Genomic DNA, 55,668 nt, shown 5'->3' on the forward strand with positions numbered 1-55,668 from the left:
TCGGACTGAACTTCAGCTGTGTGGTGAACGACAGCCTCGTGACGCGCGCCAGGAACTACCTCACGTTCCAGTTCCTCGAGACGTCGGCCACGCATTTGATGTGGATCGATGCCGACATCGGTTTCAACGGCTTGGACATCGTCAGCATGCTGGTGGCGGACGAGGACATCGTGTGCGGTCTGTATCCGAAAAAGGCCATCGACTGGAACCGCGTCGCACGCGCTGTCAACGACGGCGTGCCACCCCACGAACTGCACCGCCACGTCGGTTCTTTCGTCATCAACGTCCTCGAGGGCGACGACGCCGAAGTCGACGCCAACTCCGGCGAGGTTGTCGAAATCACAGCTGGAGGAACAGGTTTCATGCTCGTCAAGCGTAAAGTTTTCGAGACCTTGCAGGACCAGGTGCCGTCCTACGTGGTGGGTGGCCAAACCATCAAGGAGTTCTACAAGGTAGATATTGAACCCGGCACGAATCGGCTGGTGTCCGAGGACTATTACTTTTGTTTCCTTGCGCGCAGTTGCGGCTTCAGGGTCTTCGCGGCCCCCTGGGTGCATCTGACGCACACCGGCCCCTACGAATACGACAGCGAGCTACAACCAAATTGGTTGGTAAATCCAAGCCTGTAAGGCTGACGCCTATTGAGCGCTGCCGTGCCCGAATATGTATGTCCCCGTGTGATTGAGCCGGACCCAGGGTGCCGCGTAGATTTTGAAGCCGCGGTCGCGCGCGAGTTTGCAGAAGTGGTAGTCCTCAGACAGCAGGCTGTTCCCCGAATCGGGATCGATGCTGACGGCATAAAACTCCTTGAGCTCGATGCCCGGTGTGGAACCGTCGACATAGGACGGCGCATCCGCGGCGAGGGACTCGAACACTGCGCGCTTGATCAGCATGAACCCCGTTCCCGCATTGGCGATTTCGATGAGGCCTTCGGTGGTAACCCGGTCCGGGGAGTTGTCGATGAGGTTCAAGACCAACGAACTCTCGTGGTCGCGCAATTGCTCCTGCGGCACGCCCTCGCTGGCGGCCCGCGCCACCGCCGGCCAGTTGATCTCCTTTTTCGGATAGATCCCGCACACGATGTCTTTGTCGGCGCCGACCATCTTGACGATGTCGACGGGATCGAAGCCGATATCCGCATCGATCCACATCAGATGGGTCGCCGGTGAATTGAGGAACTGGAACGTGAGGTAGTTCCTGGCGCGCGTCACGAGGCTGTCGTTCACCACACAGCTGAAGTTCAGTCCGACGCCATTTTTGAAGAAGGTGGCCGGCGTGTGGGCAAGCGACATGGTGTAGGCGGCCGAGGCCATCCCGCCGTACATCGGCGTCGCGATGAACACGCGTGGGCCGGGGGCGATCGGCCCCATATCGAGGTTCTGACCGCCCGGCGGTTCGTCAGCTGTCACGTCAACCCTTCCGGTGACCCGGGGTTGAGCGCCATCGCGACGAAGTCGACGCGCCAGAGCGTACGGAACAGCTGACGTACGAAAGCCTCCAATTCGGCTGTGGCCGTGTCAGATTCGCCGTGTTGAACGAGGACCGTCTGGATGATCTCGCGAATTGAGCGACGGCCGTCGACCTGCTGGATGAACGGGAGTTGCACCGGGTTCAAACCGATTCGCGAACCTGGCCAATAGATCTCCTTGCCGGAGAGGCCGCAGCGATATCGGAATATCGGCACGTAGTCGAGGGCCGTGGAATCCGAAAAGTCAATCTGATAACTGGCTTTCGGCCGCTCTGGATGGCAGGCCATGAAGAAGTGGCAACCATTCATCGTCTGCAGTCTTTCCATCACCGACCAGATCTTGTTGTCCGGCAACGCGTTGACGGCCGGGTAGTAGGTCGCGGGCTGGCCGGCGAGGTCCTGGGGGTAGTACGGCGTTTTGTGGTACCAGCCCTGAAAAACCAGGCCCGCCGATTCGACGAAGTCGATGCACTCGTCGACCGTGTAGCTGCGCGCACGACCATGCAGAAAGGTGTCCACCAAAGCAGCATCGTCCTGCAGATCGCCCGCTCGTCGCAGGTAGCTGTGGACGGGATGGTCGTCGGGCAACGTCGCGATGGTGTCCTTGACGATCTGGAGCGATGCCTCGTCCTGGCCCAGGTTCATGTCGCGAAAGACGGACTCCAGCAACTCGACTCCGATTCGGCCGTGCTTTCCGTAGAGCATCAGTGCCATTACCCCGTCCGGGCGCAGGCATCCGGTCAGCGCTTTCAGCCCGGCCCGCGGATCGGCCATGTGATGCAAGACGCCGGTTGACACGACGAGGTCGAACTGGCGTCCGAGCGTCGACAACTCCTCGATCGGAAGCAGATGCAAGTCCAGGTTGTGCAGCCCGTGCTTGTCTTTCAGATGCCGCTGATGATCCAGCGAGGCCTGGCTGATGTCGACGCCGACGACACTGGCTCCGGGATTGTTGAAGGCGAAAACCGCGGCCTGGTTGGTGCCGCAGCCCGCGATCAGAATGTCGAGATCGGCCCGGTAGTCCCGGTCCGGCCAGAAAATGCGGTGCGCGTGCGAGGGGTCGAACCAGTCCCAGTTTCCGACGCTCCACGCCTCGAGGTTGTCGACGGGAGGGGGGTATCGCCACCGTTCGTATTGGCGGCTGATCACGTCGTCGCGCGCGTCGCCCACCCGCGGATTATCGACCACTGCGCCCTGACCGGCAAAAGGGAACTCGGCGCGCGTGTCGTGTCGCTGTGATGTTGGACTCTTCTACAAGAAATTCTAAGAGATGTGCAGCAACCGATGATTCTGTACCCGATCAATTTCGGTGTCGAAAGGTGCGAACAACCTGGCGAAACCACGCGCTGCGTCGGAAATTCGAAACCGCTTGTGGCACTAGATAAATATTGTTTAAGGACGCGATGAGTTACCCGAGTGACGCGGGCGACAATCGATGAAATGGCGCAGTGTTCGCCGAAATTCAGCTACTACACTCGTTCGGAAGTAGCGCGCCACTGCGCTTATCAGTAGGGATCTGAGTAGCGGTCCGGAAGCATTGGACCGCCCGAAGCGTTACCGGCTCAGAACCTAATGTCCGCCCACCACGGACCAACATGTAGAGGCTGGTGCCATTGTGAGCGATGCAGCTCCCGAGTTGAGCGAGGCAAAGGGTTTCACCGCTGTCCGTGAGATCGCGGTCGGACGCGGCGCGGTCAGCGGGATCGCAGTCAGTTCCGACGGCGGTGTGTTGGCGGTCACCCACCACGGCGATGACAGCGTCTCGCTGGTCCACACCAACGACGCCACGGCCACGCTGACGGTCACCGAGGTCGACGAACCGTTCGCGGTCGCCATGTCCGGCCGGCGCGCGTACGTCAGCAGCGTGGCCGAGGGGCACGACGAAGTTCTGGTGTTCGACACCGGCTCGGAACACATCATCGGGGCCTACCCGGTGGCATTCAGCATCACTGACCTGGCGGTCAGCTCGAACGGGCGGTACGTCTACGCCACACGGTCCGGGGCTGACGGCGCCGATGTCGCGATCCTGGACACCGCGACCGGCAACAAGAAATCAGTTGGCATCGCCGCTACGACCGTTGGGTGTGCGCGGGTGAGTCAGGACGGCCGCCGGCTCTATGTCGCGGCCAACGGCGTGTCCACCGCAGAGCTCGTGGCGATCGACACCCGGCGCGGCCGGATCACCGGCACCGTCGAGATCGGTTCGCCGATTCGCGATATCGCGCTGAGCCCGGACGGTGGCATCGCCTATGTGGCCAGCTGCGGGCCCGACTTCGGCACGGTGCTCGACGTGGTCGACACCCGGAACTCGGCCATCAACGCCACCTACAAGATCGGCGACGCCGCGCAGATGCTCGCTCAGCTCACGCTGAGCCGCAGCGGCGAGCGGGCTTACCTGGTCGGCGACCAGTACGTGACGGTGCTGTCCACCACCACTCAGGACGTGCTCGGCAGCATCACGGTCGGTGATCAGCCGTCGTGCGCGATCGAAAGTCCCGACGGTGAGCGGCTCTACATCGGCGACTACGCCGGTACGGTCACGGTGCTGGAGATCGCCGCGAATGCTTCCCCCGAGGCGCTGACGTCGGACGACGACTGGACCGCCCCGCGCGGGTGGTCGTTCTCCGAACTGCGGACGCTCGAGCCCACCCCGGTCTAGCGGCCCGATCGCCGACACGGCGATGGATCGGGCGTGCAATGATCGCCACGAGGGCGGGCTTTTGGCGGGCCGGCCCGGGTAGCAGGCGCAACCTTAGGCGGTCCAGCGATGTACAGCACCATGCACAGCTTCCCCCTGACGATCACCGCCATCCTGAGGCACGCCACCGGCGTTCACGGCGCCCGCAAGGTCTATACCGCGACCGATGACGGTTTTCGCGAGTGCACCTACGCAGAACTCGGCCACCGCACCGCGCAGCTGGCGAATGCGTTGCGCCGCATCGGTGTCAGCGGCGACCAGCGGGTCGCCACCTTCATGTGGAACAACGCCGAGCATCTGACCGCATACGCGGCCGTGCCGGCGATGGGCGCGGTGCTGCACACCCTCAACATCCGGCTCTTCCCCGAGCAGATCGTCTACGTCGCCAACGAAGCCGAAGACCAGGTCGTGATTGTCGATCTGTCGCTGGCCAAACTGCTGGCGCCGCTCCTCGGCGAACTCGAGACCGTGCACACCGTGATCGCGGTCGGCGACGGCGACCTTGCGGCCCTCGAGGAATCGGGCAAGACCGTGCTGCGCTACGACGAGATCCTGGACTCCGAATCGACCGAGTTCGAGTGGCCCGATATCGACGAAAACTCTGCTGCTGCAATGTGTTACACCAGCGGAACGACCGGAAACCCGAAAGGCGTCGTCTACAGCCACCGGTCGACCTACCTGCACACAATGGCAACCTGTACCAATAACGGCATCGGGGTCAGCTCCAGCGACTGTGTGCTACCGATCGTGCCGATGTTCCACGCCAACGGCTGGGGACTGCCGTACGCGGCGCTGATGGCCGGAGCCGACCTGGTGCTGCCCGACTGCCATCTGGACGCCAAGTCGCTGGTCGACTTGGTCGACAAGCTGCGCGTCACGATCGCCGGCGCGGTGCCGACCATCTGGAACGACGTCATGCACTACCTCGACAAGAATCCCGGGTTCGACGTGTCGTCGCTGCGGATCGTCCCCTGTGGCGGGTCGGCCGTGCCGGTGTCGATGATGCGCACCTTCGAGGACAAGCACGGGGTGCAGATCCGCCAGCTGTGGGGCATGACCGAAACCTCGCCGATGGCGACCATGGCGTGGCCGCCGCCGGACGTACCGGCGGACCAGCACTGGACGTATCGCGCGACCCAGGGCCAACCGTTGTGCGGTGTCGAGGTCAGGATTGTCGACGACGACGGCAAGGTGTTGCCCAATGACAACGAGGCCGTCGGCGAGGTGGAAGTTCGCGGTCCGTGGATCACCAGCTCCTACTACCGGGGACACGACGAGTCGAAATTCGACTCCGGCTGGCTGCGCACCGGCGATGTGGGCCGTATCAACGAACGTGGCTTTATCACGCTGACCGACCGCGCCAAAGACGTGATCAAGTCTGGCGGCGAATGGATTTCGTCGGTGGACCTCGAGAACGCTTTGATCGGCCATCCGGATGTGGTCGAAGCCGCCGTGGTCGCGGTCCCCGACGAGCGCTGGCAGGAACGGCCGCTGGCGGTCATCGTCGCGAAGGAAGGATCCGGCGTCAGCGCCGATGACCTGCGAAAGTACCTGGCCGACAAGGTCGTTCGCTGGTGGTTGCCGGAACGCTGGACATTCGTCGATGAGATTCCGCGGACCAGCGTCGGTAAGTACGACAAGAAGACGATCCGGTCGCGGTACGCCGATGGCGTGTACGAGGTCAGCGAAGCTCGAGACTGAGCGGGACTGAAGGGGAAACGCATGAGCTTGCGGGTCGTCCAATGGGCAACGGGTTCAGTCGGCGTAGCCGCGATCAAGGGCATCCTGTCTCATCCTGAGCTCGAACTCGCCGGGTGCTGGGTGCATTCGGAAGCCAAGAACGGCAAGGATGTTGGCGACATCGTCGGCTGGTCGCCACTCGGCGTCACCGCGACCAACAGTGCCGACGAGATTCTCGCGCTCGATGCCGACGCGGTGATCTACGCACCGTTGCTGCCCAACGTGGACGAGGTCGTGGCACTGCTGCGCTCGGGCAAGAATGTCGTGACACCCGTCGGCTGGTTCTACCCGGGCAGCAAGGAAGCCGCGCCGCTCGAGGTGGCCGCCCAGGCCGGCAACGTCACGCTGCACGGCGCGGGAATCGGCCCGGGCGCGGCGACCGAACTCTTTCCGCTGCTGCTTTCGGTGATGTCCACTGAGGTGAATTTCGTTCGCGCCGAGGAGTTCTCCGATCTGCGGACCTACGGTGCGCCGGACGTGCTGCGCTATGTGATGGGCTTCGGCGCCGAACCGGACAAGGCGCTGACCGGACCGATGCAGAAGATTCTCGACGGTGGCTTCTTTCAGTCGGTCCGGCTGTGTGTCGACAAGATCGGCTTCGCCGCCGATCCGGAGATCCGGACGTCGCAGGAGGTGTCGGTGGCCACCGGCCCGATCGAGTCACCCATCGGCGTCATCGAAGCGGGCCAAGTCGCCGGGCGTCGATTCCACTGGGAGGCCCTGGTCGGCGACGCCGTGGTAGTACGGATCACCGTGAACTGGTTGATGGGCGAGGAAAACCTCGACCCGCCTTGGTCTTTCGGGCCGGCAGGCGAACGCTACGAAATCGAGGTCCGGGGCCACCCGGACACCTTCGTCACGATCAAGGGCTGGCAGCCGGAGAGCGTGGCCGCCGGCCTGAAAAGCAATCCCGGGGTGGTGGCTACGGCGGCTCACTGCGTCAACGCCGTTCCGGCGACCTGCGCGGCCGCACCGGGAATTCAAACGTTCTTCGATCTGCCGCTGATCACCGGCCGGGCCGCACCAGGGCTGTCGCGGTAGCCTGCCCAGATGGCACGAACTCTCGCTGTCCAGCAATCGCGGGTCGTCCCCGTCGGCGTGGAAGAAGCCTTCGCCGGAACCTTGCCGATCCCGCTCACCACGATTTTCAGCCGCTGGTACGGCCCCATCGGACCCATCAAGGAAGTCCGGGATCAGGAAGGTGAATGGGCCCGCGCCGGTCAGACACGCACGGTGATGCTGAGCCCGACCGGCAGCTTCCGCGAGGAGCTGACGCGGGTGGACCCGCCGCATGCGTTCGGCTATGAGTTGACCGGGATCACCGGTCCATTGGGATTGCTGGTCGGCATGGCGGAGGGCGAGTGGACCTTCGTCCCGAGCGGTGCCGCCACCACAATCTCCTGGAGCTGGAACATCCACGCCGCGTCGAGGCTCGCGGGGCCGTTGTTGCCGGTGCTGGGTCGGGTATGGAAGGGCTATGCGCGCCAGTCGCTGGCGACGCTGGCAGCCGAGCTGACCCGCTGATGTGCCGACTATTCGGTCTGCACGCCGGGACAAACGTTGTCACCGCGACATTTTGGTTGCTGGACGCCCCGGACAATCTTTCCGAGCAGAGCCGGCGAAACCCGGACGGCAGCGGGCTCGGGGTCTTCGACGCCGAGGGCAAGCCACACGTGTACAAGGACCCGATCGCGGCATGGCAGGACGCCGCATTTGCCACCGAGGCCCACGACCTGACCGGCACCACGTTCGTCGCGCACGTCCGCTACGCCACGACCGGATCGCACGAAGCCGTCAACACCCACCCGTTCCTGCAGGACGGCCGCATCTTCGCGCACAACGGCGTCGTGGAAGGCCTGGATGTTCTCGACGCGCGGCTACGCGAATTGGGCACTGCCGATTTGGTTTTGGGGCAGACCGATTCCGAGCGGGTATTCGCGTTGATCACCGCGTCGATCCTCGCGCACGGCGGCGACGTCACCACCGGCTTGATCGAGGCGATGACATGGCTGGCCGACAACGTGCCGATCTACGCGGTCAACATCCTGCTCAGCACCGCCACCGATATGTGGGCGCTGCGTTACCCCAAGTCGCACCTGCTGTACCTGTCGGACCGGCGCGAGCCGTCGCCGCAGCGCCGATTTCATCTGCACACCAACAGGATTCGGGTGCAATCGGAGCACCTGCATCAGCGGTCCTCGGTGGTGTTCGCCACCGAGCCGATGGACGACGCCGCGCGCTGGCAACTGCTCGAGCCGGGTGAACTCGTCCACGTCGATGCCGGCATGCAGATCAGCCGCGATCTGGTGCTGCCGAACCCGCCGCGACACCTGCTGACCGAAGACCAGTTGAGCCCAGCGGCTCAGGCCTCGCTGCACCCGACCGTTCGATGACCACCCGCGCATTGGTGCTCGGCGGCGGCGGTGTGGCTGGAATCGCCTGGGAGACTGGGATTCTGTTGGGCATCGCCGACGAGGAGCCGGAGGCGGCGCGGGCTCTGCTGGACTCCGATGTACTGCTCGGCACGTCGGCCGGTTCGGCCGTGGTCGCCCAGATCGGCAGTGGCACCAGCTTGGCCGAGTTATTCGAGCGGCAAGTCAGCGGAGTGTCGGCCGAAATCGACCCGGGCGTCGAGATCGAAGACGTTGCAAGGCTTTTCCTGGCCGCGATGTCGGATCCAGACGCCACGCTCACCCAGCGACGGCAACGAATCGGCGCGGTGGCGCTGGCCACCGAGACCGTCGCGGAGCCGGTGCGGCGCGCGGTTATCGCGCAGCGGTTGCCGTCCCACGTCTGGCCCGACCGGACGCTACAGGTCACCGCGATCGACGCCGAGAGCGGCGAACTAGTGGTGTTGGACCGTGATTCCGGCGTGGACCTGGTCGACGCCGTGGCCGCCAGTTGCGCCGTGCCCGGGGCGTGGCCGCCGGTGACGATCGCCAACCGGCGCTACATCGACGGCGGTATCGGTAGCACCATCAACCTGCATCTCGTCGAAGACTGTTCTACGGCAGTCGTTTTGGTACCCAGCGGGGTGGCGACGCCGTCGCCGTTCGGCGCCGGGGCGGCAACCGAAATCGACGCCTTCGGCGGTGCCGCGTTTGCGGTGTTCGCCGACGACGAGTCGTTGGCCGCGTTCGGGCCGAACCCGTTGGATCCCAACTGCCGGCCGGCGAGCGCCCGAGCCGGGCGGGCGCAGGGCCGCAAGGAAGCGGCGGCGGTCGCCGCGTTCTTGGGCGTCAGGTAACCGGGCGCGACAGGTCGGCGGTGTCCAGCGCATGGGCCGCCAGCGCTCTGCCGACCTCGATCACCTCTGCGGCCCGGTGAAATTCCAGGCTGCGGCAGGCCGAGCGGGGCACCTCGATCAGCAGATCGGGCGGATAGGCCGCGAGCGTGTGGCGGGCCAGGGCTGCCTGGGCGATGTCGATGGTCCGGTTCATCACCTCGAAGCTGCCCAGCCTGGGCACCTCGGGCTCGTCGACCGAATAATCAGTGGCCGGGTCGTCGCCGGAATCGGAGTCGTCCGGGCTCGACCCGCCGAATCGGCTGAGCACGTTTCGTGCGGTCGGCGAGTCGAGCAACGCCGAGGTGCTGCTCAGGACCCGATTCAGCCATTCGCCCGACGACCTCGGCTCGGGCTCGGGCTCGTCGCCGCTCTCGCTGCCGGACAGGCTGACCGCGATGGTCAGATCGGCGTTGACGGCCGCGATCGGTGCCATCGGCAGCGGATCGAGGATTCCGCCGTCAGCCAGCAGCCGCCCGTCCAGGGCGTGCGGCGAGATGACGCCCGGAATCGCGATGGACGCCCGGATGGCCTCGTCGACCGGCCCGCGCTGCAACCACACCGACTTTCCGGCCAACAGATCGGTGGTCACCGCGGTGTAGGGGATCGGTAGTTGCTCGATCGTCACGTCGCCGAGAATGTCGCGCACCGCGTCGAGGATCTTCTCGGCGCGCAGTACACCGGCGGCGGTGAGCGTCGGGTCCAGCAGCCGCAAAATCGCGCGCTGTGTCAATGACCTTGCCCAGTCGGCGAATTCGTCGAGTCGGTTCGCGGCCTGCAATCCGCCGACCAGCGCCCCCATCGACGAACCGGCGATACCGACGATCTGATAGCCCCGGTCGTGCAGTTCGTGGATCACCCCGATGTGGGCGTATCCGCGGGCGCCGCCGCTGCCGAGCGCCAGCGCGACTCGGGGCCGGGGAGCGTCGACTGGTCCCGGCTCGGGCGTGATGTCTGGGTCGGTCATGGGCTACATCTTTGCCTGCGCGGAGCGGGTTTTATCAATCGTGATCCGAATTGCCGGAAACGCTCCGACGGCTCAGCCGCATTCGCCGCCGGCGGCCGCGTGGGCCGCCACGATCACCCCGGCCTGCCGGGCCAGCGGCAGCGCCGCCCAGGCGATGTTCCAGGTCCCCGGGCCGACGACGCCGGGTGTCTGGACGGTCGCCAGGTATCTCTCGGCCAGCGTCTGTTTGTCGCCCGGATGGGCCTGCATCCACACCGTCGCCGCATGACAGGCCTGGAAATACTCCTCCTCGGTCGAGTGCGCGGGCACGTCGATCTTGGTGGTGACGCCTGCCGGAGACATGGCGACCACGCCCGGCGCCGGCACCGTCTTCGTCGCGCTGGACGGCGTGACCGGTGGGGCCTTCGACTCGTTGGACGAGCAGCCGACGGCGATCAGGGCAGCAGCCATGCCCGACATCAGAAGACCAAACGGTCGCGGCGGCACCCGCTCAATCTATGTAAGACTGGCGGCCGTGATGCAGCGAACGGGTGTTCTGGAATGCGGTAGGCGGGAGTGTTGTCGGCCCTAGCCTGCCGCCGCCCTCAGATACACCCGTTCGCCCTGGAGTTTCCCGCATGGTTTCGACAAATCTCGTCGCTGCCCCCGCCCGATCCCGGCCCTCGCCGCTGCGAGCCGTCCCCGGCCCGACCCGCCTGCGGCTGGCCGACCTGCTGCACATCACCGACCGGACCGCTGACGACGTGCTCAGCGGCCACTACGACCACATCGTCCCGCCAGACGGGGTGCCGACCGACGACCGTTGGTTCGCCCGACTGCACGGCGACGACGAAGTCGACGTCTGGCTGATCAGCTGGGTCCCCGGGCATCGAACCGAGCTGCACGACCACGGCGGGTCGCTGGGTGCGGTGACGTTGCTGTCCGGGTCGGTGGACGAATTCCGTTGGGATGGTGAGCAGTTGCGCCGTCGACGACTCGCGGCAGGGGATCAGGCCGCCTTTCCGCTGGGTTGGGTGCACGACGTGGTGTGGGCGCCGACTGGAGCGCGCACATCGGTGACGCGGTCCGGGCCACCTGAGCCGGCGCTGAGTGTGCACGCCTATTCGCCGCCGTTGACCGTGATGTCGTACTACGAGGTGACCGATGGACATCGGTTGCGGCGCAAGCGCACTGAACTGACCGACCACCCGGAGAAGTGATGAGTCGTATCGATCATGTGCTGGAGTCGGCACGAAACCGGTTGCGCCGCTTGGCAGCCGACGAGGTGCCCGCGGCGCTGCACCGCGGGGCGCTGCTGGTCGACATTCGGCCGCAGGCCCAACGGGCGCGCGAAGGGGAGGTGCCGGAGAGCCTGAACGCGCTCGTCATCGAGCGAAACGTGCTGGAGTGGCGCTGCGACCCCACCAGCGATGCCCGTCTGCCGCAAGCGATCAGCGACGACGTGGAATGGGTGGTGCTCTGCTCGGAAGGTTATACGTCGAGCCTCGCCGCGGTCGCGCTGCAGGACCTCGGGCTGCACCGCGCGACGGACGTCATCGGCGGGTACCGGGCGCTGCAAGCGGCCGGCCTGGTGCCAGCGGCTTAGCCGCCTCCACCGCCTCCGCCGCCGCCATCGGCGCCGGCGTTGTACCAGTTGTAGTCGTCGTAGTCGTTCGGGTTGTAGTACTCGCCGTGGTGCCCGGGAGGCGCAGGTGGCGGCGGCGGATCCGCCGGGATCGGCGCGGGCAGCACGATCGATGCGCCGCCGGAAATTTCACTCGCATAAGCCGGGATGCCCACCGCGGCGATCGGGATCGCGGTTAACACCCCCGCCGCCGCAAACTTGGCAAATGTCCAGGTCATTAACCCTCTCCCTTCACGGGATCACGAATACTGTGAATAGTGCCACTCGCGGTTCGATTCGGTAGCTGCTCGTGCGAAACCGTTGGGAACTTCACAGCGTCCGTTCACCTGGTGTTAGCTGTCGCTGGCGTGCAACAGCGGCCGAAGCCTCGCTGTTTTCTCCTGGGTCCAACCCGGCGGTTGCAGAATCGACGCCCAGGCGTTGGCCACATCAGCGACGTACACGTGACCGTGACCCTGCGGCACGTCGGTGGCGACCGCCATGTCTGCAGACACCTGCAAGAACGTCACCACCGGAATCCAGGTCGTCTCGGGAAGCACGTCGTAGCCACGCTTTTCGCGGAGCCAGTCCGGTTCGCTGAACAGTAGCCCGGGATGCCACCAGGCGATCGGATCCGACGCATGTTGCAGATAGACCACCCGCGGCGTATTCCATTGTGGATCAGGGCGATTCAGGTCCTCGGGCCGTGCCACAAAACGCACAAAGCGACCGTGATCGTAGATCGGCAGCCACTCCGGTGAGCCGCGGTCCCGCGTCGAGGTCAGGTCGGTCCAGATGGTGTTCTGGAACGTCGGTCCGGAGAACAGTGCGCCGTCCGAACGGGCCAACACGTTGTTCAGACTCATGAACGGCGCTTCGCCGCCGAACGAACCCAGGCTCTCACCGAACACGACGAGCTTGGGGCGCTGGGCTTCCGGAAGCTGACGCACCATTCGGTCGACGGCCTCGAACAGCGCCTGACCCGCGTGACGCGCGTTCTCCTTGTCCACGAGGAACGACAGCCAGCTGGGCAGGAACGAGTACTGCATGCTGACGACGGCGGTGTTGCCGTTGTACATGTACTCCAGCGCCGAAGCTTCGGCCTCGTTGATCCAGCCGGTGCCCGTGGTCGTCGCAACCGCGATGACGGCGCGGCGTAATCCGCCGGCGCGCCGCAATTCTCGCGCGGCGAGTTCCGCGGCGGCGGTAATGCCGTCGGCGGACTCCAATCCGGCATACGCCCGAATGGGCTCGATCGCGGGGCTGCCGTTGAAGGCGGACAGCTGCGCGACGCTGGGCCCGCCCCGGACGAAGATACGGCCCTGATGTCCCAGCGATTCCCAGGACACCAATGAGAACGGCCCGCCGGAACGCAGCGGTGTGTGCGGCGCTGCGCTGTCCGGGGCCATTTCATTGTTGACTGTTTCGAAGGTGTTGTTCATGGTGCGCATCGCGAACTTCACCACGACGCCGTTGAGTATCGCGGTGGTCAGCACCAGCAGCAGCGTCACGACGATCACCGCCGAAACTCGCGGCGGTGCAAAGCGATCCAGCCGCAGGTCGAGAAAGTGGACCAGCCGTCGGATGAGTTGGCCGGCTTCGACGACGCCGAACAGCACGATCAACGACAGCGCGGCGGTCAATGGGTAGTCGTGCCAGGTCAGGTGCTTGACCCCCATCAGGTTACGAACCCGGTCCTGCCAGACGTGGAACCAGATCACCATCGCGACCATGCCCATGGCGCCGACGGCGATCAGCACCAGCCATGCTCGGCGCGGCGCCGGCGGGCTGGAGTCGCGCGAGCGCATGAACCGAACCAGCCATACCGCGAAAACCCCTATGCCGTAACCGATTGCACCCGCCAGACCGCTGACCAACCCCTGGAAAAGCGGACCACGCGGCAGCAGCGACGGCGTCATCGAGAACCAGATGAACACCAGCCCGACCGCGGTGCCGGTGAAGGTGTAGTGCCGAACCCACCACGCTTTTCTGCGCCGCGGCTCCGACTCGGTCATCAGAACTCCTAGCGGTGCGAGAAGTTCGGAGGCCGCTTGTCGATGAACGCCGCCATGCCCTCGGACTGGTCTTCGGTCGCGAAAGCCGAATGGAACAGCCGACGTTCGTAGAGCAGCCCTTCGGCCAACGTGGACTCGAACGCTCGGTTGACCGCCTCCTTGGCCATCCGGGACGCCGAGCGCGACATCTGCGAAATGGTGGTGGCGACGGCCTTGGCTTCGGTCAGCAGATCGGCGGCGGGGACCACCCGCGACACCAGGCCGCAGCGTTCGGCTTCGTCGGCGTTCATGTTGCGCCCGGTCAGGATCAGGTCCATCGCCTTCGCCTTGCCGACCGCGCGGGTCAGTCGCTGCGAACCGCCCATGCCGGGCAACACGCCCAGCTTGATCTCCGGCTGGCCGAACTTGGCTGTGTCCGCGGCGATGAGCACGTCACACATCATCGCGAGTTCGCAGCCGCCGCCGAGGGCGTAGCCGGCCACCGCGGCGATCGTCGGTGTGCGCACCGCGGCGAGCTTGGTCCACGGTGCGAAGAAGTCCGCGTCGAACACATCGGAGAACGTCAGGCTGGACATCTCTTTGATGTCGGCACCCGCCGCGAACGCCTTCTCCGAGCCGGTGATGATGATCGCGCCAATGCCCGGGTCGTTGTCGAATTCGGCTGCCGCGGTGGTCACTTCGCCCATCACCTGGCTGTTGAGCGCGTTGAGCGCCTTCGGTCGGTTCAGCGTGATGATGCCGACTCGCTCGTCACGCTCGACCAGAATGGTTTCGTACGTGTTCGTCATCGCTGCCTTTCTAGAACTTCAGTTCGTCGTCGACGGGTGCGAAGTATGCCTCGACATCGGCCGCCGTGACCTGCTCCAGCGACGCCGGCGACCACTGCGGATTACGGTCCTTGTCGACGAGTTGGGCGCGGATACCCTCGACCAGATCGTGTGAGCGCAGCGACGCCGATGACACCCGATAGTCTTGGGCCAGAACGTCTTCCAATGTGTCGAGCTTTGCCGCGCGTCGGACCGCCTCCAGCGTCACCGACAATGCGATCGGGGACCGGGTCACGATCAGGTCCGCAGCGTCGTTGGCAGCGCCTGCGTCGTGGGCGCGCAGTGCGGCGACGATGTCGGCGACGGTGTCGGCGGCGTAGCACTCGTCGATCCATTCCTGTTGCGCGGCAAGCTCGCTCGGCGGCGGCTCGACGGCGTGGGCGGCGATCGCCTGATCGACGCCGACCTCGGCGATCGATTGCCGCAACGCGTCCAGCTTGTCGTGCGGCACGAAGTGGTCGGCGAAGCCGAGCGCGATCGCGTCGGCCCCGGAGAACGGCGCGCCGGTGAGCGCGGCATGCAGGCCCAGCGATCCCGGTGCGCGCGAAAGCAGGTATGCCCCACCGACATCGGGAATGAAGCCGATGCCGACCTCGGGCATCGCGACCTTGGAGGTATCGGTCACCACACGGGTGTTGGCGTGCGCGCCGACCCCGACGCCACCGCCCATCACAATCCCGTCCATCAGTGCCACGTAGGGCTTTGGGAAGCGCCCGATCTGCCCGTTCATCAGGTATTCGTCGTACCAGAACCGCCGTGCCTCAGCGCCGTCCGCGCGGGCGCTGTGATAGATCGCCACCACGTCGCCACCGGCGCACAGGCCGCGTTCGCCGGCCCCGGACAGCACCACGGCGCCGATGTCGGAGTTGTGCTCCCACTCCGTCAGCACCGCGCGTAGGTGGTCCACCATGCTCTGGTTCAACGAGTTGATCGCTTTGGGGCGGTTGAGAGTCAGGTAGCCGATACCGTTGTCGACGCGGCTGAGGATGTCGTCGGATACGTCCGTCACGCGCGCAATCTCCCTGGTCGAATACTGTCGGAGGTCTGACCAGCAATCTAGATCGTTGTCTGCGCCGAGCCGCCCGCGGGTAAGGTTTGTTCGGAGTGGTGCCGGCCGCACATTCGGGGCGAGAAACCTTCCGCCGGGAACCTGGCTGGACTACCGTTCGTTGATCAGTTGTCCCACAGCTCTGAACTCACAGCTCACGAGAGGAACCGACGGTGCGGGAGACCAGTAACCCGGTATTTCGCTCGCTGCCTAAGCAGCGTGGCGGATACGCGCAGTTCGGGGGTGGCGTCGCGGGCGCCGCGACCCAGTCAGTTCACGCTGACCCCTATGCTCCGTACGTCGACCAGCGGGCAGGCGTTTCCCGGCCGCTGACCATCGATGATGTCGTCACCAAGACCGGCATCACCCTGGCGGTGCTGTCGGCCGTTGCGGTCGTCTCGTACTTCATGGTCGAGGCCAACCAGGCGCTGGCATCGATGTTCACCTTCGTCGGCGCATTCGGCGGGCTGGCCGTCGTGATGATCGCGACGTTCGCCCGCAAGCAGGACAACCCGGCGATCGTGCTGACCTACGCCGCGCTCGAGGGGCTGTTCCTCGGCGCGATCTCCTTCCTGCTGGCCAACTTCTCGGTGTCGAGCACCAGCGCCGGCGCCATGATCGGTCAGGCCATCATGGGCACGTTCGGGGTGTTCGTCGGAATGCTCGTGGTCTACAAGACCGGCGCGATCCGGGTCACGCCGAAGTTCACCCGGATGATCGTCGCGGGCATGTTCGGCGTGCTGGCCCTGATGCTGGGCAACCTGGTGCTGGGCATGTTCGGCGTCGGACACGGCGAGGGCATGGGCCTGCGCAGCGGCGGCCCGCTGGCCATCATCTTCTCGTTGGTCTGCATCGGTCTGGCGGCCTTCAGCTTCCTGATCGACTTCGACGCCGCCGACCAGATGATCCGCGCCGGCGCGCCGGAGAAGGCGGCCTGGGGAATCGCATTGGGCCTGACCGTGACCCTGGTCTGGCTGTACATCGAGATCCTGCGGCTGCTCAGTTACCTGCAGAACGATTAGCGCTTGACACCAAAAAAGCCGGCACGCGACTTCGCGTGCCGGCTTTTTGGTCGTTCGACGAGTGGCGTCAGTTCAGCCGCTCGATGATCAGCGCCATGCCCTGGCCGCCGCCGACACACATGGTCTCCAGGCCGAACGTCTTGTCGTGGGTCTGCAGGTTGTTCAGCAGCGTGGTGGCGATGCGGGCACCGGTCATGCCGAACGGGTGGCCCAGGGCGATCGCGCCGCCGGACACGTTGAGCTTGTCCTCGTCGATTCCCAGCTCGCGGGCCGAGCCGAGCACCTGCACCGCGAAGGCCTCGTTGATCTCGAACAGGTCGATGTCCTTGACCGACAGACCCGCCCGCCGCAGGGCCATCTTGCTGGCCTCGATCGGGCCCAGGCCCATGATCTCCGGGGACAGGCCGCTCACGCCGGTCGACACGATGCGGGCCAGCGGCTTGAGGCCGAGTTCCTTGGCCTTGGTATCGCTGGTGATCACCACCGCGGCGGCGCCGTCGTTCAGCGGGCAGGCGTTGCCCGCGGTGACCGTGCCGTTGGGCCGGAAGACGGGCTTGAGCTCGCTGATCTTCTCGTAGGTCGTTCCCGGCCGAGGGCCGTCGTCGGTGCTGACGGTGGTGCCGTCGGGCAGCGTGACCGGAACGATCTCGCGCTCGAAGAAGCCGGACTTGATGGCTTCCTCGGCGCGGTTCTGGCTGCGCACACCCCAATGGTCCTGGTCCTCGCGGCTGATCCCGGTCATGATCGCGACGTTTTCCGCGGTCTGGCCCATCGCGATGTAGACGTCGGGGATGTTGTCGTCCTTGCGGGGGTCGTGCCAGTCCGTCGCACCCTCGGCGGACTTGGCCGTCCGCTCGGCGGCGTCGTCGAACAGCGGGTTCTTGGTGTCCGGCAAGGAGTCCGAGCTGCCCTTGGCGAACCGGGAGACCGTCTCGACGCCGGCGGAGATGAACGCGTCGCCCTCGCCGGCCTTGATCGCGTGGAACGCCATCCGGATGGTCTGCAGCGACGACGAACAGTAGCGGTTGACGGTGGTGCCCGGCAGGAAGTCGTAGCCGAGTTCGACGGCGACCACGCGGGCCATGTTGAAGCCCTGCTCGCCGCCGGGGAGGCCGCAGCCCAGGATCAGGTCGTCGATCTGGTGGGGGTTGAGCGCCTCCACCTTGTCGAGCGCGGCGCGCACCATCTGCGCGGCGAGGTCGTCGGGTCGCATGCTGACCAGCGACCCTTTCATCGCACGCCCGATCGGCGAGCGGGCAGTTGAGACAATGACGGCTTCCGGCATCTCGGCTCCATCCATGGGGGGTCGGGTCTGGACCCGAATCTAGCCCGCAGCGGCGGCGAGCCGTTAAACGGCCTAGCCGGAGGCGGTGACGACGATGGGCGCCGGAACCCCGGTGGTGGGCCGGCGCCACAGCCGGGACAGCAGCCTCAGCATCGAATAGCCGGGCCCGGCTTCGGTGGCCGACGACGACGGCAGGCCGGGCAGCGGCGCGCCGGCCCAGTCGCCGAGCGCATGACACAGCGCCGGCAGTAGCTGGCTTGCGGCCAGGGCGTAGCCGGCCGCCGACGGATGAAACTGGTCATCCGACAGCATCAGATGCGCGGAATGCTTGAACTCGTCGTTGACCAGGGAGGCCAGCGGCACCGGCACGCCACCGGCCGACCGGACAGCGCCCGACTGAGCGCGAGCCAGCCGCAGGCCCAGGGCCCGGACCGTCCACCGCAACGGCTGCGGAATCGCTTTGACCACACCGAAATCGGGGCAGGTGGCGACGACGACTACGGCGCCGCTCGCACACAGCCGCCGGACCGCCGCGCCCAAGCGCCGCGCGGACGCGCCGATACCGTTCAGCTTGGTGACGTCGTTGGCCCCGATCAGGATGACCGCGGCGTCCGGCGGGGGTCCAGCCACGAACATGGCATCGACCTGTCCGGACAAGCCTTTGGAGGTGGCACCGACGATCGCCTTGGTGCTCAGCCGGATTCGTTTGCCGGTCTGCTCGGCCAGCGCGCGGGCGATCAGCACGCCGGGGACCTCCTCGGCGCTGCGACAGCCGTACCCGGTCGCCGTCGAGTCGCCGAAGATCATCAGATGCAGGTCGACGTCCATCCCGCGTTGCCAGCGCTCCACCGGACCGCCGCCGGGGGAGTACACGCCGTCGGCGCGGGGCGGGACGTCCCATGATTTCGGGATGACGGAGCGCGCCTTCGCGGCCTGACTGATCAGCAGGTTGCGCGCCCCTACATAGGCGGTGCCGGTCGAAGCCAGCGCGCCGGCGGCGGCCAGCGCGACCATCGATCCTCGCGGTGGGCGTCGTACCACGCGACCAGTTTAGGTTGCGGACTCACCTTCGGCAGGGAGCCCCGGGCCTGCGACATTACGGGTCGAAGCAATCTTGGTATCGAATCAGACTCTTTGATTGTTGAAATTCTTTAGAGTGTCAAGCTAAGTTCACGGAGTTGTTCGAGGGGACGCTCAACGACTTCGTCGACATGTTTATCGCACTACAACGGCGTAGGAGTGTTGAGCATGACCGCACCGAGTAAGGTCTCGGGTTCACCCCGGACTCCAGTGCGTGCCCATGACGCGATGCGGGCCCGCAGATTTCCTGTCAACGACGGCGTACCCGTCGAGGTCGTCGAGAGCGGCCCCAGCCTGGCCGCGGCGGTAGCGGCACTGGCGTGCCGCATGACGATCCGCCCGGTCCTGGGTGCGGTCAGCTACATTCCGCACGTCCCTTTCCCCTTCGGGATCATCGATTTCGCGGCACGGGTACTTCTTCCCAGCCCAGATACCGTGCGCACGACCGTCGAGTTGCCGCACTGCACAGCGCAGTTGGTTCGTGCCCCGGGAGTGCTGCCGGCCGACGGCAATCGACGGGTGGTGTTGTACCTGCACGGCGGCGCCTTCCTGACCTGTGGGGCCAACTCGCACAGCCGAATTGTCAACGCGCTCTCCAAGTTTGCCGATACGCCGGTGCTGGTGGCCAACTACCGCCTCATCCCGAAGCACTCGGTCGGCCAGGCGCTCGACGACTGCCACGACGCCTACCGCTGGCTGCGGTTGCGCGGATATCAGCCCGATCAAATCGTGCTGGCCGGCGACTCGGCCGGTGGATACCTGGCCCTTGCTCTGGCGCAACGACTTCAGCAGGCCAACGAGGAACCGGCGGCGCTGGTCGCGATCTCGCCGCTGCTGCAGCTGGCAAAGGAACCCAAGCAGGCTCACCCCAACATCAAGACCGATGCGATGTTCCCCGCCAAGGCTTTTGACGCATTGCTCACCTTGGTCGCCAAGGCGGCCCGCAAGCACGTCGTCGCCGGCGAGCCCGAGCGGCTCTACGAACCGCTGGACCACGTCGAGCCGGGGTTACCCCGAACGTTGATTCATGTGTCGGGGTCGGAGGTGTTGTTGAACGACGCTCGCCTGGCCGCCCGTGCGCTCGCCGCGGCGGGTGTGCCGACGGAGGTGCGGGTCTGGCCCGGCCAGATCCACGACTTCCAGCTCGCCGCGCCGATCGTCCCCGAAGCGGTCCGCTCGCTGCGGCAGATCGGCGAATACATTCGTGAGGCGACCGGCTAGCTGTACGGGTCCACGTCGCACCTGAGACGATTTAGCCCATGCGGATCGCGCGGCACATCAGTGAACTCATCGGGAACACTCCACTGGTTCAGCTGAACTCGGTCGTGCCGCCGGGCTCCGGCCGGGTGGTGGCCAAAGTCGAGTACCTCAGCCCGGGCATGAGCAGCAAAGACCGGATCGCAGTCAAGATGATCGATGCGGCCGAGGCCAGCGGCGAGCTCAAGCCTGGCGGCACGATCGTCGAACCGACCTCCGGTAACACCGGCGTGGGCCTGGCGCTGGTCGCGCAGCACCGCGGCTACCACTGTGTGTTCGTCTGCCCGGACAAGGTCAGCGAGGACAAGCAGAACGTGCTGCGCGCCTACGGCGCCGAGGTGGTGGTGTGCCCGACGGCGGTGCCCCCCGAGCACCCGGACAGTTACTACAGCGTCTCCGACCGACTGGTCCGTGAGATCGACGGCGCCTGGAAGCCCGACCAGTACTCCAACCCGCAGGGGCCGGCCAGCCACTACGAGACCACCGGGCCGGAGATCTGGGCCGACACCGACGGCCAGATCACCCATTTCGTCGCCGGGATCGGAACCGGCGGGACGATCACCGGCGCGGGCCGGTACCTCAAAGATGTCTCCGGCGGGAAGGTGCGCATCGTCGGCGCCGACCCGGAGGGGTCGGTGTACTCCGGCGGCACCGGGCGGCCGTATCTGGTCGAAGGCGTCGGCGAGGACTTCTGGCCGTCGGCCTACGACCCCGCGGTGCCCGACGAGATCATCGCGGTCTCGGACTCGGACTCGTTCGACATGACGCGGAGGCTGGCCCGCGAAGAGGCCATGCTGGTCGGTGGCTCGTGCGGGATGGCGGTGGTGGCGGCGTTGAAGGTGGCCTCGCAGGCCGGGCCCGACGCCCTGATCGTCGTGCTGCTGCCCGACGGCGGCCGCGGCTACATGTCGAAGATCTTCAACGACGCGTGGATGTCGTCGTACGGGTTCCTGCGGACCAGGCTGGACGGCTCGATCGAACAGCCCACCGTCGGCGACGTGCTGCGGGGCAAGTCCGGGCATCTGCCCGACCTCGTGCACACCCATCCGTCGGAGACCGTGCGCGATGCGATCAGCATCCTGCGCGAATACGGCGTGTCACAGATGCCCGTCGTCGGCGCCGAGCCGCCAGTGATGGCCGGCGAGGTGGCCGGCAGTGTCTCCGAGCGCGAACTGCTGTCGGCCGTCTTCGAGGGTCGCGCCACCCTGGCCGACGCCGTCGGCATGCACATGAGCCCGCCGCTACCGATCATCGGTGCCGGCGAACAGGTCAGCGCGCTGGCCAAGACGCTCCGAGACCTGGACGCCGTGATGGTCGTCGAGGAAGGGAAGCCGGTCGGGGTCATCACCCGGTACGACTTGCTTGGCTTCCTGTCCGACGGCGCGTTACGCAAGTAGCCCGCAGACTCCACACAAAAAGAAAGTCACCGAATGACCGACCAACCGCCGCCGCCACCGCCATCGGGGGGATTTGCCCCGCCGCCACCGCCGGCAGGCGGCAACTACCCGCCGCCGCCTCCGCCGTCGGGCGGATACGTCCCGCCGCCGCCAGGGCCGGTGCTACGGGGGCTGACCCGCGACCAGTACACCCCGTGGATCGTCCGGGTCGCGGCGTACCTCATCGACCATCTGCCGCTGGTGTTGATCCTGGGCGTCGGCTGGCTGGTGCTGGAGAACTCCATCGACAGCGCATGCCTGACCAACATCACCATGAACACCGTCGAGCAGATCTGCTCGACCGGCTACTCGACCATTGGACTCACCGTGATGTGGATTGCGGCGCTGGTCGGATTCGGGTACTTCGTCTGGAACTTCGGCTACCGCCAGGGCACCACCGGGTCCAGCATCGGTAAGTCGTTGCTCAGGTTCCGGGTCGTCAGCGAAAACACTGGTGAGCCAATAGGATTCGGCCTGTCGACGCTGCGGGCGATCGCCCACGCGGTGGACGCGGCCATCTTCTACGTCGGCTACCTGTTTCCGCTGTGGGACGCCAAGCGTCAGACACTGGCCGACAAGATGATGGCCACGGTCTGCCTGCCGCTCGACCAGCAGGTGGGCGGCTAACGGCCCCGCCTCACGGGTGCCACGTCTCGATACGACAGTTCGTGAACGTCCCGGGGTCGCAGACCAGCCCAGTCTGCGGTGGCGGCGGTGGTGGCGGCGCGTCACCCTCCCAGATGGTCCGGGCGACGTTGCCACCACCCCCGACGTACCAATAGGTGTGGCAGATGCTGTCGTCCCAGCGGACCGGATCGACCCGCAGGTTGCCGGTCTGCACCGGGGGATCCCCGGGGCACCAACGGCACGGTCCTCCCGGGCTGTCCGGGGGACAGCCCGGCCAGCTGGCGGCGGCTGGGCCGACCGCCCCGGCCAGGCCGCTCCACACCAACACCGCCGACGCCAAGGTCGTGAGCATTCGTCTCATAACTGGTCATTGTGATCGCGGGCAACCGCCCAGCACATGGGTCAACTTCCCTATTTTCGGCGTCCGCCCATCGCTGTGCCGTGACTAGGCTGAACCACGATGAGCGGCCACGAACACTTCGCCAAAGCGGGCCTGTCCACCAAGGCCATCCACGCCGGCTACCGGCCCGACCCCGCGACCGGTGCGGTCAACGCCCCGATCTACGCCAGCAGCACGTTCGCCCAGGACGGCGTCGGGGGCCTGCGCGGCGGATTCGAGTACGCCCGCACCGGTAACCCGACCCGGGGCGCGCTGGAGGCCGCACTGGCCGCCGTCGAGGACGGCAGCTTCGGTCGCGCGTTCAGTTCCGGCATGGCGGCCAGTGACTGTGCGCTGCGCGCCGTGCTGCGGCCGGGCGATCACGTGGTGATTCCCGACGACGCCTACGGCGGCACGTTCCGGCTCATCGACAAAGTCTTCAGCCATTGGGGCGTGCTGCACACCCCGGTCGCATTGTCCGATCTCGACGCGGTGCGCGCGGCCATCACCCCGCAGACCCGGCTGATCTGGGTGGAGACTCCGACCAACCCGCTGCTGTCGATCGCCGATATCGCCGGGATCGCCCAGATCGGCGTCGAAAATGGCGCGAAAGTGTTGGTGGACAACACCTTTGCTTCACCGGCATTGCAGCAACCGTTGACCCTCGGTGCCGACATCGTGCTGCACTCGACCACGAAGTACATCGGCGGGCACTCCGACGTGGTCGGCGGCGCGCTGGTGACCAGCGACGAGGAGCTGGACGCGGCGTTCGGCTTCCTGCAGAACGGCGCCGGCGCGGTGCCGGGGCCGTTCGACGCCTACCTGACGATGCGCGGCTTGAAGACGCTGGTGCTGCGCATGCAGCGGCACAGCGAAAACGCCGCTGCGGTAGCGCAATTCCTCGCCGAACGCCCCGCGGTGGCCTCGGTGCTGTATCCGGGTCTACCGACCCATCCCGGTCATCAGGTCGCGGCGCGGCAGATGCACGGTTTCGGCGGCATGGTGTCGGTGCGGATGCGGGGCGGTCGCGCCGCGGCGCAGGCGTTGTGCGCCAACACGCGGGTGTTCATCCTCGCCGAGTCGCTCGGTGGGGTCGAGTCGCTGATCGAGCACCCCGGCGCGATGACGCACGCGTCGACGGCCGGTTCCCAACTCGAGGTTCCCGACGACCTGGTTCGGCTGTCGGTCGGCATCGAGGACGAGGCCGACCTGATCGCCGATCTCGAGCAGGCGTTGGGTTAGTCGGGTTTGCACTGCGCGGCCGCCGTAACTTTCCAGCCCCACTTGCCCCGATAGCTGGGCACGTCCAGTTGCAGGCATGCAGCATCCTTGGGGGCGCTGACGACGACAGAACTGAAGGTGTGGGTGCCGGGGGATATTGGCTTGGAGATCCCGTCCGTACCGCGACTGCACTGCGCGTGCAGGTAAAGGCTTCCCGTCAAATTCCCGTGACTATCCCGAACACTCCAGTGCGGAAGAGTAAGCGCGTATGCAGCGAATTGGTTGGCGAATTGATCGACGTCCGACCACATTTCGATATCGAACTGCAAGTACTGCTGATTATCCATAGGAACGCCTGGCGATTCGAGGCACTGCGTATTCGGCCTGATGTTAGTGATCAGGAAAGACAGTTGGTCGGTAAGCCAGCCTCGTGCACCGTCGTCGCTGTCGCCGGGTTTAGCCGGATGCGGTGATGTAGGTACAACATTCCGTTCCCAGGTGGTGAACTCCTTGTTGTGATACGCCTCCCATGTGGGAAGCGCGAAGAAGAGGCCCGAGGACAACGTCGCCACCGTCGCAAACGAAACCCTTGTGGCAACACTTCGACAACGAGGGCCTTTGTCATGGCGTTCGCGATAGCAAGAAGCCAGTTCTATCCCGGCAAGTATCGTCAGCGCGGACGCGATGACGGCAATCGCAACGCTGACTGTAACGGCCAGATCGGTTGCGGATCGTTGTGTCAAGGCTTGAGCCACCGCCGCGACTGCGAGCAGCGCGACTGCGGGAATCAGCAGGAGTCGGACCAGCAGGTCGAGTTCGGTCGCATAGACGGGTAGCGCCTGAACGGCGTCGTACCCGCTTGCCTCGACCTCGGACATCTCTTTCAGCTTGCGGCGAACAAGGTAGAACGCCGGGAGCAACGGCAGGATTGCCAGGATGGCCGACCAGGTCACGATCATGGCCGCACCCGCGAAGAAATAGCCTTCGAGCGGGTGTTGGCACGTCGCCAGCCGATGGGCGCTGCTGAATGCCGCGACGGCGGCCGCGCGATTCACCGTGATCGCGGCAGTCGCCAAGTCGGCGAAGAGGTTTCGGTAGCCGGCGTGACACAGCCATGTCAGTACGTAAGCGACGAACAGTACGGCAAGTGATATCACGGGCAATACCAATGCCAGCTTCACCCTGGGCGGCAGTGATCGTTCGAAATTCTCCAGCATGTCCAGGTCATCGGTGTTTTCATCTGAGGTGCCGCGCACAGCGCACTTCATGACGCCGGACTTGAGCGCGTCGGCGCTTCGATATAGATAGCGCACGAAAAGGGCGGACACAAAATAACGGAGTGCTGGAAACGTGCTCAATTTGCGGGGGACCCAGCCGCTGTCAAAAGGGACTCCGGTAAACAGACGCGCTTTGTTGATCTGGTCCAGCGCGTCGCTGTAAGCGGCGAGCAGAGTGCGCAATTCGGGCGTGACGCCGGCCAATTCCCCTGTGTCAGCCGTGTGATTCATCGGCGGCAGGGTCGGCGCTTCGATGGTGTCGTAGGTACTGGTCATTGCGGGTCCCAGGTTGTGCGATTAGTTCGCGCAGCCTAAGCCGATATCTCGGGGACACACCTGAGTAGCGCACTACTCAATTTTCGGCCGCGACTAACCCGGCCGACACTCGCGCAAAGATCTACGAGTGGTAAGGCTCCGCGCTGACCAGAGTCACCTTGACGGTGTTGCCGTTGGGGACCGTGTAGCTGCGCGTCTCACCTTCTTTGGCGTCGATCAGCGCGCCGCCCAGCGGCGAGTTCGGTGAGTACACCTCGAGCTTGCCGTCGTTGACGGCCTGCTCGCGGGTGCCGATCAGGAACGTCTCGGTGTCCGACTTGTCGCCGTCGTAGTAGACCTTCACGACCGAGCCGGGCAGTGCGACGCCGGACTGCTTGGGCACCTCACCGACCTTGGCGTTGTTCAGCAGGTCCTGCAACTGGCGAATGCGGGCCTCCTGCTGGCCCTGTTCTTCGCGGGCGGCGTGGTAGCCGCCGTTCTCGCGCAGATCGCCTTCCTCGCGCCGGTCGTTGATTTCCGCGGCGATGATCGGACGATTCGCGATCAACTGATCGAGCTCGGACTTGAGTCGATCGTGTGACTCCTGGGTCAACCAGGTCACCTGGGTGTCCGTCATCTCGTCGTGCTCCTTGTGGTGTCGGTGGGGCGGTATACCGCCGCGCAGGCTGTCGGTCGTGCTGCCGGGCGGTTCCACCACGGGTACTGCCGACCTCAGTAGTCGGGCGAACCCCCTGGGCGGCACATGGCCGCTAATGCAGCAATACACGGTCCCAGCCGGAACCGTGCATCCGAACAGCCTACCACCGTCGGCGCGATGGCCGAGGGCACTTTTAGCAATCCAACGCGCAGTTCGCAGTTTGCTCGCCGGCGCGCGGGTCAGGGCGCGCGCAGATAGTCGGGCACATCGGTGCCGCAGCCGTAGATGTCGCCGACGACCGCGGGCTTGCTGGACTTCAGCACCGTCGTCACCTGCACGGTTGCCTGCGTCGACGGCGGAACCAGCACCTCGCGCCGGCCCGTCTCACTGCCGTCTTTGGCGCGTACCCGCACGATGCAATCGACCGGTCGCGACGGGTCTTTTCGGGTCACGCTGATCGTTACTGAGACGGTCTGGTTGTCGATCAACCGGTAGCCGGCCAGCGTGCCTTCGACGTCACCGCGGCCCAGACGCTGGTAGGCGATCAGCGCGACAGCCACACCGGCCGCGACAACCACGACCGACAGCGCGATGAACCAACGCCGCGACGGCCGGGACACGGGGCGGCGCCCGTAGCGGGATTGCGGCGGGCCTGACGAGCGTTCAGTCATGGTGTCTTGGTCGACGCCGGGGGTTTGGGGGACCCGGCGTCCGGGATGGAACTATTAGACCTGGAACTATAGGCGCGAAAGACAGCACACAGTCAGGGAGCACGTGAGCGAACTGCGGTTGATGGCGGTGCACGCCCACCCGGACGACGAGTCCAGCAAGGGTGCTGCCACCCTTGCCCGTTACGCGGACGAGGGCGCCCGCGTGTTGGTGGTCACCCTGACCGGGGGCGAGCGCGGCGACATCCTTAACCCGGCGATGGATCTGCCGGAAATACACGGACGCATCGCTGACATCCGCCGCGACGAGATGGCCAAGGCCGCCGAAATCCTCGGCGTCGAGCACACCTGGCTCGGCTTCGTCGACTCCGGCCTGCCACAGGGGGACCCGCCACCTCCGTTGCCGGAGGACTGCTTCGCGCTGACGCCGCTGGAGGTGTCCACCGAGGCGCTGGTCCGAGTGGTGCGCGAATTCCGGCCGCACGTGATGACCACTTACGACGAGAACGGCGGCTACCCCCACCCCGATCACATTCGTTGCCACCAGGTTTCGGTGGCCGCCTACGAGGCCGCTGGCGACTATCGACGCTTTCCCGAGGCGGGCCCGGTGTGGTCGGTAGCAAAGCTGTACTACAACCACGGATTCCTGCGCCAGCGGATGCAGAAGCTGCAGGACGAGTTCGCCAAGCGCGGCCAGACGGGGCCGTTCGAGAAGTGGCTCAAACATTGGGATCCCGCGCACGACGTTCACGCCGACCGGGTGACCACGCGTGTCGAGTGCTCGGCGTACTTCAGCCAGCGGGACGACGCGCTGCGCGCGCATGCCACCCAGATCGACCCTAAGGGCGATTTCTTCGCCGCGCCGATCTCCTGGCAGCAGGAGCTCTGGCCTACCGAGGAATTCGAGCTGGCCCGCTCGCGTGTTCCGGTCCGACTGCCCGAAACCGACCTGTTCGCCGGAATCGAGGAGCTGTGACGCACTTACCGCTTACCGCGTTGGCGCTGCTGGCCGAGGACGGACCACACAACAGCGGACCGGACTTCGGGAAGGCCAGCCCGTTCGGGCTGCTGGTCGTGGTGCTGTTGCTGATCGCCGTGGTGTTTCTGGTGCGCTCGATGAACCGGCACTTGAAGAAGTTGCCGGAGTCTTTCGACCCGCAGCACCCCGAGCCCGATCAGGCCGTCGACGACGGCACGATCGATCAACCGCCGCATGAGTCCAGCGGGTAATCAACTGGCGGGGGCGGCCAGCCCCTACCTCCGCCAGCACGCCGACAACCCGGTGCACTGGCGGCAGTGGTCGCCGGCCGCGCTAGCCGAGGCCGCCGAACGTGATGTGCCGGTGCTGCTTTCGATCGGCTACGCGGCCTGCCACTGGTGCCACGTGATGGCCCACGAGTCATTCGAGGACGACGAGGTGGCTGCGGCGATGAACGCCGGCTTCGTCTGCATCAAGGTGGACCGCGAGGAACGGCCCGACATCGACGCGGTCTACATGAACGCCACCGTCGCGCTCACCGGGCAGGGCGGCTGGCCCATGACATGCTTCCTGACGCCCGACGGGCGGCCGTTCTTCTGTGGCACCTACTATCCCAAAGCCGGTTTCCTGCAGTTACTTTCGGCGGTGTCGGCAACGTGGCGGGACCGCCGTAGCGAGGTCGAGCAGGCGTCCGACCGAATCGCGGGCGAATTGCGGTCGATGGTTTCCGGTCTGCCCGACGCGGGTCTGCAGATCGAGCCCGCCCTGCTGGACCATGCCGTCGCCGCGGTGCTGCGCGACGAGGACACTGAGCACGGCGGGTTCGGCGGTGCGCCGAAATTCCCTCCCTCGGCGTTGCTCGAGGCACTGCTTCGGCATTGGGAGCGGACCGGCTCGCCGCACGCTCTGGCCGCGGTCCAGCGCGCTGGGACCGCGATGGCCCGCGGCGGGATGTACGACCAACTGGCCGGTGGATTCGCTCGCTACAGTGTCGACAACGCTTGGGTGGTACCGCATTTCGAGAAGATGTTGTACGACAACGCGTTGCTGTTGCGAGCTTACGCGCACTGGGCCCGCCGCACCGGCGACCCGCTGGCGCGCCGCGTAACCGCCGAGACCGCGCGGTTCATGCTCGACGAACTGCGCGACGACAGCGGCATGTTCACGTCGTCACTGGACGCCGACGCCGACGGCCGCGAGGGCTCGACCTACGTCTGGACACCAACCGAGCTGGTCACGATCCTGGGTAATGAAGACGGACGTTGGGCCGCTTCGATTTTCGAGATCACCCACGCCGGAACCTTTGAGGACGGCGCATCGGTGCTGCAGCGACGCGTCGACCCCGACGACGCCGACCGCCTCGAGCGTGTCCGGGCAGCGCTGCTGTCCGCGCGGTCGGCCAGGCCCCAACCGCCCCGCGATGACAAAGTCGTCACCTCCTGGAACGGCCTCGCGATCACCGCGCTGGCCGAAGCCGGCGTGGCGCTGGCCGCGCCCGAATTCGCAGCCGCCGCAGCAGATTGCGCGAAGGCGTTACTGCGCCTGCATCTGGTGGACGGGCGACTGCGTCGGGCCAGCCTTGCCGGCCAGGTCGGCGAAAGCGCGGCCATTCTCGAGGATTACGCGATGCTTGCCACCGGTCTGCTCGCGGTGTACCAGCTGACCCCGAATGCCACGTGGCTGGCCTCCGCGACAGTGCTGCTCGATAATGCGTTGGCGCACTTCACCGATCGTGACCGGCCGGGCCACTGGTTCGACAGCGCCGACGATGCCGAGCAGCTGGTGGTGCGGCCGGCCGACCCCTACGACGGTGCGACCCCGTCGGGCGCGTCGGCGATCGCCGAGGCATTGCTCACTGCGGCACATTTGGCCGGCGAGGAGCGCTACCTGGACGCAGCCGCCACCACGCTGCAGGCACATTCGGTGCTGCTGGCCCGCGCGCCGCGCTCGGCCGGGCATTGGCTGGCCGTCGCGGAGGCCGCCGTGCGAGGACCGTTGCAGATCGCGGTGGCCTGCTCTGGCCCGGACTCGCCGCTGCTGGCCGACGCCCGCCGGATCGCTCCCGGCGGCACGATAGTGGTCGGCGGCGCGCTGGACTCGTCGCCGCTGCTGGCCGGCCGCGACCTGATCGGCGACGCCGATGCGGCCTACGTATGCCGCGGCCGCGTCTGCGATCTTCCGGTCACGCGCGCCGCGGACCTGGCCGCCGCACTCGCCCGGTAGCCTCCCACCCATGCCGAGTGCCGAACAGATCACCGCCGTCGTCAACAGCTACATCAGCCTGGTCAGCAACGGAACCGCGGATGACCTCGTCGAGCTGTACGCCGACGACGCCACCGTCGAAGACCCGGTGGGCGGTGAGGTTCACATCGGCCGCCAGGCGATTCGCGGCTTTTACTCCGCGATGGAAGGCGTTGCGCGCCAATGCGAATTGGTCACGCTGCGGGTGGCCGGCCACGAGGCGGCGTTCCACTTCAAGCTGACCGTCACCGCCGGCGACACCAAGATGGTGATCGAGCCGATCGACGTGATGGTGTTCGACAGCGAGGGCAAGATCAGCTCGATGAAGGCCTACTGGTCACCCGAGAGCGTCACCCAGCTCTGATCAGAAAACCGCGAACCAGATCGCGATGTAGTGGCAGGTCGCGGCGATCACGGTGCAGGCGTGGAAGAACTCGTGATACCCGAACGTGTTCGGCCACGGGTCGGGCCAGCGCAGCGCATACATGATGCCGCCGATGCTGTACAGCGTGCCGCCGACGGCCAGCAGCACCATCGCCGTGACGCCAGCGTTGTGCAGGATCACCGCGATGTAGAACGCCGAGACCCAGCCGAGGACCAGATACAGCGGCACACCCACCCAGCGCGGCGCGGTCGGCCAGCACATCTTGAGCAGCACCCCGGCCAGGGCACCACCCCACACCATCCAGAGCACCAGCACGCCCGACTCGTGCGGCATGGCCAGCACGGCGAACGGCGTATAGGTGCCCGCGATCAGCACGAAGATCATCGAGTGGTCGAGCCGCTTCATCCAGGTGCGGACCTTCACCGATTTCCAGGTAACGCGGTGATAGACCGCGCTGACCGTGAACATGCCCACCACCGCGCCGGTGTAGACGAACGTGGACAGGCCCGCCGCGAGTCCGGCCAGCGGCCACGAGACGGAGATCAGCGACGCGCCGGCGAACACCGCGAGCACCGCCGAAACCAGGTGGATCCAGCCCCGCGCCCGGGGCTTGACCAGTGCCTGGGCGGTGTCTTTGACGCCGTCGACAATGTGCTCGGCGACCTCGCCGACGGTGCTGCTCGGCCCGGTTGTGTGGGATGAACTGATCACATCGGTCTCGCGACTCAACAGCACTCCTTAACGCCGATGGGTACTTGCGCCCACAGTAATCTGGATCGCTGTGGAGATCATTCCGCCGCGCGTCAAGGAGCCGTTATATCGGCTCTACGAGTTGCGGCTGCGGCAAGGACTGGCCGCGTCGAAATCCGCGCTGCCGCGTCACATCGCCGTGCTGTGCGACGGTAACCGCCGCTGGGCCCGCGACGCCGGCTATGAAGACGTCAGCTACGGGTATCGGATGGGCGCCGCCAAGATCGCCGAGATGCTGCGCTGGTGCCAAGAGGCCGGCATCGAAATGGCCACCGTCTATTTGCTTTCCACCGAGAACCTGCGCCGCGATCCGGCCGAGTTGGCAGCGCTGATCGAGATCATCACCGACGTCGTCGAGGAGATTTGCGCGCCGGCCAACGGCTGGAGTGTGCGCACGGTCGGGGATTTGGAGCTGATCGGCGAGGAGCCCGCGCGTCGGCTGCGTGGCGCGGTAGAGGGCACCGCCGCCGCCGACGAGGGCAACTTCCACGTCAACGTCGCGGTCGGATACGGCGGCCGGCAGGAGATCACCGACGCGGTACGCGCGCTGCTGGGCAAGGCGATCGCCAACGGGGCCACCGGCGAGGAACTCGTCGAAGCCATCACCGTCGACGGCATCTCCGAGAACCTCTACACCTCCGGTCAGCCCGACCCCGATCTGGTGATCCGGACATCGGGGGAGCAGCGGCTGTCCGGATTCCTGTTGTGGCAGAGCGCGTATTCGGAAATGTGGTTCACCGAAGCGCACTGGCCGGCGTTCCGCCGGGTCGACTTCCTGCGCGCGCTGCGCGATTACAGCCAGCGGCACCGCCGCTACGGCGCCTAGCCCGGCGATCGCCAGCGCGGCGCAGCGGGTCGCCTTCAGGGAACGAGGTTTGGCACACTGAGAACATGGCTGCGCTCTCAGCTTTCGTGTTCTCGCTGAGCTGGTGGCTGGGGCTGTATCTGTTGGCCCGCAATCCGCGCAAGCCGGTGCTCGTGTTCTCCGCGGTCGGCCTGTGCAGTTTCGCGACGGTCGTCGCGCTGGACGCGGTGCGGCTGCTCACCCACTCCGCGCTGCTTGGTCACGTCGAGATCTATCTGGTCGCGGTTCCCGGGGTGGCCTGGTTCGCGGTCCTTCTCGAACTGGCCCGGCCGAGCGACGGCGATCGCGGGCGCACCGGCGAGGTGTTGCTGGTCGCTTTGGTGGGCGCGCTGACGCTGGTCGGTGCGACGCTGGCCGGCAGCGTCGCCGGCCCGCTGCGGCTGGGTCACCTGGTGATGTGCGGCGTGATCTCGGTGTCGACGCTGTGCGCGATGGTCGCGGCCCTGCGACACCGAACGCAGAAGATTCCGATGGTCGGGCTGATCGTCACCGCGACGATGTTCTTCGCGTTGGCCAATGCGATCCTGGTCATCCCGCTGGGCGTGGTGCCGAGCTGGCTGGCGTTGGCGTCGACGGGCTGCGACGTGTTCTGCCTCGGTGTCGCGGTGGCGCTGTGGGACGCCTTCGACGAGGGCCAGGCGCTGCGTGCCGACATGCTGCGCTCGTTCACCGGCACCGGGATGGTCGTCGCGCTGCTCGGCGGCCAGATGCTGATCGCGATCGCGTTGACGCGTCGCGAGAGCACCGCGCAGGTCGCCTTGACCGTCCTGCTGTTCACCAGCCTGGCGATCGCGGCGTCGGTGCAGGTGCTGGCCGACCCGCTGGCCGGCCTGCTCGACCGGATGGTGTTCTCGCGGGCGCCGTTGCTGCGGGCCCATCGAGACACGTTGCGCCGCACCCAGTCCGCGCTGCCACTGCGGTTGGCCGACCCGCTGGAGCGCTTCGACGACGACACGTTCGCCCGGCTGACCCGCCGCGCACTGGGCCACTACGGCGACCTGTCCAAGCTCGTCGCCAATCCGCTGACCGCGCTGCCCTGCATCGACGAGCGGCTGGCCGCCCGCGGCGCCCCCGATCAACCGCTGGAGCGGGCCATCGAACTCAAGGCGTTGCTGGCCGACCGGATCGCGGCGCTCAAACCCCGCGACGGCGGCGACTTCGGCACCAGCGAGGAGTGGCGCCACTACAACTCGCTGTACTTCCCGTACGTCGTCGGGGTGCGCGCCTATGCCCAGAACGCCACCGCAGCCGGCCTGGATCCGACCGCGCGTCAGGCGTGGCAGTGGTTCGTCACCGAGGTACCCCAACGCTCGCTACACAACTGGCAAAACGCCGCAGCCAAGCTGATCGCCGCAGATCTGCGCGGCAGGGTGGCCGTCTCCAGCTAGCCGTTAGCCCGGCTAGCTGCGGAATACGTGGCCAGGATCACTCAGTTGACCTGCGCATGGCAGTGCCTGGCAGTGCTTCGCGTCGATCTGGCAGTCCCCCAACGGCAGGCTCAGAAGCGATCGACCCGATATCGCAAGGAGTTTCCGAACATGACCGCTGTTACTCCACTGGCCGCCCGGCCATTCGACGACTCGACCGATTCCCTGTTGCGTTTCGCACTGCGGCTCGACGCAACGCTGAGCGGCGCGATCGGCCTCTTTATCGCCTTGATGGCTGACCCACTCTCCGCGCTGACCGGACTGAGCTCGCTCACCGAATTCAGCGGCGGCGCACTGCTTGTGCTCGCGGGCCTGGCCGTCTACGGGTTTGCCGCGGTGCCCGATCTGCGCCGCGTGGGCCGCGGCCTGATCGTCGGCAATGTCGTTCTGGCGGTGGCGACGCTCGCCGTGGTCGCCGCAGGCGTGTTGCCGCTGACCGCGGCCGGTGTCGCCGCGACGCTGGCCACCGCCGGCTACTTCGCGCTGATGGCCTACCTGCAATACCTCGGAGTGCGCCGCCTGCCGGCGTAGCTCCCGTCCCGCCGGTGCGGGGCGCCGCTGTCAGAGGTTGCGGCGAGCGTCCCCGCATCGGCTTGTTGCGTGCCGAACGTCGAGTTGTGCGGCATCACAGCTTGCGCAACCGCAGCCGGTTGATGGAGTGATCGGCGTCCTTGCGCAACACCAGGGTGGCGCGTGGTCGGGTCGGCAGGATGTTCTCGATCAGGTTGGGCCGGTTGATCGATCGCCAGATGTCCTTGGCCGCGATGTCGGCCTGCTGGTCGGTCAGCCCCGCATAGTGGTGGAAGTGCGACGCCGGATTGGCGAATGCCGTCGAGCGCATCGCGAGGAACCGCGAGATGTACCACTGCTCGATGTCCTCGATCCGGGCGTCGACATAGAGCGAGAAGTCGAACAGGTCCGACACCATCAGCGTCGGCCCGGTCTGCAGCACGTTCAGACCCTCGAGGATCAGGATGTCGGGGTGGCGGACCACCTGCTTGGCGTCGGGCACCCGGTCGTAGTGCAGGTGTGAATACACCGGCGCGCACACGTAGTCCGAGCCCGATTTCACCGAGGTGACGAACCGCATGAGCGCCCGCCGGTCGTAGCTCTCCGGAAAACCCTTGCGGTGCATCAGGTTTCGACGACTCAGCTCGGCATTCGGGTAGAGAAACCCGTCGGTGGTGACCAGGTCGACGCGTGGGTGATGATCCCAGCGGGCCAGCAACGCCTGCAGCACACGGGCCGTCGTCGACTTGCCGACGGCCACGCTGCCGGCCACCCCGATGATGAACGGCACCGGCCGGTCGGGATTCTGCTGTGGTTCGCCGAGGAACTCCGCCGTCGCCTGGAACAACCTCTGCCGGGCCGCGACCTGGAGGTGCAGGAGTCGCGCCAGCGGCAGGTAGACCTCTTCGACCTCGCGGAGGTTGACCTGCTCGCCGATGCCGCGCAGACCGACGATTTCCTCTTCGGTCAGGGGCTGCGGCGTCGACATACGGAGCGCGCGCCACTGTCGTCGATCGAACTCCACGTAGGGGCTCGGCTCGCTGGGCCGCGGCATGACAGTCAGTCTTGCAGCATGGGCGGAGCCTCGGACTGCTGGGATAGCGTTAGACGTCGTGGAACCTGACGCGCTGATCCGCGAGTACCTGCTCCTTGGTCTGCGTTTCGACCGGATCGAGCAGGGCTACGTCGACGCCTTCACCGGCGATCCGGCGCTGCGCCAGACGGTGGCCAACGAGCCGGCACCCGCGCCGGCCGAGCTGGCCCGCCAGGCCGCGCGACTGCTCGCCGCATTGCCGGATGTGCCCCGCCGCAGTGATGTGGGGGGCCTCGACTCCCAGCGCGCCGACTACCTGGGCGCACATCTGCGGGCGCTGGAATGCGCGGCCCGCAAATTCGCCGGCGAAGACATCGGGTTCGTCGACGAAGTCCACGCCTACTTCGACGTGCGCATCGGCAAGGGCGACCCCGAGACATACCGCCAGGCGCACGCCCGCCTCGACGAGGCGCTGGGCGGCACCGGCCCGCTGGCCGACCGGATGGAAGCCCACCGCGTCGGCGAGGAGATCCCGCCCGAGAAGTTGGCGGCGTGCATCGACGCGTTCTCCAGCGCGTTGCGCGACCGGGTCCGCGCCGAGTACCCGCTGCCGGACACCGAAACTGTCGAATACCAGGTCGTGACTGACAAGCCGTGGTCGGGATTCAACTACTACCTGGGCGACTACCGCTCGACGGTGGCCGTCAACGCCGACCTCAAACAGTTGATGTCCAACCTGCCGCGGCTGGTGGCCCACGAGTCCTACCCGGGCCACCACACCGAGCACTGCCGCAAGGAGGCGGGCCTGGTTCATCGCAAAGGCCAGGCCGAGCAGACCATCTTCCTGGTGAACACCCCGCAGTGCCTGATGGCCGAGGGCCTGGCCGACCTGGCGCTGTACGCGGCGATCGGCGCGGGCTGGGGGAGCTGGGCCAGCGACATCTACGCCGACCTCGGGCTGCGTTTCGACGGCGAGCGTGCCGAGGCGGTGTCCGAGGCGTCGGCGGCGCTGGCCAGTGTGCGACAGGACGCGGCGTTGATGCTGCACGACGAGCATCGCGACGCCGACGAGGTCGCGGAGTTCCTCCGGCGCTGGCTGCTGGTCAACGACACCCGGGCCCGGCAGATGCTGCGGTTCCTGTCGTCGCCGCTGTGGCGCGCCTACACCAGCACCTACGTCGAGGGCTATCGGCTGTTGCGGGGCTGGCTCGACGATCGGCCCACGGGCGTCAGCCTGGTGGAACGCTTCGGCCGTTTGCTCGACGAGCCGTTCGTGCCGTCGTCGATGCCCGCTTAGACTGACGGGCGTGACTGCCGCACCCGATGCCCGCACTCGTTCCTCCAAGTCCACTGCGATGTTGGCGCCGTTGGCCGACGTCGACCCCGATATCGCCGAGCTGCTCGGCAAGGAGCTTGGGCGCCAGCGCGACACGCTCGAGATGATCGCGTCGGAGAACTTCGTGCCGCGGGCGGTGCTCCAGACCCAGGGCAGCGTGCTGACCAATAAGTACGCCGAGGGACTGCCGGGCCGGCGCTACTACGGCGGTTGCGAGTACGTCGACGTCGTCGAGAACATCGCTCGCGACCGGGCCAAGGCGCTATTCGGCGCCGACTTCGCCAACGTGCAACCGCACTCCGGTGCCCAGGCCAACGCCGCGGTGCTGCATGCGCTGATGTCGCCGGGGGAGCGCCTGCTCGGGATGGACCTGGCCAACGGCGGCCACCTGACGCACGGCATGAAGCTGAACTTCTCCGGGAAGCTTTACCAGACCGGCTTTTACAGCGTCGACCCCACGACCCACCGGGTCGACATGGACGCGGTGCGCGCCACGGCGCGCGAGTTCCGGCCGAAGGTGATCATCGCCGGGTGGTCGGCCTACCCGCGGATCCTGGACTTCGCCGCGTTCAAGGCGATCGCCGACGAGGTCGACGCCAAGCTGTGGGTGGACATGGCGCACTTCGCCGGGCTGGTCGCCGCAGGGTTGCACCCGTCGCCGGTGCCGCACGCCGACATCGTCTCCACCACCGTGCACAAGACGTTGGGCGGCCCGCGATCCGGTCTGATCGTGGGCAAGCAGGAGTACGCGAAGTCGGTCAACTCCGCGGTGTTCCCCGGCCAGCAAGGTGGCCCGCTGATGCACGTGATCGCGGCCAAGGCCGTGGCGCTGAAAATCGCGGGCACCCCGGAGTTCATCGAACGCCAGCAGCGCACGCTGTCCGGCGCGCGGATTATCGCCGAGCGACTGCTGGCGGCCGACGTCGCCAAGGCCGGCGTCTCGGTGGTCAGCGGCGGCACCGACGTCCACCTGGTGCTGGTCGACCTGCGTGACTCGCCGCTGGACGGTCAGGCCGCCGAGGACCTGCTGCACGATGTCGGCATCACGGTCAACCGCAACGCGGTCCCCAACGACCCGCGGCCCCCGATGGTCACGTCCGGCCTGCGGGTAGGCACCCCGGCGTTGGCCACCCGCGGTTTCGGCGACGCCGAGTTCAGCGAGGTCGCCGACATCATCGCCACCGCACTGGCTATGGGCGCCAGCGCCTCTGAAGGGAAAGTATCGTCGCTGCGCGACCGCGTCACCCGTCTGGCCAGGGAGTTCCCGCTGTACGACGGCCTGGAGGACTGGTCGCTCGTCTGATCGGCAACGAGCCGGGTCAGATTTCGGATAACTGTGTACGCGGGTTATAGTTACTTTTATGGCGATCAAACCCGTTGCTGACGCATTGATGCTCGAACTCGAGCCGGTGGTCGGTGAGAACATCGACCGTCACATCGAGACCGAGCAGATCTGGTTCGCCCACGACTTCGTGCCGTTCGAGCAGGGCGAGAACTTCGCCTTCCTGGGCGGCCGGGACTGGGATCCGTCGCAGGTGACGTTGCCGAAAGCCATCACCGACGCGTGCGAGGTCCTGCTCATCACCAAAGACAACCTGGCCGGCTACCACCGCGAATTCGTCGAGCACTTCATCCTCGAAGACAACTGGGGCCAGTGGATCGGCCGGTGGACCGCCGAGGAACACCTGCACGCGATCGCGCTGCGCGAGTACTTCGTGGTGACCCGCGAGATCGACCCCACCGCCAACGAGCACGTGCGCTTCGCGCATGTATCGGAGAAGGGTTACCGCGCCGACCACTACTCGCAGATCGAGACGCTGGCCTTCATGGCGTTCTTCGAGGCTGCGCACGCGGTGTATTGCAACAACCTGGCGGCGCAGATCGAGGAGCCAGTGCTGGCCGGGCTCATCACCCATATCGCCCGCGACGAAATGCGGCACGAGGAGTTCTTCGCCAATCTCGTCGCGCACCTGCTCACCTACTCGCGCGACGAGACGATCGCGGCCATCGCGGCCCGCGCGGCCGAGATGGAGGTCGTCGGCGCCGACATCGACGCGTACGCCGACAAGGTGCGAATCGTCGCCGAGGCAGGCATTTTCGGCCCCGACCAACTCAAGCAGGTCATCTCCGACCGCATCACCGCCTGGGGCGTGGCCGACGAGCCCGCCCTGCGCCAGTACGTCATCGGCTAACCACTTCGGCGGGGACTTCGGCGCCGCTCCTCCTCATCGCGCTCCGCGCTCTGCATCGTCTCCGGCGCGCCTGCGCGGCACGGATGCGCCGACGCGGGTACCGTCGCTCTCGATGGCTAGCGACACGCTCTGCTATCCGGGCGGCGCCTCCCGACTCAACCTCGGAAGGACCGCCGGCCCCGGTCCTTGCGCCGCGGCCCCCGCCGATTCGTCCGTGCGGGCCGCACGGGCATGCAGCCCGGTGAGAAAGCCTCGCGCGTTTGGGTGGGGTTGGGGATACCACCCGCATGCGGCAGCGAGCCGGGCGATGAGCTTCCAGGAGTGCTCGTGACGGATTCTCCGGCGCCTTTATCGGACACAATCGGACAGGACACCATCAGGACCTACGTGCTCGACACGTCGGTATTGCTGTCCGATCCGTGGGCCTGCTCCCGCTTCGCCGAACACGAAGTGGTGGTTCCGCTAGTGGTGATCAGTGAGTTGGAGGCCAAACGCCACCATCACGAGCTGGGCTGGTTCGCCCGTCAGGCGTTGCGCTTGTTCGACGATCTCCGCATCGAGCACGGCCGACTCGATCAGCCCATTCCCGTTGGGACACAAGGCGGTACGCTGCACGTCGAGCTCAACCATAGCGACCCTTCAGTGCTGCCGGCCGGTTTCCGCACCGACACCAACGACTCCCGAATCCTGTGCTGCGCGGCCAACCTTGCCGCCGAAGGCAAGCGAGTCACGTTGGTCAGCAAGGACATTCCGCTGCGCGTCAAGGCGGGCGCGGTGGGCTTGGCCGCCGACGAATACCACGCGCAGGACGTCGTGGTCTCCGGCTGGACCGGTATGACGGAGCTGGAAACCAGCGCCGACGACATCGACGCACTGTTCGCCGACGGCGAGGTCGACCTGGAGGGCGCGCGGGACCTGCCCTGCCACACCGGCATTCGGCTGCTGGCCGGTAGCTCGCATGCGCTCGGCCGGGTGAACGCGCACAAGAAGGTCCAACTGGTCCGAGGCGACCGTGAGGTGTTCGGGCTGCGTGGGCGCTCCGCCGAGCAGCGGGTGGCGCTGGATCTGCTGCTCGACGAATCGGTCGGCATCGTGTCGCTGGGCGGCAAGGCCGGCACCGGCAAGTCGGCGCTGGCGCTGTGCGCCGGCCTGGAAGCCGTGCTGGAACGACGCAGCCAGCGCAAGGTCGTCGTGTTCCGTCCGCTGTATGCGGTCGGCGGCCAGGAACTGGGTTACCTGCCCGGCAGCGAAAGCGAAAAGATGGGCCCGTGGGCGCAGGCCGTCTTCGACACCCTCGAAGGGTTGGCCAGCCCCGCCGTGCTCGAGGAGGTGCTGTCCCGCGGCATGCTCGAGGTGTTACCGCTAACGCACATCCGCGGGCGTTCGCTGCACGACTCCTTCGTGATCGTCGACGAAGCGCAGTCGCTGGAACGCAACGTGCTGCTGACCGTGCTGTCCCGGTTGGGCGCGGGTTCGCGGGTGGTGCTGACCCACGACGTCGCTCAGCGCGACAACCTGCGGGTGGGGCGCCACGACGGCGTCGCGGCGGTGGTCGAAAAGCTCAAGGGGCACCCGCTGTTCGCGCACATCACGCTGCTGCGCAGTGAGCGCTCGCCGATCGCGGCGCTGGTCACCGAGATGCTGGAAGAGATCAGCGGCGCTCCGATCTAGATCGGCAGTTCTGTAGGCTTCTGCAGTGCCGAAGCGACCCGACAGCCAGAAGTGGCGGTACCTGCGTACCGCGGCCGGGGTCGCGGCGGCCTCGGTCATCGTCGGGGTCGGAGCGTTCACCGGACACGTGCGGTTCGCGCACGCCAACGACGTCGTCGACTGCGCGCAGGTCAAATGCGTGGCGCTTACCTTCGACGACGGACCCACGCCCTACACCGACCGGCTGCTGGGCATCCTGAAAGCCAACAACGCCAAGGCGACGTTCTTCGAGATCGGCAATAAGGTCGCGGCCAACCCGGCGGGCGCCAAACGGGTGGTCGAGGCGGGCATGGAATTGGGCAGCCACACCTGGGAACACCCCAACATGACGACGCTGCCGCCCGCCGACGTCCCGAGTCAGTTCTCCCGGGCGACCGACGCGATCGTCGCGGCCACCGGTACGACGCCGAACTTGTGGCGCCCACCGGGCGGTTTGACCGATCCGGCCGTCAACGAGCAGGCCGCCAAGGCCGGGTTGGCCGGAATCCTCTGGGACGTCATCCCTTTCGACTGGATCAACGACTCCAACACCGCGGCCAGCCGCCAGGTGTTGATGGCGCAGATCAAGCCGGGCTCGGTGGTGCTGCTGCACGACACCTACTCGAGCACGGTCGACCTCGTCGAGCAGTTCATCCCGGTGTTGAAGGCCAACAACTATCACCTGGTGACGGTCAGCCAGTTGCTCGGACCGCGGGCGCCGGGCAGCGTCTACGGCTCACGCGAGAACGGACCACCGGCCAACGCGCTACGCGACATCCCGCCGTCGGAGATTCCGTCGCTGCCGAACACCCCGTCACCGCCGCCGATGCCGAACTTCCCGATCACCGATGTCGCAGGCCAGAATTCGGGCGGACCGAACAACGGCGGCTAGCTGTTGGGGGTGATGAAATTTGGTGCGACACGATGAGTTCGCAGCAGGTGGAAATCGCTTCATGTAGCAGCAAGTCCGTCCTCGTCGGACATATCGTCTATTCCGAGACCGTCGGGCGCTCGTCCACGTCCCGACGTGACCGGTACGTCGAGTGCCGGCGTTGGGCGACGATGCGCGAAAGCGGCAAACGCCCTCGTCCCGTCGCTTACCATTCCTGCCTGGCGGTCTTGATCGGAGGAACGGACCCATGCTCGAAGTGATCAACAGAGGGTCGGTGACAGAATCGCATCCTGTGCCGTTGCTCTTCGTTCACGGCGCATGCAGCACAGCAGAGGTCTGGGACGACCATTTTCTGAATTTCTTCGCCGACAAGGGGTACCGCGCCGTCGCCCTGAGCCTGCGCGGCCACGGCTCCAGCAGCTTGAGTGAGCCTCTTAAGTCTTGTTCTCTTGCCGACTACGCCGACGATGTGCACGCAGTCGCAGCCGAGCTCGATACAGCGCCAGTGCCCATCGGTCACTCACTAGGCTGTTGGGTCGTACTCAAGTACCTTGAGAAGCAAAACGCCCCCGCCGGGGTTCTCATGGCACCCGGCACACCGCGGGGATTACGGCGATGGGCATTCCGCGTGTTCCGCCGTCATCCGTGGCTGATGTTGCGTGCGAACACTTTCGGAAACACAGTTGATCTGTTTGCCACTTCGGCGCTGGCTCGCGAGTTTGGGTTCTCGGCGCAGACCCCAGACTCCGTCGTCAGGTCCTGTGCCGCCCGTTTGGAGCCAGAGAGCGCACGCGCTGTACGCGAAACGGCTAACCGACTTCCCGATGCCCGCCACATAAGGATGCCCATGCTTGTTCTCGGCGCTGAGCACGACGGCATGCGAATTGACGGGGATGCGTCAGCCGTGGCGCAGATCTACCAGGCAGAAGCAGAACTTTTCCCCGACATGGGCCACCTCATGATGCTCGAAGCCGGATGGCAGGCAGTGGCTGAAAGAATCGACGGTTGGCTCAGCGGCCAGGGATTGTAGCGGAATCCGTAACCGCGACTCCGACACGAACTTTGAAGACTGGTGACCACGGCCGTGACAAAACCGGGCGTTCGCTAAAGGCTCGGCGCCACAAAAGAATGCGTCGTCGGCCACTGCGCGTGGGATTGTTGGCTAAGCCGTCTACTGCCCGGGCAGCTCGCCAGACGCGGCCAGGGCCAGCAGCTCGCCACGCCCGATCTGGGTGACCAGGCTGGCGCTGTCAAAGTAGATGCGCTCGTTGGTGATTCGCTCGCCGTCGAAGAAGAACACCGCGATGATCGGCACCCGGAATGACTTGCCCGTCGGCGGCATGCCGTAGAACTCGCCGAGATTGGTTCCCAGCAGGTCGAATTCGGTGATCACCGCGTCCTCGGTGAAGTGGAAGCGCGCATTCTCGTGCCGCTGATCGGGGAACGCGGTCCGGGTGGTGAGGTAGTAGTTCATCACCTCGTCGGCGCCGTCGAAAACCTGGCCGGTGGCCATGATCTCGTAGCGCGGGTGCCCATTGAAGGTGGCCAGGGTGCGATCGAACTCCTTGGTCACCTCGGTGTTCATGTGCTCTTCGATGAGCGCGAGGCGCCGTTGGCGGAGTCCGTCGTCCAGCATGGCTACTCCTTGGTGACTTTGGCCATCGCAAGCACGTCGAGACGGCGGTCGAGTTCCTCTTCGGACAGCTTGTCGCCGATCAGCCCGCGGTCGATCACCGCCTGGCGGATCGTCTTCTTCTCCTTCACCGCCTCCTTGGCCACCGCCGCCGCTTCCTCGTAGCCGATCGCCGAGTTCAGCGGTGTGACGATCGACGGGGACGACTCGGCCAGCTCGCGCAGGTGGTCGTCGTTGGCCTTCAGGCCGACGATGCACCGCTCGGCGAACAGCGTCGAGACGTTGCTCAGCAGCTTGAACGATTCAAGGATGTTGCGGGCCATCATCGGGATGTAGACGTTGAGCTCGAACGCGCCGGACAGACCACCGACGGCGATGGCGGCGTCATTGCCGATCACCTGCGCGGCGACCTGCGTAACCGCCTCGGGCAGAACGGGATTGACCTTGCCCGGCATGATCGAGCTGCCCGGCTGTAGGTCCGGTAGCTGAATCTCGGCCAGGCCGGTCAGCGGACCCGAGCCCATCCACCGCACGTCGTTGGCGATCTTGGTGAGCGACACCGCGATGGTGCGCAACGCGCCGGACGCCTCGACCAGCCCGTCGCGGGCGGCTTGGGCCTCGAAAGAGTTTGCCGCGGTGCGTAGTTCGGTAAGCCCAGTGTCTTTGACGAGGGCTTGGACGACCTTGGCGCCGAAGCCGTCGGGAGCGTTGAGGCCAGTGCCGACGGCGGTGCCGCCGATCGCCAGTTCGCCCAGCCGGGGCAGCGACGCGCGGACCCGTTCGATGCCGGCCTCGATCTGGCGGGCGTACCCGGAGAACTCCTGGCCCAGCGTCACCGGGACGGCGTCCATCAGATGTGTGCGGCCCGACTTGACCACCGTGCGCCATTCGCGGGCCTTGTCGGCCAGCGCGTCGTGCAGCACCTGCAGCGCCGGGATGAGGTGGCGCACAGCGGCTTCGGTGGCGGCGATGTGGGTGGCGGTCGGGAAGGTGTCGTTGGACGACTGCGACATGTTGACGTCGTCGTTGGGGTGCACGGTCACCCCGTTGGCGGCGGCGATGCTGGCGATCACTTCGTTGGTGTTCATGTTGGAGCTGGTGCCCGAACCGGTCTGGAACACGTCGATCGGGAACTGGTCGTCGTGCTTCCCGTCGGCGATCTCCGCGGCCGCGGCGATGATCGCGTCGGCCTTGTCGGCGGCCAGCAGCCCGAGGTCCTTGTTGACCTGCGCGCAGGCGCCCTTCAGCAGACCCAGGGCGCGGATCTGGGTGCGCTCGAGGCCGCGACCGGAAATCGGGAAGTTCTCGACGGCACGCTGAGTCTGGGCGCGCCACAAGGCTTTTGCCGGCACCCGGACCTCGCCCATGGTGTCGTGTTCGATGCGGTATTCGGTGTCGCCCATAGGGTGAAGTTCCTCTTCCTGGGGGAGTTATGGCAGGGGGTATGCGGCGTTGCTGTCGCCCGTGAAGTCGATCGCCGAGTATTCGTTGAGCTTGGCCAGCCGGTGGAAGCCCTCGACCATCCGCAGCGTCCCAGACTTCGACCGCATCACGATCGACTGGGTGGTGCAGCCGCCTGGCTCATAGCGCACACCCTTGAGCAGGTCGCCGTCGGTGACGCCGGTCGCGCAGAAGAAGACGTTCTCGCCGGACACCAGATCGTGGACCGTCAGCACCTGGTCGAGGTCGTAGCCGGCGTCGATGGCCTTCTGGCGTTCCGCGTCGTCCTTGGGTGCCAGCTGCGCCTGCAGTTCGCCGCCCATGCAGCGCAGCGCTGCCGCGGCGATGATGCCCTCCGGGGTACCGCCGATGCCGGCCAGCATGTCGGTGCCCGAACCCGGGCGGCACGTGGCGATCGCGCCGGCCACGTCGCCGTCGGTGATCAGCCGGATTCGGGCCCCGGTGGACCGCACGTCGTGGATCAGTTGCGTGTGCCGCGGCCGGTCCAGGATGACGACCGTCATGTCCGGCACGGACAGGCCCTTCGCTTTGGCGACCGCGCGGATGTTGTCGGCGATCGGCGCCGTGATGTCCAGGACGTGGGCGGCGTCGGGCCCGACGGCGATCTTGTTCATGTAGAACACCGCCGACGGGTCGAACATCGAGCCGCGGTCGGCCACCGCCAGCACCGAGATGGCGTTGGGCATGCCCTTGCTCATCAGCGTGGTGCCGTCGATCGGGTCGACGGCGAAGTCGCATTCCGGACCGTCGCCGTTGCCGACGTGCTCACCGTTGTACAGCATCGGCGCTTCGTCTTTCTCGCCCTCGCCGATCACCACGACGCCTCGCATCGACACCGAGTTCACCAGCTGGCGAATCGCGTCGACCGCCGCGCCGTCGCCGCCCTCTTTGTCGCCGCGGCCCACCCAGCGGCCGGCGGCCATGGCGCCTGCCTCGGTGACGCGGACGAGCTCGAGGGCGAGGTTACGGTCCGGGGCTTCACGACGAGAACCTGCACTCATGGCTGCCGATTGTCCCAGAGGCGGGTTGCCGGCCGGAAGCTGGGATACTCGTGCGGTGACCTCGCAGCCAGAGCCGTCGGCCAAACAGGCGGAGCCGTCGGCCAGACCGGCCAAGCCCCGGCTGCTGCAGGACGGCCGCGACATGTTCTGGTCGATCGCGCCGCTGGTGGTCGCCTGCATCGTCCTGGCGGGAATCGTCGGGATGTGCTCGTTTTCACCGGGCGGGACCAACCGCGGACCGGTCCCCGCCTACGACGCGGCCGGCGCTCTGGAGGCCGACGCGCAGACCCTCGGGTTTCCGGTCCGGCTGCCGCACCTGCCCAGCGGGTGGCAGGCCAACTCCGGCGGCCGCGGCGGCATCGCCGACGGTCGGACCGACCCCGCGACTGGCCAGAAGCTGCGGGCCGTCACGTCGAACGTCGGCTTCATCAGCCCGGCCGGTGAATACCTGAGCCTGACCCAGAGCAATGCCGACGAGGCGAAGCTGGTGGGCTTCGTCCACCCGTCGATGTATCCGAGCGGAACCGTCGACGTGAACGGCGTCCGGTGGATCACCTATCAGGGCGACGCCGGTGTCGAGCCGGTGTGGACCACGCGACTGAACAGCCCGGCCGGTCCCGAGCAGGTTGCGATCACCGGAGCCGGGAGCGTTGACGAGTTTCGTACGCTGGCGGCGGCCACCCAAACGCAGCCACCTCTGCCTGCACACCGACAGGAGATACATCGATGAGCGCACCGGTAGCCGATCTCACCGGCTGGACAGTGGCGCCGTTCACCGGCGGCGGATACACCCACGACGTCTACCGCCGCGGCGACGGCCCTGGTGTCGTGCTGATCCCCGAGATCCCGGGCATCCACCCGGGCGTGCTGGGGCTGGGAAACCACTTGGTGGACAACGGTTTCACCGTGGCCATGCCGTCGCTATTCGGCGAGCCCGGCCGCGGCAAGGACCCCGGCTACGTCATCTCGACCATCGCCCGGGCCTGTGTGGCAAGGGAATTCGCGGCTTTGGCCACCAACAAGCAGCGGCCGGTGGCGGTCTTCCTGCGGGCACTGGCCCGCGAGCTCAACAAGGAGACGCCGGGCAAGGGCGTCGGGGTCATCGGCCACTGCTTCACCGGTGGCTTCGCCCTGGCCGCCGCGGTGGACGACAGCGTGCTCGCGCCGGTGCTCAGCCAGCCCTCGGTGCCGTTCCCGCTGACCGCCCGTCAGAAGCGCGATCCCGGCGTGAGCGAACTGGAATTGAACGCCTTCAAAGACCGCGCCACCAACGAAGGGCTGTGCGCGATCGGCTTGCGGTTCAGCGAAGACAAGATGGCACCCGGCGAGCGATTCAAGACGCTTAAGGACAAGCTCGGCGACGCGTTCGAGGTCATCGAGATCAACTCGAAGCCCGGCAACGAGGGCGGCTTTTCGCGGATGGCGCATTCGGTGCTGACCGACGAGGTTCGTGAGGTCGACGGCCAGCCGGCCTACGAGGCGCGCAAACGCGTGGTCGAATTCCTCAGCGAGCGGCTGCGTTAGCGGCCTGTCGCTTTCGTTGATCGGCGATGAAGCGAATCGACATGCGCTGCAATAGATTCGGCGCCAGCCGGGCGAACACCCAGGACGCGTAGGCCTGTCGCGGCTTCACCAGCAGCGCCTTGTTGCGGGAGATCGCCTTCAACGTGTCGCGCGCCAACCGGTCGGCGCTGTAAGCGGTTTTCATGCCCTGCCCACGCAGGTAGTAGTCGCGGCCGACAAAGCCACCGATGGCGCCTTTGTCCAGGATCGGTGTCTCGACCGCGCCCGGGCACACCGCCAGCACGCCCACGCCGTGCGGAATCGCCTCCGAGCGCAGCGCCAGCGACAGCCCGACAATCGCGTGCTTGGTCATGACATAGCTGGTGATTTGGCCGGCGGCGGTCAATCCCGCCATCGACGCGGTGTTGACGATGTGGCCGTGGCCCTGCCGCAGCATCACCGGGTAGGCCGCGGTCACGCCGTGCACGACGCCGCGAATGTTGACGTCGATGATCGCGTTCCACTGCTCCAGGGTGAGTAGTTCGGTGTCGCCGCCCCAGGCGATGCCGGCGTTGTTGAACATCAGGTCCAGGCGTCCGGCACGGGCCACGACGGCGTCCACGGCGGCCTGCACCGCGGCCGGATCGGTGACGTCGAGTATCGCCGACGCCGCGGTGCCGGGACCGGAGAGGCTTTCGGCGGTACGCGCCGCGGCGGCGCCGTCGACGTCGGTGCAGACGACATCCGCGCCCGCGGCGACCAGGGCGCGGCACAGCGCCGCACCGATGCCCGACCCCGCGCCGGTGACGATCGCCTGCTTCCCTGCGAAAGTCATTGCGGCGCAGCGAGCTTCATGACGTGGCCGATCAGGTCGGGGTAACGCAGCATGTGGGCCCCACCGTTGAGGTCGAGCACCTCACCGGTCAGCCACGTCGCCTTGCACAGGAACAGCACCGCCTCGGCGACGTCCTCGGGAGTGCCAGTCCGACCCAGCGGCGTGTTCGCGACGTAATCGTCCACGACTCCGGGAATGAGCGTGGCCGGCTCGGTCAGCGGGGTATGCACGAATCCGGGTGCGACGGCGTTGACCCGAATGCCTTGCGGCGCAAGCTCGAGCGCGGCGACCTGGGTCAGCATCGACAACCCGGCCTTGGCGGCGCAGTAGGCGCTCATCGCCGCGGCGGGCTGGCGTGCGTTCAGTGAGCTGATCGACACCACGGCTCCGCCGTCGTGCAGGCGCGGGGCGGCGTGCTTGATCACCAGGAACGCGCCGTTGAGGCAGACGTCGACGACGCCGCGAAAGTCTTCAGCGGACAGTTCGGTGATCAGCCCGAGCGTGCTGTACCCGGCCGTGTTCACCACGATGTCGAGCTCGCCGGCGCCGTCGAACAGCGCCCGTACCGAATCTTCGTCGGTGACCTTGACGGTCGCGGCGGTGTGCGGGTCGCCGAGTTCGGCTGCGACGGATTGGGATCCGTCACCGTTACGGTCAGCGACGATCACCCGATAGCCGTCGGCGGCCAAGGCGTGCGCCACCGCCTTGCCGATGCCGGACGCGCCGCCCACTACGACGGCATTGCGGTTGCTCATGATTGGTCCCTCGTGAATGGATGTGGCCATTTCGCGTCGATGACTCCCCACGGGTCGGCGTAGCGCCCGGGGTAGCGGTAATACGGTGAGCGGCGTTTGAGCAGAGCGTGCGCCAACGGAGCGCCCAGTCGCATCGCCTGACGTCGCCAGCTCATCCGGCCGGCCATCTCGGCCAGCAACTGCGGCCAGGTAATCCGTTGGAAGTCAAGGGCTTCCACGGACCGCGCGGTGTCCATCCAATCGGTACCGAACCAGTCGGCGTCGTTGTCCGGGTTACCTTTTCGGCCGGCCGGAATCGCGCCGACCAGACCCATCGCCGCCGCGGCGGACGGGGCGATGTCGCCCTGCACCAAGCGGTGCGACTCGTCGCCGCCGATCAGCAGGGTCTCGCCGACGACCGGAGCGGTGGTCGCGGCGATGAAGGCACGGGCCACATCGCGGACGTCGACGGTGTGGATGCGTCCGTCGACCGGCAGCGACGCTTCGAAGTAGATGGTGTCCAAGTCGAGGTCGAGCCGCGGCTCGGCCGTGAGCACGCCACCCAGTCGCAAAATCACCCAGTCCAATCCCGATGCGCGCACCAGGTTTTCGGCTTTGACCTTGTGGGCGCCGTAGATGTCGGATGGGCGTAACGGAGTGTCGGCGGTGAGCAGGTCCCTGACGCGATGCGGATTGCGGGCCCCGTAGGTGGCGACGCTGGAGGCCTGGACGAAACGCGGCGGGTCGGGCAGCGCGGCGGCGGCCTTGAGTAGCGACTCCGTAGCACCGACGTTGACGCGGTAGGCCAGGTTCGGCCGGGCGTAGCAGGCCGGCGGGATGATCGCGGCGAGGTGGATGATCGCGGTCGGCGCGACGGTCCGCACCAGCTTTGCGACGTCGTCGGGTTTTGTGAGGTCGGCCCAGCGCACCTCGGTGGACGGCATGTTCTCGGCCGCCGTGCGATTGGCCGGCACGCCCATGTCGGTGGCGACCACAGGCAGTCCCTCGACGGTCAGCTGGCGCACAGTTTCCGAGCCGACGAGCCCGAAAGCCCCGGTGACTAGCACTGTTTGGGCCATGGGGCATTACGCTACACGCCGACGCGGAATCTCCCCACTATTCGGCCACAGCCGGTGCGACGACGGCCACCGCCGCCGGATCGGCTTCGGCCTTCATCCGCTCGAACAGCTCGACGTAGTACGGCAGGCACTCGACCATCGCCTGTTCGGTGGTGAACAGGGGCCGGTACCCGAGGTCGCGGCTGGCCTTGGCGATCGAGAAGTAGTTGTCCAGGTACAGCCGTTCCACGGCGAGCGGTTCGAGCATCGGCTCGCGGATCCCGAACCGGAAGTGCAAGCGCTGCCACCCCAGCATCGCCGCGCGCACCAGGGCGCCGGACACGCGTAGCCGCGGCAGCCGTTCCCCGCAGGCCGCCACCACCGGACGGGCGAATTCGAACATGTTGATCGGCTCGGCGTCGTTGATGAAATACGCCTGGCCCGGTGCGGTGCCACCCGGCGTCAGGTGCTGCGCGGCCAGGAGGAAGCCATGAATCAGGTTGTGCACGTAGGAGTTATCCAGACGCGCGGACTTGCGGCCGACCAGCACCTTGACGTGTCCGGCCAGCACGGACTCGAACACCTTGCGGAACATCGTCTGGTCGCCGCGGCCCCAGATTCCACTCGGTCGTATCGAACACGTCAGCAGCCCGTCAATACCGTTCTGGGACAGCACAAATCGCTCGGCGACGACCTTCGTCTCGGTATAGAGGTCGGCAAAGCGGTCGGTGTAAGGCAACGTCTCGTCGCCGTTGGCGATCGGCTTGCCGCCCATCACCACGCTGTTGGAAGCGGTGTACACGAACCGCTTGACGCCGGCGGCCTGCGCGGCGTGCACCAGGTTCTTGGTGCCTTCGACGTTGACGGCGAAGCTGCGCTGCCGGTATTCGTCGGTGACCGATGCGCCGCCCATCAGCTCGATGAGCGCCGCGGTGTGGAAGATGGTGTCGACGCCGGCGACCGCGCCCGCGACGATGTCCCTGTCGCAGATGTCGCCCTGCATCACCTCGAGGCCGGGCTGGGCGGACAGCGGTGACGGCGCCCGGTCGAAAGACCGAACCTGATAACCCTGGTCGAGCAGGGTGGTCACCAGGTTCGCGCCGACGAATCCGGAGCCTCCGGTGACAAGCACCCGGCCCAGCTGCGCGGTCGCTGCGATCCCAGAATTCTCAGCCATGCCGCCGAGAATAACTGAAACGTGTTCCAGTTTCGAATAAACGTCGGATAGGTAGTTGCGGTGTCAAGAATCGTCGGGCTCGCCGGCCGCTAACGCGTCGGCGACCCGCTTACGTGCGCCAGCTAAGTGCTCTTCGCACCGTTTAGCCAGCTGTTCGCCCCTTTCCCAGAGCGCCAGCGATGCATCGAGGTCCAGTCCGCCCTGTTCAAGCAGCTGCACGACCTCGATCAGCTCGTCGCGGCATTTTTCGTAACCGAGCTGACTAATAGGTGTAGCTTCGTCACTCGCCATCGGTTGGTCCTTCACTCATCGCCGCTATCGCGCCATCTCCGACCCGTATCCGCAACCTGGTCCCGGCCGGCGCGTCATCCGTCGATCGCAGTACCGCCGACCCTGCGTCCCGGACCGTCTGCACCACGGCGTAGCCGCGCGCGAGGGTGGCCGCTGGCCCCAGTGTGGCCAGCCGGGCCGACAAGTGGCCGACGCGTTCGGCCTGGGCGTCGATGAGCCGGGTGACGTCGCGGCGGACGGCGGAGCGGGCGCGGTGAATCTCGTCGGCGCGCGCCGCGAGCGCGGCCAGCGGCTCGGCCAGAACGGGCCGGCTGCGCAGCTGCGCCAGCACACGCTCTTCGCGGCCCACCCAGTTGCGCAGGGCTTGGGCGCTGCGCCGACGCAGATCGCTGACCAAGTGCTGTTCGGCCGCGGTGTCGGGAACGATCTTCTTGGCGGCATCGGTCGGTGTCGCGGCGCGCAGGTCGGCGACCAGATCGCAGAGCGGATTGTCCGGCTCGTGGCCGACCGCGCTGACGACCGGCGTGCGGCACGCCGCGATCGCGCGGCACAGCGTCTCGTCGGAAAAGGGCAGCAGGTCCTCGACGCTGCCACCGCCGCGGGCGAGCACGATCACGTCGACGCCCGCGTCGGAGTCCAACTCCCGCAATGCCTTGACGATCTGCGAGACGGCCGTCGGTCCCTGGACCGCGGTGTTGCGGACGGCGAACTGCACCGCGGGCCATCGGGTGGCCGCCACCGTGGTCACGTCGTGCTCGGCCGCGCTGGCCCGGCCGGTGATCAGCCCGATCATGTTGGGCAGGAACGGGATTGGTCGCTTGAGTCGCGGATCGAAGAGGCCTTCGGCGGCCAGCAGCTGGCGTAACCGTTCGATGCGGGCCAGCAGTTCGCCGACGCCGACTGCGCGTATTTCGTTGAGCCGCAACGTGAGTGTGCCGCGGCCGGTGTAGAAATTCGGCTTGCCGCAGACCACCACCTGCACGCCCTCGACCAGCTTGACCGGTGCGCTGTCGACCAGGGTGCGCGGCGCGGTCACGCTCAACGACATGTCGGCGGCCGGGTCACGCAACACCATGAACACGGTCCGCGAACCCGGGCGGATGTTGATCTGGGTCAGCTGTCCCTCGACCCACACCACGCCGAGCTTGTCGATCCAGGCCGCGATCCGCGTCGCGACCGCGCGAACCGGGAACGGATTCTCGGCCGAGTTATCGATCACTTCGCGGTCGCGCGCGTAATCCTGTTGGCGAGCAGCGTCTGGAACGGTGCGCGTCCCTTGGTGGCCTCTTCGTAGCTCAGCAGGGCTTCGAGCTCGTTGACGTCGAGGGATTGGAGCCGGGCACGCAGCTGAGCCAGCGTCAGCTGCTCGTAGTCCAGCTCGTCGACCACCGCGGGCGTGGACACCGAGTTATTCGTAGTCTTTGCGGCGGTGCGGGCCCAGTCGTCGGCCGCGTCGGAACCGGGCGACGAATACAGCGCGAACCGCCCTTCGGCGCGGGACGGCTCCTCGTCGTCGGCTTCGTCCTCGGGCAGGTCCTCGTCGAACGTGGCCCACTCCGGCTCCTCGTCCTTGGGCGGGAAGATCTGCTCCAAGGTGGCATCGCCTTTGATGACCAGCTCGGCGACGTTCTGCTGAAATCGCATCACGACGTGCGCGGCCGTGCTGGCGAGCGTCATCGGGTACATCAGGATGGTTTTCGGCAGCCGGAGCGTCTCCTCGACGGCCATCGTGGCGGCGCCGACCAGCAGCCGAACCCCATACGGTGCAGTAGCCATGCGGTCCAGACTGCCTTAACCGGCGGACAACTCCAAGCTGAGCGCGCGAGTTCGCGTCGCGGCGACGCCGGAAAGTACCCTGGTTGGCATGTCGCCGACAGTAAATATGGGCATCCCAGGTGCGACCGCCTCGGTGTCCGAGCCGGTGACCGGTAAGCGAGTGCTGCTGGCCGAGCCGCGCGGATACTGCGCCGGCGTCGACCGCGCCGTCGAGACCGTCGAGCGCGCGCTGGAAAAGCACGGCCCACCGGTCTACGTCCGGCACGAGATCGTGCACAACCGCCACGTGGTCGACACTCTGGCGAAAGCCGGCGCGGTGTTCGTCGACGAGACCGACGAGGTCCCCGAGGGCGCCATCGTGGTGTTCTCCGCGCACGGCGTCGCGCCGACTGTGCATCAGACGGCCGCCGAGCGTCAGCTGAAGGTGATTGACGCGACGTGCCCGCTGGTCACCAAGGTGCACAACGAGGCCAAGCGCTTTGCCCGCGACGATTTCGACATCCTGCTGATCGGGCACGAGGGCCACGAGGAGGTGGTCGGCACCGCCGGCGAAGCGCCCGACCACGTGCAGCTGGTCGACGGTCCGAGCGCGGTCGACGGCGTCACGGTTCGCGACGAGAACAAGGTGATCTGGCTGTCACAGACCACGCTGTCGGTCGACGAGACGATGGAGACCGTGCAGCGGCTTCGGGCCCGCTTCCCGAAGCTGCAGGATCCACCGAGCGACGACATCTGCTACGCCACCCAGAACCGCCAGGTCGCGGTCAAGGCGATGGCGCCCGAGTGCGAGCTGGTGATCGTGGTCGGCTCGGCCAACTCGTCGAACTCGGTGCGGTTGGTCGAGGTCGCGCTGGGCGCCGGATCACACGCCGCGCATTTGGTCGACTACGCCGACGACATCGATCCGGCCTGGCTGGAGGGCGTCACCACGGTCGGTGTGACCTCCGGTGCGTCGGTGCCCGAGGTGCTGGTGCGCGGCGTGCTGGAGCGGCTGGCCGAGCACGGCTACGACGTGGTTCAGCCGGTGACGACGGCCAACGAGACTCTGGTGTTCGCCCTGCCGCGCGAGATCAGGCCCGCCCGCGGGTAACTAATCCCAGGAGTCGGCGGGCGGTTTGCGCGGCCGGCGCGGGCGCTCGTCATACGACTCGTCACCACCGGCGGCCTTGCGATACCGGACCTGTGAAATCGGGTGGTGCGTTGCGGTATTCCCGTTCGCCGGGGGCCTGCGCCGTGGCGGGGGAGGCGGCGCGTCGACCGGTTCGTAGGGGTCGAATCGGCTGGTGCGCGGAGTCGGACGGTCGCGGCGCGCGTTCGGGTCGCGACGAACTTCCCGCGGTGGACGGCCACGCAGGTCCGGGTCGCGCGGCATTCTGCGGCGCGGTGGCTCGTCGCCGTCGAGCTCGCGGGTCGGTCGTCTGCGGGTGCGGTCGCGGGTCGGCTCGCCGGCATCGTCCAGTGGCGGCCGCGGCCGACGGGTGCGCGACGATGTCGCCGGACGCCGACCGGTCCGTCGTTCGGCCGCCGTCGAGCGTGCCGACCGCTCCACCGCATGCTCGCGACGAGCGCGGGGCCGGGTGGGCTTGTCCGCCGGCTCGTCGTCGGGGTCGCGGTGGAAGGCGGAGGTCAACCTGGCGATCAGGCCGAGCCGCTTCTCCTCGGTGTCCGGGGTCTCGTCGACATCCGGGGCCGCGCGGCGCGACTGGACCATGCCGAGGTACCACCGGACCAGGCCCAGCAGCAGTACGCCGGCCGAGGTGAACAGCATCAGCGGGAAACGCTCGATCAGCGGGTAGCCGCAGTTGATCACGAGGTCCTTGACACCGGTGAACTTGGCGCCGTGGAACAGGAAGTAGGCGCCGGGCACCGCGCAGAACAGGATCAGCGGCGGTTGGATGACGGCGGTGAAGACGCCGGCCTGCTGCACGGCGAGCACCGCGGCGAGGCATCCCAGCACGTACAGCCCGGAGAAGACACTGGTCAGCTCCTTGCCCGAGCCGGCGTCGAACGCGAAGCCGGCAGCGACTCCGGTCACCGCGATGACCACTGCGGCCCACCATGGCACACCAGGAACCGACGGGACGATCGAGCGGCGACCTGCTGCGAGCGCCGACCGGTCCTGCTGCTCTGACACATGTCGACCGTACCGGCTTGACGCCGAAAGACGCGTAACGACCTTGTTAGCAACGCGCGGGCGTGCCTCGCCACGGGGTTCTCCTACACTTGTGTCCCTGTGAGCCTCAGCCTTGGGATCGTGGGTTTGCCGAACGTCGGCAAATCGACCCTGTTTAACGCGCTGACCAGAAACAACGTGGTCGCCGCCAACTACCCGTTCGCGACCATCGAGCCGAACGAAGGTGTGGTGCCGCTGCCCGACCCGCGCCTGGACAAGCTCGCCGAGCTGTTCGGCTCCGAGAAGATCGTGCCGGCGCCGGTGACTTTCGTGGACATCGCCGGGATCGTGAAGGGCGCCTCCGAGGGCGCCGGTCTGGGCAACAAGTTTCTGGCCAATATCCGGGAATGCGACGCGATCTGTCAGGTGGTTCGGGTGTTCTCCGACGATGACGTGGTGCACGTCGACGGCAAGGTCGATCCCCGCTCCGACATCGAGGTGATCGAAACCGAGCTGATTCTCGCCGACCTGCAGACGTTGGAAAAGGCGATCCCGCGGCTGGAGAAGGAAGCCCGAAACAACAAGGAGCGCAAGCCGTTACACGATGCCGCCGTCGCCGCGCAGGAGATTCTTGACGGCGGCAAGACCCTGTTCGCGGCCGGCGTCGACGCGTCGCTGCTGCGTGAGCTGAACCTGATGACCACCAAGCCGTTCCTCTACGTGTTCAACTCCGACGAGTCGGTGCTGACCGACGAGGCCCGCAAGGCCGAGCTACGCGCGTTGGTCGCGCCGGCCGATGCGGTGTTCCTCGACGCGAAAATCGAGAGCGAGCTCATCGAGCTCGACGAGGAGTCGGCCGCCGAGCTACTGGAGTCAATCGGGCAGACCGAGCGTGGCCTGGATGCGTTGGCGCGGGCCGGTTTTCACACCCTGAAGCTGCAGACCTATCTGACCGCCGGGCCAAAAGAGTCGC

58 protein-coding genes (1 of these 58 only partly in view) are annotated in these 55,668 nt (G+C 66.6%); 31 read left to right on the plus strand and 27 right to left on the minus strand.

Features of this window, described 5'->3' with window-relative positions:
* Window positions 1-629 (plus strand): hypothetical protein (locus tag A5658_RS14910; RefSeq protein WP_067336329.1); only part of this gene is annotated, 629 nt, incomplete at its 5' end.
* Between the two features lie 9 nt (window positions 630-638).
* Here the strand turns inward: A5658_RS14910 and A5658_RS14915 are convergent.
* Together A5658_RS14915 and A5658_RS14920 are read right to left on the minus strand one after the other, a co-directional pair.
* Window positions 639-1,409 (minus strand): hypothetical protein, encoded by a 771-nt coding sequence (locus A5658_RS14915; RefSeq protein ID WP_067336332.1) that lies wholly within the window; start codon window positions 1,407-1,409, stop codon window positions 639-641.
* Window positions 1,406-2,638 (minus strand): bifunctional 2-polyprenyl-6-hydroxyphenol methylase/3-demethylubiquinol 3-O-methyltransferase UbiG, encoded by a 1,233-nt coding sequence (locus tag A5658_RS14920; protein ID WP_067336334.1) that lies wholly within the window; start codon window positions 2,636-2,638, stop codon window positions 1,406-1,408. Before A5658_RS14920 ends, A5658_RS14915 begins: the two co-directional genes overlap by 4 nt.
* A 445-nt stretch (window positions 2,639-3,083) precedes the next feature.
* Between A5658_RS14920 and A5658_RS14925 the strand changes: the two genes are divergently transcribed.
* The 6 genes from A5658_RS14925 (at window position 3,084) to A5658_RS14950 (ending at window position 9,153) form a co-directional block, all read left to right on the plus strand.
* A complete protein-coding gene (locus tag A5658_RS14925; RefSeq protein ID WP_156751480.1) occupies window positions 3,084-4,127 on the plus strand; it encodes a YncE family protein in 1,044 nt (347 codons plus the stop codon).
* A 108-nt stretch (window positions 4,128-4,235) separates the two neighbouring features.
* Window positions 4,236-5,867 (plus strand): long-chain fatty acid--CoA ligase, encoded by a 1,632-nt coding sequence (locus tag A5658_RS14930; protein WP_067336338.1) that lies wholly within the window; start codon window positions 4,236-4,238, stop codon window positions 5,865-5,867.
* A 21-nt stretch (window positions 5,868-5,888) separates the two neighbouring features.
* Window positions 5,889-6,947, plus strand: coding sequence for a dihydrodipicolinate reductase (locus A5658_RS14935; RefSeq protein WP_067336343.1), 1,059 nt, complete (start codon window positions 5,889-5,891; stop codon window positions 6,945-6,947).
* A gap of 9 nt (window positions 6,948-6,956) precedes the next feature.
* Window positions 6,957-7,430, plus strand: a complete 474-nt coding sequence (locus A5658_RS14940; RefSeq protein ID WP_067336347.1) for an SRPBCC family protein — start codon at window positions 6,957-6,959, stop codon at window positions 7,428-7,430.
* Window positions 7,430-8,299, plus strand: a complete 870-nt coding sequence (locus A5658_RS14945) for a class II glutamine amidotransferase (RefSeq protein WP_067336351.1) — start codon at window positions 7,430-7,432, stop codon at window positions 8,297-8,299. The genes A5658_RS14940 and A5658_RS14945 overlap by 1 nt, the downstream gene beginning before the upstream one ends.
* Window positions 8,296-9,153, plus strand: coding sequence for a patatin-like phospholipase family protein (locus A5658_RS14950; RefSeq protein WP_067336354.1), 858 nt, complete (start codon window positions 8,296-8,298; stop codon window positions 9,151-9,153). The genes A5658_RS14945 and A5658_RS14950 overlap by 4 nt, the downstream gene beginning before the upstream one ends.
* On the opposite strand, the gene A5658_RS14955 is transcribed toward A5658_RS14950, so the two are convergent.
* Window positions 9,146-10,156 (minus strand): patatin-like phospholipase family protein, encoded by a 1,011-nt coding sequence (locus A5658_RS14955; protein WP_067336357.1) that lies wholly within the window; start codon window positions 10,154-10,156, stop codon window positions 9,146-9,148. The genes A5658_RS14950 and A5658_RS14955 overlap by 8 nt on opposite strands.
* A gap of 72 nt (window positions 10,157-10,228) precedes the next feature.
* Window positions 10,229-10,606 (minus strand): lipoprotein LpqV, encoded by a 378-nt coding sequence (locus tag A5658_RS14960; protein WP_067336361.1) that lies wholly within the window; start codon window positions 10,604-10,606, stop codon window positions 10,229-10,231.
* A gap of 167 nt (window positions 10,607-10,773) precedes the next feature.
* Between A5658_RS14960 and A5658_RS14965 the strand changes: the two genes are divergently transcribed.
* Together A5658_RS14965 and A5658_RS14970 are read left to right on the plus strand one after the other, a co-directional pair.
* Window positions 10,774-11,355 carry a cysteine dioxygenase family protein gene (locus A5658_RS14965; RefSeq protein WP_082993188.1) on the plus strand — a complete coding sequence of 194 codons (582 nt, stop codon included), beginning with the start codon at window positions 10,774-10,776 and terminating at the stop codon, window positions 11,353-11,355.
* Window positions 11,355-11,741, plus strand: coding sequence for a rhodanese-like domain-containing protein (locus A5658_RS14970; RefSeq protein ID WP_067336364.1), 387 nt, complete (start codon window positions 11,355-11,357; stop codon window positions 11,739-11,741). Before A5658_RS14965 ends, A5658_RS14970 begins: the two co-directional genes overlap by 1 nt.
* On the opposite strand, the gene A5658_RS14975 is transcribed toward A5658_RS14970, so the two are convergent.
* From A5658_RS14975 to A5658_RS14990, 4 genes are all read right to left on the minus strand, one after another.
* Window positions 11,738-11,998 (minus strand): hypothetical protein, encoded by a 261-nt coding sequence (locus A5658_RS14975; RefSeq protein WP_067336367.1) that lies wholly within the window; start codon window positions 11,996-11,998, stop codon window positions 11,738-11,740. The two genes, A5658_RS14970 and A5658_RS14975, sit on opposite strands and share 4 nt — an antisense overlap.
* A 114-nt stretch (window positions 11,999-12,112) precedes the next feature.
* On the minus strand, window positions 12,113-13,774 hold the full coding sequence (locus tag A5658_RS14980) for an alpha/beta-hydrolase family protein (RefSeq protein WP_067336370.1): 1,662 nt from the start codon (window positions 13,772-13,774) through the stop codon (window positions 12,113-12,115).
* Between the two features lie 8 nt (window positions 13,775-13,782).
* Window positions 13,783-14,562 carry an enoyl-CoA hydratase gene (locus A5658_RS14985; RefSeq protein ID WP_067336373.1) on the minus strand — a complete coding sequence of 260 codons (780 nt, stop codon included), beginning with the start codon at window positions 14,560-14,562 and terminating at the stop codon, window positions 13,783-13,785.
* 10 nt (window positions 14,563-14,572) lie between these two features.
* Window positions 14,573-15,610 (minus strand): enoyl-CoA hydratase/isomerase family protein, encoded by a 1,038-nt coding sequence (locus A5658_RS14990; RefSeq protein ID WP_067336376.1) that lies wholly within the window; start codon window positions 15,608-15,610, stop codon window positions 14,573-14,575.
* Between the two features lie 212 nt (window positions 15,611-15,822).
* On the opposite strand from A5658_RS14990, the gene A5658_RS14995 reads away from it, so the two are divergent.
* Window positions 15,823-16,671 carry a Bax inhibitor-1/YccA family protein gene (locus A5658_RS14995; RefSeq protein WP_067336379.1) on the plus strand — a complete coding sequence of 283 codons (849 nt, stop codon included), beginning with the start codon at window positions 15,823-15,825 and terminating at the stop codon, window positions 16,669-16,671.
* A 67-nt stretch (window positions 16,672-16,738) separates the two neighbouring features.
* Here the strand turns inward: A5658_RS14995 and A5658_RS15000 are convergent, their stop codons facing one another.
* The gene (locus A5658_RS15000; protein ID WP_067336603.1) at window positions 16,739-17,956 is read right to left on the minus strand and encodes an acetyl-CoA C-acetyltransferase; all 1,218 of its coding nucleotides are present in this window, start codon (window positions 17,954-17,956) and stop codon (window positions 16,739-16,741) included.
* A gap of 72 nt (window positions 17,957-18,028) precedes the next feature.
* The gene (locus A5658_RS15005) at window positions 18,029-18,970 is read right to left on the minus strand and encodes an SGNH/GDSL hydrolase family protein (protein WP_067336382.1); all 942 of its coding nucleotides are present in this window, start codon (window positions 18,968-18,970) and stop codon (window positions 18,029-18,031) included.
* A 234-nt stretch (window positions 18,971-19,204) separates the two neighbouring features.
* Between A5658_RS15005 and A5658_RS15010 the strand changes: the two genes are divergently transcribed.
* The 3 genes from A5658_RS15010 to A5658_RS15020 are packed head-to-tail and all read left to right on the plus strand — an operon-like array spanning window position 19,205 to window position 22,356.
* Window positions 19,205-20,257, plus strand: coding sequence for an alpha/beta hydrolase fold domain-containing protein (locus A5658_RS15010; RefSeq protein WP_067336607.1), 1,053 nt, complete (start codon window positions 19,205-19,207; stop codon window positions 20,255-20,257).
* Window positions 20,258-20,295: 38 nt separating this feature from the next.
* Window positions 20,296-21,690 carry a cystathionine beta-synthase gene (locus tag A5658_RS15015; RefSeq protein WP_067336385.1) on the plus strand — a complete coding sequence of 465 codons (1,395 nt, stop codon included), beginning with the start codon at window positions 20,296-20,298 and terminating at the stop codon, window positions 21,688-21,690.
* 33 nt (window positions 21,691-21,723) lie between these two features.
* Window positions 21,724-22,356, plus strand: coding sequence for an RDD family protein (locus A5658_RS15020; protein ID WP_067336388.1), 633 nt, complete (start codon window positions 21,724-21,726; stop codon window positions 22,354-22,356).
* A gap of 10 nt (window positions 22,357-22,366) precedes the next feature.
* On the opposite strand, the gene A5658_RS28140 is transcribed toward A5658_RS15020, so the two are convergent.
* Complete coding sequence (locus A5658_RS28140; RefSeq protein ID WP_156751482.1) at window positions 22,367-22,717, minus strand: hypothetical protein; 351 nt, start codon at window positions 22,715-22,717, stop codon at window positions 22,367-22,369.
* 99 nt (window positions 22,718-22,816) lie between these two features.
* Here A5658_RS28140 and A5658_RS15030 point away from each other — a divergent pair, with 99 nt between their 5' ends.
* The gene (locus tag A5658_RS15030; RefSeq protein ID WP_067336395.1) at window positions 22,817-23,977 is read left to right on the plus strand and encodes a cystathionine gamma-synthase; all 1,161 of its coding nucleotides are present in this window, start codon (window positions 22,817-22,819) and stop codon (window positions 23,975-23,977) included.
* Here the strand turns inward: A5658_RS15030 and A5658_RS15035 are convergent.
* From A5658_RS15035 to A5658_RS15045, 3 genes are all read right to left on the minus strand, one after another.
* Window positions 23,974-25,509 (minus strand): hypothetical protein, encoded by a 1,536-nt coding sequence (locus A5658_RS15035; protein WP_067336398.1) that lies wholly within the window; start codon window positions 25,507-25,509, stop codon window positions 23,974-23,976. The two genes, A5658_RS15030 and A5658_RS15035, sit on opposite strands and share 4 nt — an antisense overlap.
* A gap of 121 nt (window positions 25,510-25,630) precedes the next feature.
* Window positions 25,631-26,125, minus strand: a complete 495-nt coding sequence (gene greA, locus A5658_RS15040) for a transcription elongation factor GreA (protein ID WP_067336610.1) — start codon at window positions 26,123-26,125, stop codon at window positions 25,631-25,633.
* Window positions 26,126-26,385: 260 nt separating this feature from the next.
* Entirely contained in the window at window positions 26,386-26,817 is a 432-nt protein-coding gene (locus A5658_RS15045) for a DUF4307 domain-containing protein (protein ID WP_067336401.1), read from the minus strand.
* 103 nt (window positions 26,818-26,920) lie between these two features.
* Here A5658_RS15045 and mca point away from each other — a divergent pair, with 103 nt between their 5' ends.
* The 4 genes from mca to A5658_RS15065 are packed head-to-tail and all read left to right on the plus strand — an operon-like array spanning window position 26,921 to window position 30,398.
* A complete protein-coding gene (mca, locus tag A5658_RS15050; RefSeq protein WP_067336404.1) occupies window positions 26,921-27,790 on the plus strand; it encodes a mycothiol conjugate amidase Mca in 870 nt (289 codons plus the stop codon).
* Window positions 27,787-28,044: a hypothetical protein gene (locus tag A5658_RS15055; protein WP_067336407.1), complete on the plus strand. Its 258-nt coding sequence runs from the start codon at window positions 27,787-27,789 to the stop codon at window positions 28,042-28,044. Before mca ends, A5658_RS15055 begins: the two co-directional genes overlap by 4 nt.
* Window positions 28,028-30,016 (plus strand): thioredoxin domain-containing protein, encoded by a 1,989-nt coding sequence (locus tag A5658_RS15060; RefSeq protein ID WP_067336410.1) that lies wholly within the window; start codon window positions 28,028-28,030, stop codon window positions 30,014-30,016. Before A5658_RS15055 ends, A5658_RS15060 begins: the two co-directional genes overlap by 17 nt.
* Window positions 30,017-30,026: 10 nt before the next feature.
* A complete protein-coding gene (locus A5658_RS15065; RefSeq protein ID WP_067336413.1) occupies window positions 30,027-30,398 on the plus strand; it encodes a nuclear transport factor 2 family protein in 372 nt (123 codons plus the stop codon).
* Here A5658_RS15065 and A5658_RS15070 read toward each other — a convergent pair whose 3' ends face one another.
* Window positions 30,399-31,127 (minus strand): hemolysin III family protein, encoded by a 729-nt coding sequence (locus A5658_RS15070; RefSeq protein ID WP_369830530.1) that lies wholly within the window; start codon window positions 31,125-31,127, stop codon window positions 30,399-30,401.
* Between the two features lie 73 nt (window positions 31,128-31,200).
* Here A5658_RS15070 and A5658_RS15075 point away from each other — a divergent pair, with 73 nt between their 5' ends.
* The 3 genes from A5658_RS15075 to A5658_RS15085 all read left to right on the plus strand — a co-directional run bounded on the left by A5658_RS15075 (window position 31,201) and on the right by A5658_RS15085 (window position 33,992).
* Entirely contained in the window at window positions 31,201-31,995 is a 795-nt protein-coding gene (locus A5658_RS15075) for a (2Z,6E)-farnesyl diphosphate synthase (protein WP_067336416.1), read from the plus strand.
* Between the two features lie 65 nt (window positions 31,996-32,060).
* The gene (locus tag A5658_RS15080; protein WP_067336419.1) at window positions 32,061-33,422 is read left to right on the plus strand and encodes a hypothetical protein; all 1,362 of its coding nucleotides are present in this window, start codon (window positions 32,061-32,063) and stop codon (window positions 33,420-33,422) included.
* A 150-nt stretch (window positions 33,423-33,572) separates the two neighbouring features.
* Complete coding sequence (locus tag A5658_RS15085; RefSeq protein WP_067336618.1) at window positions 33,573-33,992, plus strand: hypothetical protein; 420 nt, start codon at window positions 33,573-33,575, stop codon at window positions 33,990-33,992.
* Window positions 33,993-34,086: 94 nt separating this feature from the next.
* Here A5658_RS15085 and coaA read toward each other — a convergent pair whose 3' ends face one another.
* Entirely contained in the window at window positions 34,087-35,025 is a 939-nt protein-coding gene (gene coaA, locus A5658_RS15090; RefSeq protein WP_067336421.1) for a type I pantothenate kinase, read from the minus strand.
* Between the two features lie 58 nt (window positions 35,026-35,083).
* On the opposite strand from coaA, the gene A5658_RS15095 reads away from it, so the two are divergent.
* From A5658_RS15095 to A5658_RS15120, 6 genes are all read left to right on the plus strand, one after another.
* A complete protein-coding gene (locus tag A5658_RS15095) occupies window positions 35,084-36,301 on the plus strand; it encodes a DUF885 domain-containing protein (RefSeq protein ID WP_067336423.1) in 1,218 nt (405 codons plus the stop codon).
* A gap of 58 nt (window positions 36,302-36,359) precedes the next feature.
* Complete coding sequence (gene glyA / locus A5658_RS15100) at window positions 36,360-37,643, plus strand: serine hydroxymethyltransferase (protein ID WP_067336426.1); 1,284 nt, start codon at window positions 36,360-36,362, stop codon at window positions 37,641-37,643.
* A 58-nt stretch (window positions 37,644-37,701) separates the two neighbouring features.
* Entirely contained in the window at window positions 37,702-38,532 is an 831-nt protein-coding gene (locus tag A5658_RS15105; RefSeq protein ID WP_067336429.1) for an acyl-ACP desaturase, read from the plus strand.
* Between the two features lie 375 nt (window positions 38,533-38,907).
* Window positions 38,908-40,203, plus strand: a complete 1,296-nt coding sequence (locus A5658_RS15110; protein ID WP_197503137.1) for a PhoH family protein — start codon at window positions 38,908-38,910, stop codon at window positions 40,201-40,203.
* Between the two features lie 127 nt (window positions 40,204-40,330).
* Window positions 40,331-41,113, plus strand: a complete 783-nt coding sequence (locus A5658_RS15115) for a polysaccharide deacetylase family protein (RefSeq protein ID WP_369830531.1) — start codon at window positions 40,331-40,333, stop codon at window positions 41,111-41,113.
* Window positions 41,114-41,360: 247 nt separating this feature from the next.
* The gene (locus A5658_RS15120; protein WP_067336437.1) at window positions 41,361-42,143 is read left to right on the plus strand and encodes an alpha/beta fold hydrolase; all 783 of its coding nucleotides are present in this window, start codon (window positions 41,361-41,363) and stop codon (window positions 42,141-42,143) included.
* A 141-nt stretch (window positions 42,144-42,284) separates the two neighbouring features.
* Here A5658_RS15120 and A5658_RS15125 read toward each other — a convergent pair whose 3' ends face one another.
* Genes A5658_RS15125 through glpX form a run of 3 tightly spaced genes read right to left on the minus strand, consistent with a single transcriptional unit; the run spans window position 42,285 to window position 45,208 of the window.
* Window positions 42,285-42,749 (minus strand): ester cyclase, encoded by a 465-nt coding sequence (locus A5658_RS15125; RefSeq protein ID WP_067336440.1) that lies wholly within the window; start codon window positions 42,747-42,749, stop codon window positions 42,285-42,287.
* A 2-nt stretch (window positions 42,750-42,751) separates the two neighbouring features.
* The gene (locus A5658_RS15130; protein ID WP_067336443.1) at window positions 42,752-44,149 is read right to left on the minus strand and encodes a class II fumarate hydratase; all 1,398 of its coding nucleotides are present in this window, start codon (window positions 44,147-44,149) and stop codon (window positions 42,752-42,754) included.
* A 27-nt stretch (window positions 44,150-44,176) separates the two neighbouring features.
* Window positions 44,177-45,208: a class II fructose-bisphosphatase gene (gene glpX, locus A5658_RS15135; protein ID WP_067336446.1), complete on the minus strand. Its 1,032-nt coding sequence runs from the start codon at window positions 45,206-45,208 to the stop codon at window positions 44,177-44,179.
* Here glpX and A5658_RS15140 point away from each other — a divergent pair.
* On the plus strand, window positions 45,207-45,938 hold the full coding sequence (locus A5658_RS15140) for a DUF4245 domain-containing protein (protein WP_067336449.1): 732 nt from the start codon (window positions 45,207-45,209) through the stop codon (window positions 45,936-45,938). The genes glpX and A5658_RS15140 overlap by 2 nt on opposite strands.
* On the plus strand, window positions 45,935-46,732 hold the full coding sequence (locus A5658_RS15145; protein ID WP_067336452.1) for a dienelactone hydrolase family protein: 798 nt from the start codon (window positions 45,935-45,937) through the stop codon (window positions 46,730-46,732). The genes A5658_RS15140 and A5658_RS15145 overlap by 4 nt, the downstream gene beginning before the upstream one ends.
* On the opposite strand, the gene A5658_RS15150 is transcribed toward A5658_RS15145, so the two are convergent.
* The 7 genes from A5658_RS15150 to A5658_RS15180 all read right to left on the minus strand — a co-directional run bounded on the left by A5658_RS15150 (window position 46,713) and on the right by A5658_RS15180 (window position 52,582).
* Window positions 46,713-47,546 carry an SDR family oxidoreductase gene (locus tag A5658_RS15150; protein ID WP_067336455.1) on the minus strand — a complete coding sequence of 278 codons (834 nt, stop codon included), beginning with the start codon at window positions 47,544-47,546 and terminating at the stop codon, window positions 46,713-46,715. The two genes, A5658_RS15145 and A5658_RS15150, sit on opposite strands and share 20 nt — an antisense overlap.
* Window positions 47,543-48,301, minus strand: a complete 759-nt coding sequence (locus A5658_RS15155; protein WP_067336459.1) for an SDR family NAD(P)-dependent oxidoreductase — start codon at window positions 48,299-48,301, stop codon at window positions 47,543-47,545. The genes A5658_RS15150 and A5658_RS15155 overlap by 4 nt, the downstream gene beginning before the upstream one ends.
* Window positions 48,298-49,359, minus strand: a complete 1,062-nt coding sequence (locus A5658_RS15160; protein WP_067336462.1) for an NAD(P)-dependent oxidoreductase — start codon at window positions 49,357-49,359, stop codon at window positions 48,298-48,300. The genes A5658_RS15155 and A5658_RS15160 overlap by 4 nt, the downstream gene beginning before the upstream one ends.
* Before the next feature lie 37 nt (window positions 49,360-49,396).
* A complete protein-coding gene (locus A5658_RS15165) occupies window positions 49,397-50,515 on the minus strand; it encodes an NAD-dependent epimerase/dehydratase family protein (protein ID WP_067336466.1) in 1,119 nt (372 codons plus the stop codon).
* Between the two features lie 63 nt (window positions 50,516-50,578).
* Window positions 50,579-50,806 (minus strand): exodeoxyribonuclease VII small subunit, encoded by a 228-nt coding sequence (locus tag A5658_RS15170; RefSeq protein ID WP_067336470.1) that lies wholly within the window; start codon window positions 50,804-50,806, stop codon window positions 50,579-50,581.
* Entirely contained in the window at window positions 50,796-52,025 is a 1,230-nt protein-coding gene (gene xseA / locus A5658_RS15175) for an exodeoxyribonuclease VII large subunit (protein WP_067336474.1), read from the minus strand. The genes A5658_RS15170 and xseA overlap by 11 nt, the downstream gene beginning before the upstream one ends.
* The gene (locus A5658_RS15180; protein WP_067336478.1) at window positions 52,022-52,582 is read right to left on the minus strand and encodes a lipid droplet-associated protein; all 561 of its coding nucleotides are present in this window, start codon (window positions 52,580-52,582) and stop codon (window positions 52,022-52,024) included. Before A5658_RS15180 ends, xseA begins: the two co-directional genes overlap by 4 nt.
* 88 nt (window positions 52,583-52,670) lie before the next feature.
* Here A5658_RS15180 and A5658_RS15185 point away from each other — a divergent pair, with 88 nt between their 5' ends.
* Window positions 52,671-53,672, plus strand: coding sequence for a 4-hydroxy-3-methylbut-2-enyl diphosphate reductase (locus tag A5658_RS15185; protein WP_067336481.1), 1,002 nt, complete (start codon window positions 52,671-52,673; stop codon window positions 53,670-53,672).
* Here A5658_RS15185 and A5658_RS15190 read toward each other — a convergent pair whose 3' ends face one another.
* Window positions 53,673-54,716: a DUF6542 domain-containing protein gene (locus tag A5658_RS15190; protein ID WP_067336485.1), complete on the minus strand. Its 1,044-nt coding sequence runs from the start codon at window positions 54,714-54,716 to the stop codon at window positions 53,673-53,675.
* A 99-nt stretch (window positions 54,717-54,815) separates the two neighbouring features.
* Between A5658_RS15190 and ychF the strand changes: the two genes are divergently transcribed.
* Window positions 54,816-55,668 carry the 5' portion of a redox-regulated ATPase YchF gene (gene ychF, locus A5658_RS15195; RefSeq protein WP_067336489.1) on the plus strand. 221 nt of this gene lie beyond the right edge of the window, so only the first 853 of its 1,074 coding nucleotides appear in the window; it begins with the start codon at window positions 54,816-54,818; its stop codon lies off the right edge, out of view.

It is taken from the genome of Mycobacterium sp. 1245111.1 (assembly GCF_001673405.1).
Lineage (GTDB): Bacteria > Actinomycetota > Actinomycetes > Mycobacteriales > Mycobacteriaceae > Mycobacterium.

Bases quoted from the DNA above. Each gene is read 5' to 3' on its own strand.
- A5658_RS14930 (WP_067336338.1), top strand. From the start codon at position 4,236: ATGTACAGCACCATGCACAGCTTCCCCCTGACGATCACCGCCATCCTG.
- A5658_RS14935 (WP_067336343.1), top strand. From the start codon at position 5,889: ATGAGCTTGCGGGTCGTCCAATGGGCAACGGGTTCAGTCGGCGTAGCC.
- A5658_RS14940 (WP_067336347.1), top strand. From the start codon at position 6,957: ATGGCACGAACTCTCGCTGTCCAGCAATCGCGGGTCGTCCCCGTCGGC.
- A5658_RS14945 (WP_067336351.1), top strand. From the start codon at position 7,430: ATGTGCCGACTATTCGGTCTGCACGCCGGGACAAACGTTGTCACCGCG.
- A5658_RS14950 (WP_067336354.1), top strand. From the start codon at position 8,296: ATGACCACCCGCGCATTGGTGCTCGGCGGCGGCGGTGTGGCTGGAATC.
- A5658_RS14955 (WP_067336357.1), bottom strand. From the start codon at position 10,156: ATGACCGACCCAGACATCACGCCCGAGCCGGGACCAGTCGACGCTCCC.
- A5658_RS14960 (WP_067336361.1), bottom strand. From the start codon at position 10,606: ATGGCTGCTGCCCTGATCGCCGTCGGCTGCTCGTCCAACGAGTCGAAG.
- A5658_RS14965 (WP_082993188.1), top strand. From the start codon at position 10,774: ATGGTTTCGACAAATCTCGTCGCTGCCCCCGCCCGATCCCGGCCCTCG.
- A5658_RS14970 (WP_067336364.1), top strand. From the start codon at position 11,355: ATGAGTCGTATCGATCATGTGCTGGAGTCGGCACGAAACCGGTTGCGC.
- A5658_RS14975 (WP_067336367.1), bottom strand. From the start codon at position 11,998: ATGACCTGGACATTTGCCAAGTTTGCGGCGGCGGGGGTGTTAACCGCG.
- A5658_RS14980 (WP_067336370.1), bottom strand. From the start codon at position 13,774: ATGACCGAGTCGGAGCCGCGGCGCAGAAAAGCGTGGTGGGTTCGGCAC.
- A5658_RS14985 (WP_067336373.1), bottom strand. From the start codon at position 14,562: ATGACGAACACGTACGAAACCATTCTGGTCGAGCGTGACGAGCGAGTC.
- A5658_RS15000 (WP_067336603.1), bottom strand. From the start codon at position 17,956: ATGCCGGAAGCCGTCATTGTCTCAACTGCCCGCTCGCCGATCGGGCGT.
- A5658_RS15005 (WP_067336382.1), bottom strand. From the start codon at position 18,970: ATGGTCGCGCTGGCCGCCGCCGGCGCGCTGGCTTCGACCGGCACCGCC.
- A5658_RS15010 (WP_067336607.1), top strand. From the start codon at position 19,205: ATGACCGCACCGAGTAAGGTCTCGGGTTCACCCCGGACTCCAGTGCGT.
- A5658_RS15015 (WP_067336385.1), top strand. From the start codon at position 20,296: ATGCGGATCGCGCGGCACATCAGTGAACTCATCGGGAACACTCCACTG.
- A5658_RS15020 (WP_067336388.1), top strand. From the start codon at position 21,724: ATGACCGACCAACCGCCGCCGCCACCGCCATCGGGGGGATTTGCCCCG.
- A5658_RS28140 (WP_156751482.1), bottom strand. From the start codon at position 22,717: ATGAGACGAATGCTCACGACCTTGGCGTCGGCGGTGTTGGTGTGGAGC.
- A5658_RS15030 (WP_067336395.1), top strand. From the start codon at position 22,817: ATGAGCGGCCACGAACACTTCGCCAAAGCGGGCCTGTCCACCAAGGCC.
- A5658_RS15035 (WP_067336398.1), bottom strand. From the start codon at position 25,509: ATGACCAGTACCTACGACACCATCGAAGCGCCGACCCTGCCGCCGATG.
- greA (WP_067336610.1), bottom strand. From the start codon at position 26,125: ATGACGGACACCCAGGTGACCTGGTTGACCCAGGAGTCACACGATCGA.
- A5658_RS15045 (WP_067336401.1), bottom strand. From the start codon at position 26,817: ATGACTGAACGCTCGTCAGGCCCGCCGCAATCCCGCTACGGGCGCCGC.
- A5658_RS15060 (WP_067336410.1), top strand. From the start codon at position 28,028: ATGAGTCCAGCGGGTAATCAACTGGCGGGGGCGGCCAGCCCCTACCTC.
- A5658_RS15065 (WP_067336413.1), top strand. From the start codon at position 30,027: ATGCCGAGTGCCGAACAGATCACCGCCGTCGTCAACAGCTACATCAGC.
- A5658_RS15080 (WP_067336419.1), top strand. From the start codon at position 32,061: ATGGCTGCGCTCTCAGCTTTCGTGTTCTCGCTGAGCTGGTGGCTGGGG.
- A5658_RS15085 (WP_067336618.1), top strand. From the start codon at position 33,573: ATGACCGCTGTTACTCCACTGGCCGCCCGGCCATTCGACGACTCGACC.
- coaA (WP_067336421.1), bottom strand. From the start codon at position 35,025: ATGCCGCGGCCCAGCGAGCCGAGCCCCTACGTGGAGTTCGATCGACGA.
- glyA (WP_067336426.1), top strand. From the start codon at position 36,360: ATGTTGGCGCCGTTGGCCGACGTCGACCCCGATATCGCCGAGCTGCTC.
- A5658_RS15105 (WP_067336429.1), top strand. From the start codon at position 37,702: ATGGCGATCAAACCCGTTGCTGACGCATTGATGCTCGAACTCGAGCCG.
- A5658_RS15120 (WP_067336437.1), top strand. From the start codon at position 41,361: ATGCTCGAAGTGATCAACAGAGGGTCGGTGACAGAATCGCATCCTGTG.
- A5658_RS15125 (WP_067336440.1), bottom strand. From the start codon at position 42,749: ATGCTGGACGACGGACTCCGCCAACGGCGCCTCGCGCTCATCGAAGAG.
- A5658_RS15130 (WP_067336443.1), bottom strand. From the start codon at position 44,149: ATGGGCGACACCGAATACCGCATCGAACACGACACCATGGGCGAGGTC.
- A5658_RS15140 (WP_067336449.1), top strand. From the start codon at position 45,207: ATGGCTGCCGATTGTCCCAGAGGCGGGTTGCCGGCCGGAAGCTGGGAT.
- glpX (WP_067336446.1), bottom strand. From the start codon at position 45,208: ATGAGTGCAGGTTCTCGTCGTGAAGCCCCGGACCGTAACCTCGCCCTC.
- A5658_RS15145 (WP_067336452.1), top strand. From the start codon at position 45,935: ATGAGCGCACCGGTAGCCGATCTCACCGGCTGGACAGTGGCGCCGTTC.
- A5658_RS15150 (WP_067336455.1), bottom strand. From the start codon at position 47,546: ATGACTTTCGCAGGGAAGCAGGCGATCGTCACCGGCGCGGGGTCGGGC.
- A5658_RS15155 (WP_067336459.1), bottom strand. From the start codon at position 48,301: ATGAGCAACCGCAATGCCGTCGTAGTGGGCGGCGCGTCCGGCATCGGC.
- A5658_RS15160 (WP_067336462.1), bottom strand. From the start codon at position 49,359: ATGGCCCAAACAGTGCTAGTCACCGGGGCTTTCGGGCTCGTCGGCTCG.
- A5658_RS15165 (WP_067336466.1), bottom strand. From the start codon at position 50,515: ATGGCTGAGAATTCTGGGATCGCAGCGACCGCGCAGCTGGGCCGGGTG.
- A5658_RS15170 (WP_067336470.1), bottom strand. From the start codon at position 50,806: ATGGCGAGTGACGAAGCTACACCTATTAGTCAGCTCGGTTACGAAAAA.
- A5658_RS15180 (WP_067336478.1), bottom strand. From the start codon at position 52,582: ATGGCTACTGCACCGTATGGGGTTCGGCTGCTGGTCGGCGCCGCCACG.
- A5658_RS15185 (WP_067336481.1), top strand. From the start codon at position 52,671: ATGTCGCCGACAGTAAATATGGGCATCCCAGGTGCGACCGCCTCGGTG.